Below are 57,671 nucleotides of genomic sequence, written 5' to 3' on the forward strand. Positions count from 1 at the left end.
CATCAATAGTAATTAAAGCAGCGGGCAAAACAACAGATCCACCAAACTGAGAAAAAGCATAAGGATCAATTTTAGATAAATTATCGGGTAAAATAACTTTAGCAGCCGTTCTAGCCCAGTTATAAGTTCCAGATTTACCAAAAGCATACTTACCAATTTTATTAAGATTAGTATTTTTAGAAAAATCAATAACTTTTAAACCTTCACAAGAAGCAAACGCATAATTTCCAATACTTTGTAAATTAGAAGCCCTGGTAAGATCAATTTCTTTAATAGTGGTATCCATAAAAGCCTCATCATCAATAGTAATTAAAGCAGCGGGTAAAACAACAGATCCACCAAACTGAGAAAAAGCATACGGATCAATTTTAGATAAATTATCAGGTAAAATAACCTTAGCAGCTGTTCTAGCCCAATTATAAGTTCCAGATTTACCAAAAGCATACTTACCAATTTTATTAAGATTAGTATTTTTAGAAAAATCAATAACTTTTAAACCTTCACAAGAAGCAAACGCATAATTTCCAATAGTTTGTAAATTAGAAGCCCTGGTAAGATCAATTTCTTTAATAGTGGTATCCATAAAAGCCTTATCATCAATAGTAATTAAAGCAGCGGGTAAAACGACAGATCCGCCAAACTTAGAAAAAGCAAAAGGATCAATTTTAGATAAATTATCAGGTAAAATAACCTTAGCAGCCGTTCTAGACCAAAGAGAAGAAATAGATTCACCGAAAGCATACTTACCAATTTTATTAAGATTAGTATTCTTAGAAAAATCAATAACTTTTAATCCAATACAGGAAGCAAACGCATAATTTCCAATAGTTTGTAAATTAGAAGCCTTGGTAAGATCAATTTCTTTAATAGTGGTATCCATAAAAGCCTTATCATCAATAGTAATTAAAGCAGCGGGTAAAACGACAGATCCGCCAAACTTAGAAAAAGCAAAAGGATCAATTTTAGATAAATTATCAGGTAAAATAACCTTAGCAGCCGTTCTAGACCAAAGAGAAGAAGTAGATTCACCGAAAGCATACTTACCAATTTTATTAAGATTAGTATTCTTAGAAAAATCAATAACTTTTAATCCAACACAAGAAGCAAAGGCATAATTTCCAATAGTTTGTAAATTAGAAGCCCTGGCAAGATCAATTTCTTTAATAGCTGTATCCATAAAAGCCTTATCATCAATAGTAATTAAAGCAGTGGGTAAAACGACAGATCCGCCAAACTTAGAAAAAGCAAAAGGATCAATTTTAGATAAATTATCAGGCAAAATAACCTTAGCAGCCGTTCTAGACCAAAAAGAAGAAGTAGATTCACCGAAAGCATACTTACCAATTTTATTAAGTTTAGTATTCTTGGAAAAATCAATAACTTTTAATCCAACACAAGAAGCAAAGGCATAATTTCCAATAGTTTGTAAATTAGAAGCCTTGGTAAGATCAATTTCTTTAATAGTGGTATCCATAAAAGCCTTATCATCAATAGTAATTAAAGCAGCGGGTAAAACAACAGATCCGCCAAACTTAGAAAAAGCATAAGAATCAATTTTAAATAAATGGTCGGGAAGTACAACTTTCCCCTTAACGCCATTAAAAGCATATTCGCCTATATTTTCAAGTTTTGAGCATTTAGAAGCATCCACGCTGATATTATATGCATATTCAAAAGCTTCTTTAGAAATAATAGTTATATTGGAGGGGAGAATTATATTTTTTAGAACGGAATTACTTTGGAATGCACCCTTAGGAAGTATTCCGTCCGTAACCGAAGAGTTGGAAAGATCTAAAACCGTTAATTTTTTCATATTATTTAACGTTTTTATATCATCTGGATTTATACTTCCAGTGATCTTTAAATTGGTGATCGTATTAGACTCATTACCTAATAGCTTAGATAAGCTGCCGGGGTCTTCCATATCAATGACCTTTACTTGGCCCCATAAAAAAAATATGGATAAAAAATAAAATAAAAAAAGTAAAAAATTCTTCATAAAAAATAAATGTTAAACCGTTCAATAATAAATTAAAAACAGTATAGTTATAAAAGCAAATATATTTAAAAAATAACGTATAATTTGATTAAAAGTGATTGATATCATAAAACTTATGTTAAAAAATAATGAATAAGGAATAAAAAAATAATAATATTTAATAATAAATAAAATGTTTATAAGTGTATTAAATCTTTGTTTAAACAATTAAATTTAAATTCTATGTTATTATATATAACTAAAGATTTTAAATTTTAAAATAGTAATGAATGAAAAAACGATTATAATGGAAAGTTCAAAATAGGAAGTCTTAATTTTGGGATAATATATTATAAGATTTTAATCGATATACTGATAGAATAAAATATGTGTAATAATAAATTAAAAAAATGTTTACTTTAAGTAGTTTTGTAACGAAAATCATGAATTGTTTATGAGGAAAATATTCATTTTTTGTGTATTTGCAATTGTCTTATTTTCTTGCAGAAAATCTTTAGAAAAATCCGTTTCTTCTAAAAACGAATACGCAACTAATTTTTCTATTCAAAATGAAAATAATCAACTAATTATAACATCTGCGGGCAGTCGTTTAGTTTTTCCGCAGCATTATAAAAGTAAACGATGTGTAATTACTACTACTTCCGCCTCGGCCTATATTGATGCATTGGGAGAGATTAACTCCATTGTAGGTGTTTGTTCACCCCATTATTTCTATAATCCAAAAATCAAAGAAAAAATTAAAAACAATACCATCGAAGATATAGGAAATGACGGAACGTTAAATTTTGAAAAAATCTTAGCTTTAAAACCGGATTTAATTATATCCGGACATAACCCCAATTATGAAAAAATTTTGAATCAACTGTCTAAGCAGGGTATTAAAATTCTTTATGTAGAAGAATTTATGGAATTGCATCCATTAGGAAAAACAGAATATCTAAAACTATTCGGAAGAGTTTTTAAACAGCTCCCAAAGGCCGACAGCATCTTTTCTACAGTAAAAGAAAACTATTTAAATTTAAAAGAAAAATCGGCTCATATTAGTACGAACCCCACCGTTTTTACCGGAATTATGTATGGAGATTCCTGGTATATGGCAGGAGGAAAAAGCTTTCTAGCTACACTTTTCAGAGATGCAGGAGCTCATTATCTATGGCAGGATAATACAAATTCAGGATCGGTTCCCATGACTTTTGAAGAAGTCCTAAGTAAAGCTAAAAATGCCGATTTATGGATAGGAACCGGTAATTTTAAATCCAAAAGAGATTTGTTAAATTCCAATACAAACTATGCATGGTTTAAAGCGTATCAATCAGGAAACGTATATGCATTAAATAACAAAGAAAACCAATCACTCGCTAATGACTACTACGAGTACGGTAGCATTTATGCGGATAAAGTATTATCGGATCTCATTAAAATCATACATCCCGAATTAGTTCCTGAATACCAATTGACGTATTTACGGAAATTAGAATAAACTTAAAGTAACACACCGCTTAAAATAAGAGAAGCAATAGTAAAATAAATAATTAATCCGGTTACGTCTACCATCGTTGCCACAAAAGGAGCAGAGGAGGTAGCAGGGTCCAATTTAAATAAACGTAAAATAAAAGGAATCATTGAACCGGAAAGAGTTCCCCATAATACAATTCCGATAAGCGAAGTGGCTACCGTAATTCCGATGAGCAGCCAATGAGGCCCATAATCGTAAAAATTAAGATTTTGCCATATAAGTATTCTGATGAAACCAATTACTCCTAAAGTGATCCCTAATAAGAGACCCGAAAAAATTTCTTTTTTCATAACGTACCACCAGTCTTTCAATTTGATTTCATGCAAAGCCATAGCCCGTATAATCAGGGTAGCCGCTTGAGATCCGGAATTTCCCCCACTGGAGATAATTAGAGGTACAAAAAGGGCTAAAACCACGGCTTTTTCAATTTCCTCTTCAAAATGGACCATGGCACTGGCGGTAAGCATTTCTCCAAGAAAAAGTATGATTAACCATCCGGCCCGTTTTCTAAATAAAGTTAAAAGTGGAGTATCACGATAAGGAATATCCAAAGCTTCCACTCCACCAAATTTTTGTATATCTTCCGTATCTCGTTCCTTAACAATATCCAAGATATCATCCACGGTAACTATACCAACCAATACCCCGGTTTCGGAAATAACGGGAAGGGTACTTCGGTCATAATCTTCAAAAACGTGAATAGCATCCTCCTGGTTCATCATGCTTTTTAAAGCAATGAAATTGTCATCTCCCAATTCTTCCAATTTACTGTCATCATCAGCAAGTAATAACTTTCCTATTTTAATGTCATCCAGTAACTTGTCATTCTCATCGACAATGTAAATGAAATTTAGAGTTTCTGCTTTCCTTCCAAATTTTTTAATATGTTGTAAGGTATGTTTGACCGTCCAGTATTTTTTAGCTTGTATATAATTTGGCGTCATCAAACGACCTACGCTGTCTTCCGGATATCCTAAAAGCTGTAAAGCAATTTTTCTCTCGTTTTCGTCTAATAAGTTTATGGTGTTTTTAATGAGATCATCCGGCAGATCTACAAAAAATTCTGTACGGTCATCCGGAGCCATTTCGTTTAACAAGTCGGCAATGTCTTTTTTACCTAAACCATGCAACAATTCTTGTTGGATTTTAGGGTCTAAATACGTAAAAACATCCGTTTTTTGATTACGAGGAAGCAGAAAAAAGTTTAAAATCCGATCTTTTTCGGAAAGCTCTTCAAGTTGTTCTGCGATGTCATTTGGGTGAAGATCTTCAATAGGAGTGCCTTCAAAGATATTTTTTTCCATAGACTTTTTTTTTAGGTTATGTTATTGAAGAGTACTGCAAATATAATTCTAAATTATATATAAAGAAGCATATTTTTTAGTATTGTGTATATTATTTATTCATCAAAGCCTAAGGTTTCGTCAGAATTTAATTCTAAAGCCTGTATATTTTGAATTGCATTTCCTGCTATTCCTTTAATGGAGCCGTACATGGAAATTGTATTTTCTATTACCTTTTCGATTTGCTTTTCCCGTTTGGACCATATATTCATCATAGCCCTTTTTTCTTTACTAAGCTCATCTTGCATTTGAGTAAATCCTTCTACAATACCTTCAATACGTAAACGGAATTCATTTCCGGTAAGAAAATCGTAGAGCATTTCCATCTTATCGCCTTTATTTTCTTGGGATTTGATAATGGTGCTGAATTGAATGATAGAATGTCTTAAAACGGCACTCAACCCCTTAAATTCATTATAGGTACAAATCCAAATGCCCTCTTTCATTCCCATTCGGTCCATGTCTGAAGGCATTACTTCAGTAATAAGAACCCCGGTATTTGCTTTTTTCTCACGAATATCATTTTTGAATTTTTCAATCCATGAGTTTTGGAAATCTTTAGTTCTTTTACTTTCATAATAAATTGAACCGCAATTTTGGATTTCACGGGTATTTACAATTTGAAGGCAGTCGGCACCACGGACCCCTTTTTTTATTTCGTTGATAGTATCTAAAGGAAAATTTTGAGCTAACCATTCTTCAATAGCTAATTCCTGAACTTCTCCCTGCAATTGCATGGATCCTTGTTCTTGTTTTCGCTTCATTTCTTCGGTGAGCCTTTTCTGATCTTCCAGTTGTTTAAGTAACTCCTTAAACTTTAACTCATTTTTTTCATTTTCTTGTTTGCGAATTTTTTCTCTTTCTCGTAGAAGTTCATCATTTAATTTTTTTTGAGCTTCTGCTTCAAAAACGGCTTTCAACTCTTCTTTTTCTCTACTTAATTTGAAAATCTCCGCTTGCATCTTATTTAATTCTTGAAGCTTTTCAGATTTTTCGGCTAATTCTTTTTCATAAAGAAAAATGCGTTCTTGATTCTCTTCCTCAATTTTCTTTTTCAGATAACTTTCAATTTCAAGAGTCTTTTCTTTGGTTATTTTCGAGAGTCTTTCCTGAAAAATTTCATTCTCTTTCTTTTTCTTGGCCTCAAATTCTTCTTTTTGCCGCTCCAATAAATTGTTTTTTTCTTGAAGCTCTTTTTGAGAAGAAAGAAATTTTTCTTGGTATTCTTTCTTTATGGATTCCTCTAATTGATGTTTAAGAATATCATTTACATCAATTACATTTCCACAATTCGGGCATTTTATCTGAGTTTGAGAATTCATAGTACACATTTACTATTTAACAACGCAAAGGTACAAAATATGTAAATAAATGTAAATGAGTTACTAGGAGGCTGTCTTAGATTTTACAACTGAAACCGGCTTCATGTTACTTCATTGCAAGAAGTATAAAATAAAAATTGTACTAAGTACTAATTTATTATGTAATTATTTTACCAACTCCACTTTTAAATCCGTTTTTTGAGGAGCAGCCAAATACTCGGAAGCATCAAATACCATAGAAAGACTTTTTTTGTCTTGAGAAATTACGGCCGAAGAATTGTTTACTTTCTTTATTTCTTTCGGAAACGTATAAATAGTTTTAAAAGTACCACCGGTAAATAAGGGAAGAATGCTTTGAGCCAAAGAATCATTTTTTAAACTTTCGGATTTCACGGACTTTTTACTAAATACGTTGCCGTTCCAATGAAAAGTAGAGTTGGTGAGAAATTCCATGTTTTTGGAAGGGTTGTTTTTTGAATTATCAATAGAATTTAAAGCGGCGAGAGCGGAATTTAAAGACGCACTATTGGTAAAATCCCCGTAAATCAATACATAAAATTCCCCTTTCTTTTCATCTTGGTGCACTTTGATAAATAGGGGCTTAAGTGCTTCTAACTTTTTTTGATTCTCGAGCGATAATCTTGATATGCTATCCTTTTTTTGAGTAAGTAAGTTGTTGAATGAAATTAGAGTATCTTTATAAATGCCTTTATTCAGACTATCGGGCATAATTTTCATAAATTCACCGGCATCGATCATATAAGAATACGTAAGATTGCCTTCAGGATTGAGTGTAATTTCCTCGCGTATGGAACAACTTATAAGTAAAACAATAGAATAACATAGAATTAAGATTTTTGATATAGACTTCATATATTTTATGATTATAATTATTTTTTACTTTACAAGTTCCTTTCCATTTTTCAACCAGTTGTTAAGCCCGCCGTCTAAATTATAAATGATTTGAAACCCATGATCTTTTAAAACATTAGCCGCATAAAAACTTCGTATTCCGGATTTACAATAAACGGCTACCGGACTGTTTTTATCTAATTCTTGAATTTGGTTTTCAAAACTGGGATCGTCTACACTCATATTAACAGCATCATATATATGGCCACTTTTGTATTCAACTAGTGTTCGTACATCAACAATCTGCGTTTGGCGTATTCCTATTTCCCATGAAAAGGTGGATACCGGAACTGTTTGAATTAAAGGATTTTCTCTATTAATTGTATGGGAGGGAGAAGAAACGGTATCTTCAGAAGTAACTATGCTGTCTTTTTTTAAAGAATAAAGAGACTCATCTAATTTAACAGGATTTACGGATGCCGGAGGTTTGCTGTATCTGGGTAAATCGGAAGTAAGAATTCCTACTTCGGGTGGAGTAGTATAGGTATTCACTGATTCCCTGTGATGAGTTTTACATGAAAGTAAAATCAAGGAGAACAGAACTATAAAAAATAATTTATTCATAGATTTGAAGCGTTTAAAAACTCAAAAATAACTATTTTTACAAGTATATGAAAAGATTTATTCCGGCAATAGTCAGTGGATTGCTTCTTGCTCTGTCTTGGCCTACCTATGGCTTTCCCTTTTTGCTGTTTATTGCTTTTGTTCCCCTTTTATTGGTTGAACATGATATTACTGTAAAAAAAGAAAAATTCTCCGATTGGAAGGTTTTTGGATGGTCCTATTTGACCTTTTTACTTTGGAACTGGGGAGCAACCCAATGGTTACATTTTGCACAGAATCCGGACGGGTCCCATTCTTGGATGGCATTTTTGTTTCCTCTATTCGTAAACAGCTTGTTAATGGCTTTCGTTTTTACTTTTTTTCATTTTGTAAAAAGAAAAACAGGTACTCGCTTTGGAATTATTTTCTTTCCAACCCTTTGGATCTGCTTTGAAAAATTTCATCTAACTTGGGAAATGTCATGGCCCTGGCTGAATTTAGGAAATGCCTTTGCCAATTATCCTGAAACCATTCAATGGTATGAAGTAACCGGCACTTTGGGCGGAACTTTATGGGTATTAACAGCAAACCTGATATTCTTTTATTACCTACGAGCTTATCAAGTTACGCATAATAAAACCTATATATGGAAATCTCTATGCTATAACCTGGCCATTATAGGAATTCCCCTGGCTATTTCCCTCCTTAGATATCAATCGTATCATGAAAAAGCTTTTGAAAAAATAGAAGTGGTTTTAGCCCAACCGGCACTTGACCCATATGCCGATAAGTATCGTTTGGACGGGACTGTAATTCTTCAAGAGTTATTACAAACAGTAGATAAAGAAATAACCCCTGCCACACAATTTGTAGTTGCTCCTGAAACCGCTTTTCCGGGAAATGGATTTGTAATGGTAAACAATCTTGAAAACGATATCTACATAACTCAAATAAAGCAATGGCTGAAAAATTATCCTCATTTAAGTTTAGTATCGGGGGGATCGTTAGCTGAATATTTTACCCTACAACAAACTCCTACAGCCCGTTATCTCAAACGGTATAATCAATGGATTGATCTTTATAATTCTGCCGTACAGGTAAATTTGAATGATCCGGTTGAATATTATAATAAGTCAAAATTAGTGGTAGGAGTAGAGCATTTCCCTTATGCATCCGTATTAAAGCCTATACTGGGAGAGTATATGATGAATTTTGGCGGATCTATGGAAAGTTTAGGAACACAAGATCATCCGACTATATTCACAAATTCGAAGAATCGATTAAAAGCCGCTCCCATAATATGTTATGAAAGCATATATGGAGAATACGTCGGAGAATTCGTGAAAAAAGGAGCTAACGCTTTATTTATAATGACCAATGACTCTTGGTGGAGTGATTCGCAAGGACATAAGCAGTTGTTGGCATATGCGCGATTACGAGCCATTGAAACCAGAAGAGATATAGGGCGCTCAGCCAATAGTGGAATTTCAGCATTTATAAACCAACGGGGAGATATCGTGGAAAAATTAGACTATGGAAAACGGGGGGCTTTAAGGCGTGACATTAATTTAAATACTTCACTTACAACTTATGTGAAATACGGCGATGTAATCGCCAGATTGGCATTGCTGTTGGCCGGAATATTATTGGCTTATGCGATATCCAAAACCGTTTTAAATAAAATAAATAAGAATGCCCTAAAAAGGAAACACAATATCAAAAAATAAAAAGTAAAAAAGTTGGTAGAGTCAAAAATAATTTGTTAATTTGCAACCCGATTCAAGGAAAAAGAATATTATTTAGATTTAAGATAATGGCTAGAATTTGTCAAATAACAGGAAAGCGTGCAATGGTAGGAAATAATGTGTCGCACGCCAATAACAAAACAAAAAGACGTTTTGAAATAAATTTGATGGAGAAAAAATTCTATTTACCATCAGAAGATGCTTGGGTATTTTTAAAAGTATCTGCACATGGTTTAAGAATTATAGATAAAATAGGAATTGAAGAAGCTGTAGCTAGAGCTCGTAAACAAGGTCTTATCAATTACTAAAAATTAAAATTAAAATGGCAAAGAAAGGTAATAGAGTACAAGTAATTTTAGAATGTACTGAGCATAAAGAGAGTGGAATGCCGGGAGTGTCTCGTTATATAACAACTAAGAACAAAAAGAATACTCCGGAACGAATTGAATTGAAAAAATTCAATCCGGTGTTAAAAAAATATACTATACACAAAGAAATTAAATAATAAATTTTAGTCATGGCAAAGAAGGTTGTAGCAACATTACGTACAGAATCTAAAAAAATGACCAAAGTGATCAAAATGGTTAAGTCTCCTAAATCCGGGGCTTACGTTTTTGAAGAAAAAGTTGTGAATGCGGATAACGTAGACACATTTTTAAAACAGAAATAGTTTTCATAACATAGGTTTTTAAGGTTTTAAAAAAATCATTCACTTCATTGTGAATGATTTTTTTTTTATTTTTGTTATATTATATATCCTATATGAGTTGGTTTAAGAAAATTTTCGGAAAAGAGAAAAAAGAAACATTAGACAAGGGATTGGAAAAATCTAGCCGATCTTTTTTTGATAAAATTGGGAGAGCTATTGCAGGAAAAAGTAAAGTCGATGATGAGGTTCTTGATGAATTGGAAGAAGTGCTGATTTCTTCGGATGTAGGGATTGAAACCACACTTAAAATAATAAAAAAAATAGAAGAACGGGTTGCCAGAGATAAATTTATGAACACTTCGGAATTAGATCAAATTCTAAAAGAAGAAATTATGAATTTATTGGCAGAAAATAAAAGTTCTGATTCTGAATTTGAAATTCCGGAGGATAAAAAACCGTACGTTATCATGGTAGTGGGAGTTAATGGAGTTGGAAAAACAACGACTATAGGAAAACTTGCTTATCAATTTAAACAACAAGGAAAGAAAGTTATATTAGGAGCTGCGGATACGTTCCGAGCGGCAGCCGTAGATCAATTAGTCATATGGTCTGAAAGGGTAGGGGTTCCAATAATTAAACAGAGCATGGGATCAGATCCTGCTTCTGTGGCTTTTGATACCGTTCAATCTGCCAAAGCGCAAGGGGCAGATGTGGTATTAATTGATACTGCGGGACGTTTGCATAATAAAGTTAATTTAATGAATGAGCTTAGTAAAATAAAAAGAGTTATGCAAAAAGTAATTCCCGATGCTCCTCATGAAATATTATTGGTATTAGACGGTTCCACCGGACAAAATGCATTTGAACAGGCCAAACAATTTACGGCAGCTACCGAAGTTAGTGCTTTAGCGGTTACCAAATTGGACGGTACAGCCAAAGGAGGAGTAGTGATCGGTATATCCGACCAATTTAAAATTCCGGTAAAATATATTGGTGTGGGCGAAAAAATGGAAGATCTCCAACCCTTTAATAAATATGAGTTTGTAGACAGCTTTTTCAAAAAAAATTAAAAGTTTAAGCATTTCATTCTAAAGTGAAAAGAATTATCTATTTAGTTATCATGCTGGTTACTTGCTTTGCTTGTAAATCTCAGCAACCTAAAACGGTTAGCAAGGATAAACTTTGCAAAGTTGAGTATTCTAATTACGGAGGGATGAATGGTTGGGAAGAATCTTTTATGATTACTCAAGAGAATAGTTCGTATCATTCAATTATCAGAAGAACGAACACAAGCGCAAAAGAGCTGGAAAAAACCCCTGAAGACGTTTGGAAAAAATTAGAATCTACTTTAGATATTCATTTACTTGAAAAAATTAAAAGCGGTGAAAGTAAACTTTTGTATGATGGGAAAGATATTAAATACAAGATAGTCTTATGTTCCGGTAAGGAATATTCTTTTATTAATCCTCAGGATTCAGAAGAGTTCCAAAAAATGAACGAGTTTTTTTCTACACTTCTGGATAGTAAAAATAAAATACTCATAAAAATCAACAACCCAAAAAAACTCAAACCTTAAAAAAATGTATAAAATAGCATATCTGGCATTGTTTGTCATACTAACATCTTGCGGAAGTTGTTTTACCTCTTCAGAGAAAGCAATTATTTATCAGTCTCCCGACTCTCCGGCAAGAGTTTTAAAGATAAATCACAAAGAGGATTCACTGATTGTTAGAAAACCTTCTAAACGAATAAAAAAAATACACAATAATAAAGATTTGGAGCAGCTGATAAAGAAGCTGTACTTAACTATGTTGGAAGAAAACGGAGTAGGAATTGCAGCACCTCAAATTGGAGTAAATCGAAATGTTTTTTTATTTTATCGATTGGATAAGGAAGAAAAAACGGTAGAAGTTGCTATTAATCCGCGAATTATTTCCCATTCTACCGAATTACTATGTTTTCAGAATGACGGATGTTTATCCGTACCTAACCGATATGGAGCTTCGCAACGTTATGCCTGGATTGAGGTGGAATATACGGACCAAAATGAAAAAAAGGTTGTTCATAAATTTTTAGGTGGAAGCCGCGCCGAAGATTATACCGGTACTATTTTTCAACATGAATTCGATCACCTGCAAGGAAATCTTTATATTGATAAACTTTGTAAACCTAACTAGTTTTTTTATTATCTATAGTAATGTTGTTTGAAGATACTATTTGTGCATTAGCTACTCCACCGGGAACAGGGGCATTAGGAATTTTCAGAGTTTCCGGTAAAAATTCAATCTCTTTAGTTAATTCTGTTTTTAAGGGTAAAAATCTAAATGAGGTACCTTCTCATACGGTTCATTATGGTTTTATTAAAGATGAAAGTGAAACGATTGATGAAGTGATGGTTTCCGTCTTTTTAGCTCCTAAAACTTTTACCGCAGAAAATTTGGTAGAAATCACATGTCACGGATCCCAATATATTGAACAGCAAATTCTTTCCTTATTACTTAAAAAAGGGTGTCGATTGGCTCTGGCCGGTGAATTTACACAACGCGCTTTTCTTAATGGACGTATAGATTTAAGTCAGGCCGAGGCAGTTGCCGATTTAATTTCTGCGGAAAATAAAGCCAGTCACGACATGGCTTTATCACAAATGCGGGGGGGATTTTCCTCTCTTCTCAAGGAATTACGAGTTGAATTATTAGATTTAGCCTCACTTTTGGAGCTGGAATTGGATTTTTCAGAGGAAGATGTTGAATTTGCCGATCGTTCTCAATTAGTACTATTGATGGATAAGATTTTAGGGGTTATTAATCCTTTAATCGAATCATTTTCTTACGGAAATGCTCTTAAAAACGGGGTTCCGGTTACTATTCTAGGAAAGCCAAATGCGGGAAAATCAACCTTGTTAAATGCTTTATTACAGGAGGAAAGGGCTATCGTTAGCGATATTGCGGGAACTACTCGCGATACCATTGAAGAATCGTTAGTTATTAATGGTATTCAATTTCGGTTTATAGATACGGCGGGATTACGGGAAACAGAAGATCAAATAGAAGCTATCGGGGTAGCCAAGGCTTTGGAAAAGGCCAAGGAAGCCTCAATTATATTATATTTGGCAGATGTAACAGAGTTAAATTGGGATGAGATAAAATCTGATCTTGTAAAATTTCAGAGAGCAGACGTATCTATCATTGTATGTTTAACTAAGCTGGATAAGAATAGAGAATTCAATGTTTCTGAAATTCCCAATGAAATTTTACAAAGATATACAGTACTGATGGTTTCTGTTAAGCAAAATCCTGATCTTTTAGAACTTAAAGAAAACATGTATTCGTATATAGAATCTCAAAAGTCTACTTCTCAAACAATTGTAACTAATGTACGTCATGTGAATGCTTTGATTCGTGCGCGAGAATCTTTACTTTTATGTAAAGAAGGTTTACAAAACGGATTAAGCAGCGAATTGATTGCCATTGATTTGCGACGTGCGTTGGAAGCCCTGGGGGAAATCGTGGGACAAGTTTCTAATGATGAACTGTTAGGAAATATTTTTGGTAAATTTTGTATCGGTAAATAGGCTGGGGCATCAAAAAATCCAAGAGAAACAATCATAAAATAAATCCTTTTCTAAATGCGGGTTACGGAAATATTTTTCTTTCTGATTGTTTCTTATCCTATACTTTTTCTTCCCAAATTCTTAATGGTTAATTATTATCTTTTATAATTAATAAGTAATCTAAACAATGTCGAATTTATAAACTTATATAAAGAAGAAAGTATTGATGTTATTATCGATTGGAATGAGTTTCCAAAAGATATGGTAAAAGTAATCCATTTTAATAAACAGGGAGATAAAATAATGGGATATATGGTAATTTCTTCTTTACAATTTTTGATTTTAGATTCTACCTAATATTAGTTGATATATAGATAAATAGAGCTATGGGATAAATAGTTTTTTGTACATTTGCATAAAACCTATTTTTATGAAAATTACTTTACCTTCTCTTATTAAAGAATTTAAATTTGATGGTCTTTCGAAAAAAAATTTTATTAATCATTTAATCTCTGAAAAAATAAATAAAGATCTTACTCTTGTTTCAAGGAACAGAAATAAATTAGTTCTAAAAGATGAAAATAACATTGAATATTTTTTTACAACGGACAAAAATTATACTTCAGAAGTCCACGAATATATTCTATTAGTAAAAAGTTTTACTCAACTTGATATTGATAATTCTACAATTCAAGCTATAAAGTGGATAAAACATCCATTAAACAAAGTGTATACTCCACAAGATATTATAAGTACTTGGGAAGGTAAATTTAATTTTAAGCAGGAGGATATTAGTAATGGTGTTTTAGGGCTAAGAAAACCACAAATTGGTGCAATACATTCTATTTTAGGTCATTTAACAAATGCTAAAGATATTGCCAATGTTATTTTGCCTACAGGAACGGGGAAAACTGAAACAATGTTGTCTGTTTTAGTTGCAAATAAATGTAATAAACTTTTAGTTACAGTTCCTTCAGATGCATTAAGGAGTCAATTAGCAAATAAATTTATCGATTTTGGTTGGTTAAAGAAAAGAGATATAAATAATTTTAGTATTTTAGATAGCGAAGCAATGTATCCAATTGTAGGTGTTATAAATTCTGGATTTAAAACTATTGAAGAGCTAACAAATTTTTTGAGTAAATGTAATGTTGTAATTTCAACAATGAATTTATTATCAAGTTTAAGTAGTGAAGAAATTGAATTAATTTCTCATAAGTTTACACATTTGTTTATTGATGAAGCTCATCATTCAAAAGCAAATAATTGGAATAATTTCATTAGTTCATTCGAAAAAAGAAAAGTAGTACAATTTACAGCTACACCTTATAGAAATGATGGAAAAATACTTGATGGGAAAATCGTTTATAATTTTTCATTAAAAGAAGCACAAGAACAAGGGTATTTCAAACAAATTGATTTTATCCCAGTTACAGAATACGAACTAGAAGAAGCTGATAAAAAAATTTCGGAAAAAGCTGTTGCGAGATTAAGAGAAGATTTAAATAAAGGATATGATCATATATTAATGGCAAGATGCAAAAATCATCAGAGAGCAGATTACGTATTTAAAAATTACTATGAACAATATTCAGATCTTGCTCCTATAGTTATTCATTCTGATGTTGATAATCTAAATCAAGTTAAACAAAACATTATTAATAAAAAGCATAAAATTATTATTTGTGTTGATATGTTAGGGGAAGGATTTGATTTGCCTGAATTAAAGATAGCAGCATTCCACGATGTAAAAAAGAGTTTGCCAATTACGTTACAATTTGCAGGTAGGTTTACTCGAACGAATAAAGATAATAATTTAGGAAATGCAAGTTTTATAGCAAATTTGTATCAACCAAATATTGATGATGTTTTAAGTATGTTATATACTAGGGAATCTAATTGGAATACAATTTTACCTAATTTAAGTTTACAAGCCACACAAGAACAAATTGATTTAAAAGAGTTTTTAGAAGGATTTGATAATTTAGAAGAATTTATTATACCTCTACAAGAAATCAGACCAGCTTTTAGTACTGTTGTATATAAAAATAATACTGATACTTGGAATCCGGGTAATTTTAAGAAGGGGATCAGAGGATATGAAAATTATGATTATAAATTTTATGATATAAATCGTAAAAAGAAGATTATAATGGCTCTTTTAGGAAGTAAAAAGCCTGTTGATTGGAGTAAATCTAAAGATGTTTATGCTGTTGATTGGGATATTTATATTGTATATTGGGAATCGAAAAATAATTTATTATTTATTCATTCTTCAGATAAAGTGAGCTTGCATAAAGATTTAGCTGATAGTATCTCTGAGGATGTTTCACTAATAAAAGATAAAGATGTTTTTAAATCATTTTATCAAATTGACCGTTTGAAAGTTTTTAATTTAGGATTAAGAAAAGGTCTAGGAAAGAATATTACTTTTCAATCATATTATGGACGGGGAGTTCAAGAAGGGTTATCATTATCAGAAGAAAAATCAGGGATAAATAACAATTTGTTTGGTAGAGGATTTGAAAATGGAGAGTTTGTGTCTATAGGGGCATCAAGAAAAGGTAGAATATGGTCATATTCAAGAGGTAGAATAAATTCATTTATACGATGGTGTGATGATATTGGTATTAAATTGTCTAATAAAAATATAGACGGAGATGAAATTTTATTTAAAAACACAATAAAGCCAAAAAAAATATGTAAAAAACCAGATGCAGTAGCAATTACAGCAGATTGGGATCCAGATGTTTACAGGATAGAAAATGGTTTATATTTTATTATCGATGGTAGTAATCAATACGATTTATCTAATACAGAGTTGAATATAGTTTTTAATGAAAATTCTAATAAACTAGAATTTACACTAAATACTGATTATAAAACAATTCTTTTTGAAATAAAATTTTCAAAAAGAAAAATAAGGGAAGAGGAAGAATATTTATTTAAAATAGTAAAGATCGATAAATTGATTAGTGCTCAGGTAATGATAAAAAATAGTACAATTGAACTTGAGCAATTTTTTAATGAATATCCACCAATTATATGGCTTAATAATGGAGCATACTTGCACGGGAATGATTATGTGGTTTTCAAAGAAGATATTGTTGATTTCCCGAAAGAAGAGTTAATTGTTTGGGATTGGACAGGTGTATCGATAAAAGATGAATCAGAAGGTTTTGAAAAATTAAATCAAGAATCAATACAATACTTTTGTATTGAAAAATTTATTTTAGAAGATTATGATGTTGTATTTAATGATGACAATAGCGGAGAGATAGCAGATATAGTAACAATAAAAAATGAGAATGATATTATTAGAATTAATTTGTACCATCTTAAATATGCTTTAGAAGGTAGAGTATCAAATGATATAAAAAATTTGTATGAAGTGTGCGGTCAAACTCAAAAATCATTAATATGGAGACATAAAGAAAGAAATGAAGATATTTTTAATAGATTAATAAAAAGAGAAAATAAAAAGAATAAAAAAGGAGCGACTCGTTTAAGAAAAGGTACACTTAACGACTTAGTTAAATTTTGTGAAATTTCAAAAATAAAACCATTGAAATTTGATATTTATATAGTACAACCAAGTATTTCTAAAAGACAAGTTTCTCAACCGATATTACATTTATTGGGTGTTACAGCAAATCATCTAAAAAAAGAAGGAAATATTGATTTAAAGGTTATATCTAATGTGTAAATTTTAATTATTTACTATTAAAACAATAAATATTTTCGCTAAATGTGTTACTACTTATAAAATAATCCATTATTGATGTATAAAGTTGATTTCTGTATTGGGAGTTAAACTGAAGCATAAAAAGATTTAAATAGAAAAATCAGCAAATAAATCCCTTTCAACATAAGGATTAAGGGAATATTTTACCTTCTGATTATTTCCTATACTATATCTACCCAAATTCTTAATAATTAATTTTTAACTTTTTATCTTAAATTATTTAAATCAATAAAATAAAAAAGTAATATATCCAGTCATAACTAAGGGGTTTGAATTATTGACTTATTGAAAATGATTAAAATTAATTTTAATTTGAAATCAAATTCAAAAAAATACACAACTTCATAATAGTTTTTTATATTTATAATTAATAGTTAACTTCAGAAGATATCTTATTACTTTCAATTTGATAACGTTATAAATAAACTTCCATTCAAAAACTAAAAATTTTATTATATTAATCGTACAAAAAAAATATTTATAGTATAAAAACTAAATATCTTTTATATAAAATAGAATTATACGAAGGAAGTACAAGGATAAAATCAATGAAAGTAGTTGAATTAGATTAATTTAATAAATAAGTTGAAATTCCACGATAATGAATGTAGGAGCAGTTGGGCAAAATAAAGGAAATATTGATAAATTATCTGATGTAAATAGAGCTACATTTTCAAAAGAAGATAGATGATAAGATAAAGGAGAGTTATTGATTTGTTCAATTAAATAGAAAATTCCGGCATTCTATTTTTTAAAAGGCCATTTTAAAAAAACTATTTTACCTTAGAATCATAACGTGAATCATTATTGTTGACGTTATAATAAAAAAGCGGTTTTTGTATTGTGATAATAAAATTTTAATCAGATTTACTTAATTTGATCAAATTAGCAATATTTAAAGCCGGTTTAATTGAAAGCTAATGATCCGGCTAAATTTAAATAATTACCCCTTTGCTAATTTTTAAACTATTACTAATAGACTTTAGACACATAAAAAAAGTAAATTTGACTTCATAAAAAAATAAGAAATGGAAATATTAATTTTATGCTATCCCACATGCAGCACATGTAAAAAAGCAATTAAATGGTTGCAAGATAATACCATAGAATTTAAAGAAAGAAATATAGCAAAAGAACGACCAACGAAAGAAGAATTAAAAGAATGGTATCAAAGATCAGGATTGCCCATAAATAAATTTTTTAATAGGTCAGGCAAACTGTATAAAGAATTAAACCTTAAAGAAAAAGTAAAGACGAGCAGCGAGGATGAACTCTTATCACTTCTATCTACCGATGGAATGTTGGTAAAACGTCCCTTAGTGATAAGTGATTCTAGTATTTTAGTAGGATTTAAAGAAGAAGAATGGAAAAAAGCATTACTAGGCTAAACTAATCATCAATACCCCTTATAAGAATATACTTATTGATAATATAGTAATCATAATGAAGTTATGGCTTAATTATTGAATTCTATCTCAAAAAAGTATATGAAGAAATTTTTATTTGTTTTATTTGCGATAATTTTTATACAGATTGTTTCTGCTCAGGCAATCGTTAAAAATTTAAGAAGTTTTACTGTTTTGCGTGTTTATGATAAAATTCCTGTGACGTTACTTTCTTCACCGGAAGAAAAAGTAGAGATCAACGGAGTAAAAAAAGATGACGTAAAAATCGTTAAAAAAGGCGGAGAATTAATTATTAGAATGGATACGTTGAAATTAGAGAACGACGATGAGGTAAACGTAAAGGTATACTATAAAAAGTTAAATAATATACATGCTTACGAAGGATCAACAATAACCGGTCATGACAAATTAGAAGAAAATCTTTTAAATATTGGGGTTACTGAAGGTTCGAAGATTACCGTTCTTGTTGGAGTAAACAAAATACATGCCAAGCTAAAATCCGGAGGAGAAATCAAAATTTCAGGATTGGCAAACCATCAAAATATTAAAATTACATCCGGGGGCACTTACGATGCAAAAGAAGTCGGCTCTAACAAAATTGCAGTAGCAGTTACTTCCGGAGGAACAGCATCTGTTTATTCTAATGGATTAGTTGAAACCAAAATAAAAGATGGGGGAGATATTAATGTCTATGGAGGAGCGGAAGTTGTTAAAAAAGATATCGAGGGCGGATATGTGAATATATACTAAATATGGCTTATATAAAAATATTAAATATAGCTATAGATAAAATCTATTATAAAGAATTGCAGGAAAAAAATAATTAAACTAAAATTGTATCCTTTTACACAAGAATTTAAATATTAGTTTAATTAGTTTAGTTTAAATTGTAGCAAAAGATCTTTTTGCTGCAATTTTTTTTGAAAAGTTTTAAAATTGTAAAGACTTTCTAACTCTTTTCAGTGTTTCAGATGCTATGCTTTTTGTTTTTTCAGCACCTTCTTTAAGAATATTCTCAAGTTCCTCAATATGATTCATATAATAATTATATTTTTCTCTGGCCTCACCAAATTCACGTAGAAGAACTTTAAATAATTCATTTTTAGCATGTCCGTATCCGTAACCACCGGCTAAGTAGTTTTCTCTCATATTTTCCACTTCTTCAGGAGTGGCTACCAACTTAAATATTGAAAACGCATTACATGTATCCGGATTTTTAGGTTCTTCCAGTGGAGTAGAATCGGTTACAATAGACATAATTTGTTTTTTTAACTCTTTTTCAGGGGCAAAAATTTGAATGGTATTTCCTCTGGATTTACTCATTTTATTTCCATCAGTTCCGGGTACATACATTGTATTTTCCTGAATTTTGGCTTCAGGGACTACCAAAACATCGCCGTGTACGTGATTAAATTTTTGAGCGACATCTCTAGTCATCTCCAAATGCTGCAATTGATCTTTACCTACCGGAACGATTTGTGCATCGTATAAAAGAATATCCGCAGCCATAAGCATAGGATAAGTAAATAGTCCGGAATTTACATCTTCCAAACGATCTGCTTTATCTTTAAAACCATGCGCCAGAGCCAAACGGCTATAAGGGAAATAACAAAGCATATACCACATAAGTTCTGTTACTTCGGGGATGTCTGATTGTCTGTAAAAATAAGTTTTGGAAATATCCAAACCACATGCGAGCCAGGTTGCCGCTATTTCATACGTATTTTGTTTAAGGACTTCAGCATCTTTAATTTGCGTCATGGAATGCAAATTGGCAATAAAGAAAAATGATTCATTAGAAGGATTCTTGCTTAGCTTAATAGCCGGTGCAATGGCTCCTAATATATTGCCTAAATGTGGAGTACCCGTACTTTGTATGCCTGTTAAAACTCTCATGTGTATATTTTATATGATAAAATGCAAATTTACATTTAAAATATAAAGTGCAAAAACTTATGCATTTTTATTATACCATATAAAGATTATACCCAGCATAAGAATACAAAATGGAGTACTTTTTTACACAAGACTATTTCATCCATTCTTTAGGAAACATACCGGGTTTGAAGAAATAAACACCTATGAGAAATATCGCTCCGAGAGTGATAGAAGAATCGGCAACGTTGAATATATAATTAAAGAATTGAATCCTTTCACCTCCCCAAATAGGAATCCATTCGGGCAAGTAAGTGTCTATAAGAGGAAAACGAAACATATCCACGACACATCCCCCAAATAGAGGAGCATATCCTTTAAAATTAAGCTTGGAAATTCCCGAATATCCGTACCAACCCTTCACAACCGAGTTATAAGTTGTACCCGTATCGAAAAGGACTCCATAAAAAGTACTGTCAATCAAATTCCCGATTGCACCCGCAAAAATTAATCCTGCCGGAATGATAAAATACCAAGTATTAGCCTTCTTAGACCATTTATTGATATAATAAGCCATTAAACCTATTAATACCAAACGCAATAAGCTCAAGCCTATTTTACCTATGAATCCTCCAAGTTGCACTCCATAAGCCATACCCGGATTTTCAACATACGTAAGATAAAACCAATCGAAAACTTTTATTTCCTCATGCAGATGAAAATGCGTTTTAATGTAAATTTTTGATACTTGATCTAATAAAAGGATAAAAAATGTTATCCATAAGACTTTCTTCATTCTTACTATTGATTGTTTTTAGCCTCAATACTTAAGGTAGCATGAGGAACCGCTTTCAATCTTTCTTTACCTATTAATTTTCCGGAAATTCTGCAAATTCCGTATGTTTTGTTCTCAATTCGTATCAAAGCATTTCGCAAATCACGGATAAATTTTTCTTGACGAGCCGCCAAATGGGAGTTACTTTCTTTACTCATGGTTTCCGAACCTTCTTCAAAAGCTTTAAAAGTAGGAGAGGTATCATCCGTTCCGTTATTTAAATCATTAACAAACGCTTCTTTCAGCATAGTTAAATCATTTTCCGCTTTTTCAATTTTATCAAGAATAAGTATCTTGAATTCTTCAAGTTCTTCGTCAGAATATCTAAGTCTGTCTTCAGTCATAATTACACTTTTTTTAGTACGATTTTAATTTTAATTTCATTAATGTCTAATTCCGTCCCATCGGTAGTGTTACTTACAAAAGTTAATTTCTGTGTTAATGTTTCAGAACATATATATTCCATATTTTCGTTAACGGATTTTTCAATTTCCTCATTCGCCTGAATTTCTAAAGATATTTTATCGGTAACTTCCAATCCATTCTCTTTTCTGAGATTTTGAATTTTATTTACCAATTCTCGAGCAATTCCTTCAGATTTTAATTCAGGTGTGATAGTGATATCGAGCGCAACGGTTAATTTGCCGTCATTGGCAACCAACCATCCCGTAATATCTTGTGTGCGAATTTCAACATCATCCAAGTTTAGTTCATAGCCGGACAAAGTTATAGACCCGTTCTTTTCCAACTCTTCAATTTGAGAAGAAGATAATTGTTGGAGCTGTTGGCTAACGGCTTTAAGGTCTTTGCCTAATTTAGGTCCTAACGTTTTAAAATTAGGTTTTACGGCTTTTACAATAATATCAGAAGCTTCTTCAGGATTCAACAATTGAACTTCTTTTACATTGACCTCTTGTTTTATTATAGGTATTATGGATTCGAGATTTTCCCTGTCATTGTTACTCAAAACAGGAATCATAATTTTTTGCAACGGTTGGCGAACTTTTATATTTTCTTTTTTACGCAAAGAAAATACCATAGTGGTAACTTTTTGTGCTAAATGAGTTCTTTCCAACAATAAATAATCGATTTCATTTTCTTGTTTAACAGGAAAATAAGCTAAATGAACCGATGCATAAGGTTCTTTTCCCGTAACTGCATTTAAATCCTGATACAATCTATCGGAATAGAAAGGTGCTGCCGGAGACATTAATTTAGCAATAGTATCCAAACATTTATAAAGAGTTTGGTAAGCAGAAATCTTATCATTGGAATATTCTCCTTTCCAAAAACGTCTTCTTGATAAGCGCACATACCAATTACTTAAATTATCTATTACAAAAGTATTAATTGCTCGTAAAGCTTTGGTTGGCTCATAATCGGTATAGAAAGAATCCACTTCATCTATCAAAAGATTAAGTTCGGATAGGATCCATTGATCTAATTCGTTTCTTTCTTTAAAAGGTATATCATCCTCTTTATAACTGAATCCATCCACGTTGGCATATAAAGCAAAGAATGAATAGGTATTATATAAAGTTCCGAATATTTTACGGCGTACTTCATCAATGCCCTCCAAATCAAATTTCAAATTATCCCAAGGTTGAGCATTGGAAATCATATACCATCGAGTAGCATCCGGCCCATACATAGCCAAGGTTTCAAAAGGCTCAACAGCATTTCCTTTACTTTTGGACATTTTATTTCCTTTTTTATCCAAAACCAACCCATTGGAAACGACATTTTTATAAGTTACGCTGTCAAAAATCATGGTTCCGATTGCATGTAAAGTATAGAACCAACCGCGAGTTTGGTCTACCCCTTCAGCAATAAAATCTGCAGGATAGTATTTTCGTTCGTCTATTAATTCCTTATTTTCAAAAGGATAGTGCCATTGAGCGTATGGCATGGCTCCAGAATCAAACCATACATCAATCAAATCACTTTCTCGCTTCATGGGCTTTCCACTTTTAGAAACAAGAACTATTTGATCCACAATATTTTTATGAAGATCTATTTTACTGTAATTTTCCTCGGAAAAATCGCCTACAATAAAATCTTCAAAGATATTTTTAGACATAAATCCGGCTTTTACGGATTTTTCCATTTCATCAATCAATTCCTGAATAGAACCAATGATGATTTCTTCTTTTGCATCTTCAGTTCTCCAAATAGGAAGGGGAGTACCCCAATATCTTGATCTGGAAAGATTCCAATCATTAGCATTTTCCAGCCAATTACCAAAACGACCTTCTCCCGTTGATTTAGGTTTCCAATTGATACTTTGATTTAATTCGGTCATTCGATCACGAACTTCCGTAATTTTTATAAACCAAGAATCCAAAGGATAGTAAAGAATAGGTTTATCCGTTCTCCAACAATGAGGATAGTTGTGATTGTATTTTTCTACTTTAAAAGCCTTATTTTCGGTCTTTAAAAGTATGGCTATTTCAACGTCGGTTGAACGTTCCGGGGCTTCGTTATCGTTATAATATTCAATGCGAACATATTTTCCCGCAAAAGGTTCAGGTAAACTTGAAATAAATTTACCTTGTAAATCCACTAAAGGAACAGGATTTTGATTTTCATCAAGAACCAACATACCGGGTACCCCGTGTTCTTTTGCAACTTTCGCATCGTCTGCACCAAAAGTAGGAGCAGTATGAACAATACCTGTACCGTCTTCAGTAGTCACATGGTCTCCATCAATCACTACAAATGCCCGATCCGCATCTACATACGGTAATGTCCAAGAAAGGAGTTGTTCGTATTTTATTCCAACTAAATCTTTCCCCTTGTATTCGGCTAGAATTCGATAAGGTATTTTTTTATTTTCAGATGTATACTCTTGAAAATCGGCATCAGACTCAGCTGGGACAAATTTACCTGAAAACTGACTTCCGACTAATTCTTTAGCGAGTATAACGTTGATGGGTTCAAAAGTATATTGATTAAATGTTTTTACCAATACATAATCAATAGATCCTCCTACAGTCAACGCCGTATTGGAAGGTAAGGTCCACGGTGTGGTAGTCCAAGCCAAGAAATATACGTCGCCCTGAATATCGTTAAATAAAGTGGTGCTTTCCTTGATTGCTTTAAATTGAGCAACAATGGTAGTGTCTGTAATATCTTTATATGCACCGGGTAAACTCAACTCATGACTGGAAAGTCCTGTCCCTGCTTTAGGAGAATAGGGTTGAATGGTATAACCCTTATAAAGTAAATTTTTATCGTAAATTTGTTTCAACAACCACCAAACACTTTCCATATATTTGGGGTCGTAAGTAATATAAGGATGATTTAAATCTACCCAATAACCTATTTTTTGAGTTAGTTCGTTCCAAGCACCGGTATATCGCATAACTGCTTCTTTACAAGCTTTGTTGTATTCTTCCACAGTTATTTTTTTACCTATATCTTCTTTGGTAATTCCTAATTCCTTTTCAACTCCAAGTTCAACGGGCAAACCGTGAGTATCCCAACCGGCTTTTCTATTGACCTGTTTTCCTTTTAATGTTTGGTATCGGCAGAAAATATCTTTAATGGTACGAGCCATTACATGGTGAATGCCCGGCATTCCGTTGGCTGAAGGAGGTCCTTCAAAAAATACGAATTGAGGATTGCCCTCACGAGATTTTATGCTTTCTTGGAAAATATTATTTTTTTTCCAAAATTCTAAAACTTCGTCTGCAAATTTATTTAGATTTAATTCTTTATATTCTTGAAATTTATTGCTCATTTTCTTTTAAAACAAATGCGAAAAAAATTGATTTGCGAATATACGAAAAAAAAGTCTATCTTAAATGGACTTTAATTGTATAGTAAAACTAATTTATTGTATTACAATCAGCGATTTATAACTTTTAAAAAACTCGTATTTTAAAAAGTATAGATCAATAAAATTACCCTATATAGGAATTGTTATATCCTAAAATATTTCGTTAGCTTATAAGATTTAACAATTCATTTTTTTTATAAAAGGGGTGATATAAGTTTAGCTATGGAATTACCCAGATCCACCCAACGGTTTCGTTTTAACCATTCCTTATAGGAGACTTCCGTACTGTTTTCAATGTCTTCCATAAAAGCATCGTAAAGTTCTTGATTAATGGTTTCGCTGTAAACTAAGGCGCTTATTTCAAAATTTAAATCAAAGCTCCGCATATCCAAATTAGCTGATCCTATAACGGAAAGATTGGTGTCGGAAATTATGGTTTTAGCATGTACAAATCCTTTCGTATACCTGTAAATTCGAACCCCCGAGGCTAATAACTCTTTATAATAGGCGCACGAAGCTGCATTTACAATGATACTGTCCGATTTAAACGGAACCAAAATCCGAACGTCCACACCGCTTAGAGCTGCGTATTTTAAGGCATTAACAATAGTTTCATTAGGGATCAAGTACGGCGTCGTTAAATAAAGCCTCTTTCGGCTGGACATTATAATTCCGTTGTATACAAGCATTATAGTTGCTCGATCGCTATCCGGACCACTGGCGGCAATCTGCATAAGTTCGGGGTTTTCGTCTTTAGTGGTGATATCTTTAGACGCGTGAAAGTAGTCTTTGTCAAAAGGATCGACGTCATTTCCGGAACAAAAGTTCCAATCGGTTATGAAATTATATTGAAGTCCGTTCACCGCTTCTCCTTTCACCATAAAATGGGTATCACGCCAAAATAGTTTGCTGTTCGGGGTATTGATATATCGGTCGTCAACATTAATTCCACCAATAAAACCAACTTTAGAATCAATGATTATTATTTTACGGTGATTGCGGTAATTCATTCGGTTGGCAAAAGCATAAAGTTTAATTTTGTAAAAAGCAGCGGCTTGTACCCCGCCTTCACGCAATTCTTTTATCATTCTTTTGTTCAACGAATGGCTTCCAAAATCGTCGTAAATAAATCGTACGGTTACACCTTCTTTGGCTTTTTGTATTAAAATATCTTTAATTTCGTTTCCAATACGGTCATCAGCAAAAATATAATATTCAATATGGATATGTTTCGTTGCTTTTTTTAATTCTTCAATAACCTCTTTAAATTTATTTTCACCATTGATAAGCAATTTGGTATTGTCGGCTACATAAAGGGCAGAAGAAGTATCTTTTAATAACATTCTTATTGAGTGAGTTTTACCCTCCAGTAATTTATTGTATTTGTTGATTCTCTTTTCAGTATGTTCATTTATTTGATTTCTGAGAATCTGATAGAAGTTTCGATCGTGTGTATATTTTCTTTTATACAATTTTTCCAATCGGTAGTTCATCCCAATCGAAAAATATAATATTACCCCTATAATGGGAAGAATAATAACTATAAGTAAATACCCGATTGCTTTGGATGGGTTTTCCGTATTTTTGATTATTTTAAAGATGGTATAAATAATAACAAGTGTATAAAGAACAGCTCCTACTATTGAAAGATATTCAAAGTTTAAAGATTTAAACCATGCAATAAATTTATCCATATTTTTGAAACGAAAATTTTCTTATAAATTTAATTAATATAATTATTTAATATTTTTTAACATTTATAATTCAAATTTTGTAGTTTATAGGTTGTATGTTTGGTTGATACTAATTATTTTATGATAAATTGTATTTATAATACATCTAATTATATTAAAACAACATAGCTGATGGAGATGGTAGGCTATGTAAAAATTTTGGAGATAGGATGGAAATTAAATTCAAATAACATGATTGAAAGCGTATGATTTTATCCATTGCTATCAAATAGGTAAAAAGATTGATTATTTTATTTAGGGATCTAAATAAATTTTACATCCTAAAACTTATGTAAATAAGTTGTTTATATAGAAGCGGTAGTATCTTTTGTTTCGAGATAATCCCAATCGCCCTTTACTCTTAAAACTTGTTCGATCACATCTCTCACACAACCTTTTCCGCCTTTAGTAGGTGAAATATAGTCTGCAATGGAAAGAATTTCGGGACAAGCATCTTTGGGAGCTGCTCCAATTCCCACTTGGTTCATCACCTCATAATCGGGCAGGTCGTCTCCCATATATAAAACTTCATGAGGTTTCAATCCGTATTTGTAAAGGAAATCTTCCAAATCATCCCATTTATCTTTAGAATCAAGATAGATGTCAGTTATACCTAAATAGTTAAGTCGGCTCACTACAGAGGCATCCTTTCCTCCGGTGATTACGGCAATTTTATAACCTTTCTTTACAGCAAACTGTAAGGCAAACCCATCTTTAGTATTCATATTTCTTATCATTTCGTTATTAATGAGAATGATGGATCCGTCAGTCATAACTCCGTCTACATCAAAAACGAATGCACTAATATGATTGAGCTTTTCTTTATAATTTATCATGGTAAGTTTCTAAAATGGAATTAGTTAGTAAAGAATAAATTTGGTATAAATTCGAATCAGATTCTAAGATAGATAAATGTTTTTGAATAACCACTTGGTCATTTCTTTTTGCCGGTCCTGTTTGAGCGTCATACGGAGAAATGTCATCATTTATTTTTTCAAAAGTTTCCTTAATCAAAGGTTTTAAAATCTCAAAAGGTATGTCTTGTTTACGACAAATTTCATTGGCTATGTAAAGTAGATGATTAGTAAAATTGTTGGCCCATACCCCCGACATATGTATTTTCAATCGTTTTTCTGAATCAACAACATAGGCTTCATCAGAAATTCTTTTAGCCAAATTTAAAAGAATAGTTTCATCATCTTTATTTTCTGCTTCAATAAAAAAAGGAATTTTATCATATTCCAACGCTCTTTTTTTTGAAAAGGTTTGCAAAGGATAAAAGACTCCTTTTCTGTATTTACCCTTAAGCGCAGATAAGGGAATTGATCCGGAAGTATGGACAACTAAACAATCTTCAAATGGTACATAATAAGATATTTCGGAAATGGCCTTATCTGAAGTGCAGATAATATAGATGTCTGCCTTAACAATTTCTGAAATTTTATCTGTATAATTAATATTATAATCTTCTGCAAAATTTTGTGCTTTATCCAGAGTTCTGTTGAAAACCTGTACGATATTCACCGTATTTTCAAGTAAGGCTCTGGTTAAATGATAAGCAACATTTCCGGCCCCTAGAATTACAACATTTTTATGCATATTTTCATCATTAATTATTTCTTAATTCGGCATGAAACTGGGTTGAAAAACGATCTAACAACTTTTTCATAACCTTATCAATGTCTTGATCCGTAAGGGTTTTATTTTCATCTTGAAGGAAGAAATTCAATGCGTATGATTTTTTGCCTTCAGGTAGATTTTTGCCTTCATAAACATCAAAAAGATTTACGGATTGAAGCAATTTTTTTTCTGTTTCAAAGGCTGCTTTATATAAGTCAAAATATTTTATATCTTTATCCAGTAAAAGAGCTAAATCTCGGGTTGAGCCCGGAAATTTAGGGATTTCAGCTAATTTATAAGGTTTTTTCTTAGAGGCAAGATCCACCCATTTTTCCCATTCCAATTCTGCATAAAATACATTACCTTTTATTCCGAATTCTTTTAAAAGCTTAGGATTGATACTTCCTAATTTACCTAAAGAAGATCCGTTTACAAAAAGTTCGATGCCGTCTTTATACAGAGAAGAAGACTCTAACGGTTTTTCATCAATGGATATATTAAAACCGGTAAGTAATTGGCTTACAATTCCTTTTAAATGAAAAAAAGTAGAGGTATTTTGAGGAATAATCCAATTATTTTCCTGGAAATTTCCGAATAAAGCTACCGAAAGTTTTTTATTTTCAACATAAGTTCCTGCGGAATTTTTAAAATAAGTCTTTCCGAATTCATAAAACTTAATTTCTTTCTGATTACGATTGCTGTTAAACGATATACTTTGTAATACTCCATATACCAGGGATTGCCTCATTACACACAAATCTGTGCTTAAAGGGTTAACCAGTTCCACGTATTGATTGTTTTCATCTCTACGAGCCGTTAACGAATTATTGATGATTTCGTTAAAACCGTTATATTTTAATTGATTAGCAATCGTGTTTTCAATAAATTCTTCATCAAAGGCATTTTTATTTTCATAAGCAAACGAAAACTTTTCAGGAATATCAATTTGATTGTACCCATAGATTCGTGCAATTTCTTCAATAACATCTATTTCCCTCGTCACATCTACACGATAAGCCGGTACTATAAGATCCAAAACTTCGTTTGTATCGCTTATGATCGTAAACTCTAATGATTTTAAGATTTCTTTGATCTGTTCTCTATGGATTTTTTTTCCTAATATTCGATCGATTTTATGATACCTTAAAATAGTATTTACGTTTTTTATTGGATTGGGATATATATCTATCATTTCTCCAACAACGGTTGCATGGGTTAACTCTTTAAAAAGCTCACAGGCTTTTTTCAAAGCAATCAGGGTATAATTAGGGTCTACACCTCTTTCAAAACGGAAAGATGAATCGGTATTTAACCCTTCTTTTTTAGAGGTTTTTCTTATAGAAACCGGATCAAAGTAAGCAGCTTCTAAAAAAATATTTTTAGTTTCATTGGAAACTCCGGATTCTAATCCGCCATACACACCGGCTAAGCATAAAGGAGTATCCTGAGCGTCTTTTATAAGTAATTCGGAATCGGATAGATTTCTTTTTACTCCGTCTAATGTAGTAAACGTAGTTCCTTCCGGTACTGTTCCCACTTTTATTTTTTGACCGCCAATTTTATCGGCATCAAATGCATGAAGAGGAAGTCCGTAGGAATGTAATATATAATTAGTTATATCTACTGCATTATTTATAGGAGATAATCCTATGATTCTTAACTGGTTTTGTAACCAATCAGGAGAAGGTTTAATTTCAATATTTTTTAAATATATACCCGAATATCTAGGGCAGAGTTGCTGATTTTCTACCTCAACACTAATCGGATTTCCTTTGGCTTCATCCAATTTGAAATTTTCGAAAGTGATTGGTTGCAATTCAGCCTTGATTTTTCTGCTTTTAAGCGCCGCATATAAATCACGAGCTACCCCATAATGAGACATAGCATCCGTACGGTTAGGAGTAAGCCCTATTTCAATGCAATAATCCTTAGAAACATGGATCACCTCATTGAGCGGAGTACCCACTTTTAAATTAGTGTCAAGTACGAGTATGCCCTCATGGCTTTTGCCTAAGCCCAATTCATCTTCGGCACAAATCATTCCGAAAGATTCTTCCCCTCGTATTTTACTTTTCTTAATTTTAAATTCGCTTCCGTCTTCGGAATATAAAGTAGTACCAATAGTGGCTACGGGTACTTTTTGGCCTTTTTCAACATTAGGTGCCCCACAAACAATTTGAACGGTTTGATCCCCTAAGTTCACTTTAGTTAGTTTCAGTTTGTCTGCATTCGGGTGCTTTTCACATTCAATGACTTCACCGACAACTACACCTTTTAGACTGCCTTTGACAGATTCAATTTCTTCAACATCTTCCACTTCCAAACCTGTGTCTGTAAGTATGGAAGCTATTTTTTCAACAGATAAATCAGTCTTAATATATTTACATAACCAATTATAAGAAATTTTCATTGATTTTAACTATTTATATTAAAAAAATCTTATGTAAATAATTTATTTACATAAGAGCGAGAAAAGTGGTTTATATTTTAAAATTTATTTAGTTATTAAGCATAACAGGCATTACCAACATTAATATGTCTTCGTTCTCATCCAATCCGTCTGCAGGTTTAATAATTCCCGCACGATTGGGCGTGGACATTTCAAGGGTAATGTCTTCCGATGAAATGTTGTTAAGCATTTCATTTAAGAATTTGGAATTAAATCCTATTTTCAATTCTTCCCCATTGTAATCACAAGGAAGGCTCATATCCGCTTTATTAGAAAAATCAACATCTTCAGCGCTTAGCTTAAGTAAATTTCCATTTAAAGCTAAACGTACTTGCGAAGTTGATTTATTTGAGAAAAGGGCAGCTCTTTTTAGAGAGCTTAAAAATAATTGCCTGTTTATAGTCAATACGTTCGGATTCTCTTTAGGGATTACGGCATCGTAATTAGGATATTTACCGTCTATCAACCTACAAACCCATTGAGTTTCATTGTGAGTGAACCGAGCATTGGTTTCATTAAATTCAATAATAACCTCATCATCATATGCAATCAAGGCATTTTTCAATAGAGTAAGCGGTTTTTTGGGCATGATGAATTCTATATCTTCATTCGCAGAAACATCTTTACGAGTATATTTTACCAAGCGATGAGCATCGGTAGCTACAAATCGACATTCCGAATTGGTAAATTGGAATAATACCCCGGTCATCACGGGACGCATGGCATCATTACCGGTTGAAAATATAGTATTGGCAACCGCTTCTCCTAAAACGGAGGCTTTCATGGTTATAGACCTGTCAGTGTCTAATTCGGGTAAGGTAGGGTACTGGTCTACATCATCCAATGCTATGAAGTAGTTGTCTTTTTCATCCACAATTTCTAGTTGATTTCCTTCTTGAGAAAAGGAAAGCGGCTGTTCAGAAAAAGTTTTTACTGTATCGGTAAGCAGTTTTGAAGGAACCGCAATTTTTCCTTTATCTGTACTTTGAACTTCAATACTGGTTTTCATGGTTGTTTCACCATCAGATCCATAGATGGTTAATTTATCAGAATCCAGATCGAATAAAAAATTTTCCAATACAGGTAAAGATGAGTTTCCTCCGGTAACTCCACTTATTAATTGTAATGCTTTTAATAATTCTCCGCTTGAAACTATGAATTTCATATATGAATTTTTTCTTAATAGTTACAAAATTAGTTTTTTTCATTCTAAATCAAACTCTTTTTTTTTATTTTTTATTGAAAAAATCATATTATCTATTTTAAAATATATATAAATTATAAATTCTTTATGATATATTGTTTTATTTTTAGGGAATTAAATTTTTATAATTATAATAAAAAGATAATTTCTATTTTTAAAAATATTTAGAAAATTATTTTTTACTGTCAATTTTGTTATGATGAAAATTTAAACCGATCCCCCTGTTTTTAATTGATTTAGTAAAAGCTTGGATGTATGGTTTTATATCTTATTTTGTTTTCAAATCTTTGATTTTATTTAAAAATAATAATTGAATATATATAGTGTTTAAAGGAATAGGGGTCCATTTTGACTTTTAATTAAGTTAAAATGATTATATTTGCCAATTAAATTGAAGATTTATCCATTGGGGATGACCGGTTTTGACAGCAAGATCAATGGGTAAGTAAGCATGTCGAGTCACGTAAGGTAATCTCGTTAAACTTCCGTTACAAACTTATAACTGGCAACGAAGAATACGCTTTAGCTGCTTAATACGACCGAATTATAGTAAGTCCAAGCGATCTCCTTACCAGGTAAGGAAGCTAAATGTCTCTCAAAAGCCCTTCTCTGCGGCGTTTGGTTAAGAGGCACGGGAATGCGGAGATAGAACAGGACACGCATCGGGTTCTGTTCGAAAATTTAGATGATAAGCTGCTTGTGGGGTGTGAATTCTCAGCAATCAGCCGAAAATTAATAATTTACTAAGCATGTAGAAAGCTTGCGTATTGCTTGTTTGGACGAGGGTTCGAATCCCTCCATCTCCACATTTTAAACTCGCTTATATAGCGGGTTTTTTTGTTTTTTATGGTTTTTTTGGTAAGTTTTTCATCTTCGGGAATACTATTATTCTTAATTATTTTTTACATTTTTAAATAGATTCAATGAGACTCACTATTTTTTCATATTCATCAAGTTCTTTTTTATAATACCGAAAGAAGTAAGATTTGAAATTCACTTTTTGTTTAAAGAATAACTAATATTGATCCTATACTATACTTAAATTTTATACTTTTTAGATTGTATGATTAAAAAACATAGACATATAAAAATAATGATATTACTATCTCATAAACCATATAATTGGCTTTTTAAATATTATTTAATTGTATTTTGATAATGTTTGTATTCCTGAAAATATGTAAAATAAGCTTTTAAGAACAATAAGAATTTTTCTAAAAAACCGGTATATCAAAACGATTTTAAAATAATTAGGTTTAAGATTAAAAACTAAAAAAATTAATATAAAAATATATATGAAAAAGAAATAGTTATGCATATAGCTAAATAACTTTTGATTATATCCTTTATAATCCAACCTAGAATAATATTCTTTATTAATTAAGCTAAAACGAATAGCAAACAGAAAGTTCCTGAATTACCAGGAACTTTTTTGACTAAATAGTACAATATATTGAAATTTTCAAGGATTAACTTTAAGGCTTTTTAGGAAGTACTGCTTCTGATAGCACATTCACCACAGGTCGACTAGTTCCTGCTAAAATCTCATTAACAGCTTTCAACAAAGTCAGTTCTTCTTTAAGTTGAGGTGCCGATTGCTCAACTAGTTTAGCCGCAAGACCCGCTGCCGGTACTCCTTCCACCGTTTGCTCCAAACGATCCATTTCTTTCAGGGCATCTTTTGCGTTTTCACCTCTTCCTATACGTACCCCGTACACTTTATTTCTTCCCGATAATCCGGTAACTTCCAAGTCACCCACTCCGGGAAGTCCGAAGGCCGTTTCCATACGAGCACCCAAAGCTTGACCCAATAAAGACATCTCTTTAATAGCACGACTAAAAGTAGCTGCTTTTAAATTATGATGAGGAAACCCGGTGCCTTCTTCGAGTCCGTCAGCAATTCCCAGAGCTATGGCGTACACATTTTTCATGGGCGCACAGATTTCTACTCCGGTTTCATCATCGGTTGCTTCAATACAGTAAACCTCTGTTCTGGCTTCTCTTGCATATTTTCGTGAGACTTCAATATCCTTGCATCCGAAAATGGTAGCCGTGGGTTTACCATCTGCACACTCGTTGGCTTTTACCGGTCCGGCAATTGCAACGATAGGAGGGATTTGTATTCCTTTTTGTTTAGCTAGAGAGCGAATAGCTTCGGGAAGAAGTTGGATTTTTCCTTTCTCATCGGGACAGAATCCTTTAGAGGTTAACCAAAGTGCTTTTGCTTTGGATATTCCTTCTAATGCCATTTCGGTAACTTTAGGAACTCCTACTGAGGCAACCGACATCACCACGACATCTGCTCCGTCCAGAGCGTTTGGTAAATCTTTGGAACGAAAGAGTTTAACTCCTTTAGCAAGAGGTATTTGAGTTCTTGGATGAGGTTTGCCTGCTTCACAGGCATCCAATAAATGATCGTCGAGCCAGGTGCCCCATAACCTGACTTCCCAACCGGCTTTACTTACCGGTGTACATAAACCGGAGCCCATGGCTCCGGCGCCTAATATGGTGATTATTGCCATTTTTATTTATTTTACGATTTGTGATTTTAGTTTTTATAATTCTGATTTTGGTGATTCCGGCTTTGTTGAAGGGTATTTTTCCGACAACTCATAAAGTTGTTCAAAAATATTTTTTAGTTGCGGATATAGTTTATGCTGTATCTCGGCGACTTCTCTATATCTTTCTGATTGTGTTACATCCGGTTCAATAGTTTCTCCAAAATGTGCCATGTGTTTAGCTGCATGAGCGACGTTGTTGGATCCATGTGCGCCTATTCCTGCCATGGCAACAACGGAGGCTCCTAAGGCGGAAATTTCATCTTCAGAACAAATGGTAATGGGTAATCCCAGGGAATCGGCCATTATTTGACGCCATAATTGAGAACGAGTTCCCCCGCCCATGGCTCGAACCGATTTTAATTTAACACCGGTTCCTTTTTCAATGGATTCTAAATTAAATTTCATCTCAAAGCCAATGGATTCTAAAATAGAACGATACATATGCGCTTTGGAATGAGTTCCTCTCCAGCCTACCACCGCACCTCTTGCTACAGAATCCCAATAGGGACTTTGTACGGCATTCCAGTAAGGCAAGGTTACGAGTCCTTCACATCCCGGGGGAATATGAGAAGCTTCGTGATCCAACTTTGGATCTGGTTCTCCCAATAATTTAGGATCTCCCAAAGATTGCCGAAACCATCCCGCCAGATACGACCCCGAAGACTGTAAAATTTCGAAAACAAAATTTCCTTTAATTCCTGAAACATGAGTCCTGAATACGGGATCGCACCTGTATTCAGAACTTTCAACTCCCGCATTTACAGCTGTTCCTAAATTTAGAAAGGCAATATCAGGAGATACGGCTGCTGCACCTATTCCTGCTGCCTGACCATCTCCCAAACCTGCAATTACAGGTATTGGCTTAGACAGTTTCCATTCTGCAGCCAATTCCGGTTTTAATTCTTCCATAATTTCTCCGGGAGGAACTAAATCGGCCATTTGTTCGCGGGTTACTCCGGCTATTTGCAAAAGTTCATCGCTGTAATCAAATTTACGGATGTCCAATAATCCTAAGGAATCTGTTGCGGCTACTGATGAAATCCATTTACCGGTAAGGTTCCAAGTGATATAACCGTGTACTTCAACAACTTTAAACGCTTTTTTCAGTACCTCAGGTTCATTTTCTTTTAACCAAGCAATTTTATAGATACCGGGAGTTACGCCGGGTGGCTTACCTGAGAGATTATGGATATGTTGAGAGCCATAGGCTCTAATTTGTTTCGTTGCGCGACCGTCCAGCCAAAGAATTCCGTTACGTAGAGGCATTCCTTTTTCATCAAAAGGAGCAAAGCTTTCCCGTTGATGGGTTATTCCAATAGCCGATATTCGTTCTCTGTCTTTAGAAGATAATTTTGACAGAACTTCTCCTATACATTCTTTAGTAGTTTCCCACCATCGAATCGGATTATGTTCATAAAAATCCATGGCAGGAGTATGAAGTTGTATATTTCTTTTTGCAGTTTGCCAAACGTGTCCGTTTTCATCAACAATAATTGCTTTGGAGGAAGTGGTTGAGGAGTCAATGGCAATTACTAAAGGACCGTCTTTTGCTTTTTTTGTGTCCATAGTTTATAATTTTTTTGTGGTTTTAGTTTAATTGAAAGTCAATCAAACAAATATATTTACTAAATCGAAAGTAAGCAAGAGTTAAACGAAACTTTTTTTATAACATTCAATTGTTTAAAATGCAAATCGAAAGTAAGTCGTTCTAAGAAAAGAATTTTTTAAAATTATGACTCATAGGCATGATTTTATAGAGTAAAAAATATAAAAAAAATAGGTTTAAAATCTTAATATATTTTTAAAAAATGAACAATCAGCCGCCAATCATTTTCTTTATATGGTTTAATTTCATTAAAGCTTCTAAAGGAGTCAACGCATTGATGTCAGTTTTTACTATTTCTTCACGAATATTTTCTAAAATTGGATCGTCCAATTGAAAAAAACTTAATTGCATATTTTCATCGGTAGATGTTTTTGCTTTATCTTTCCGCTCCTTTTTAGAACTGTTATTTTCCAAAGTCTTTAAAATTTGCTCGGCACGTTGAGTTACTATTTCGGGCATTCCTGCCAGTTTAGCTACATGTATACCGAAACTGTGCTCGCTTCCTCCCGGAATTAATTTTCTAAGAAATACTATCGTTCCATTGACTTCTTTGATGCTAACATTGAAATTTTTAATTCTTGAAAATGACTCCGTCATTTCGTTTAGTTCGTGATAATGTGTAGCAAAAAGCGTTTTAGGATGTGTGGGATGTTCATGAAGATATTCTGCAATTGCCCAGGCTATGGAAACGCCATCGTATGTACTGGTTCCTCGGCCTATTTCGTCAAGCAATATTAAGCTGCGATCCGAAATATTATTTAGAATACTTGCCGTTTCATTCATTTCAACCATAAAGGTTGATTCCCCTTTTGATAAATTATCAGAAGCTCCTACACGAGTAAATATTTTATCCACAATACCCAGCGTTGCCCCCTTAGCAGGAACATAGCTTCCAATTTGAGCCATGAGAACAATCAAAGCCGTTTGTCTGAGCAATGCGGATTTTCCTGCCATATTAGGACCTGTAATCATGAGTATTTGCTGCTTTTCGTCATCCATATAGACCGAATTCGCTATATAGGACTCTCCTAAAGGCAATTGTTTTTCAATGACGGGATGTCTTCCGTCTTTTATGTCGATGACTTTAGAATCTGTTAATTTAGGATGTGTATAAGAGTTTTCTTGCGCTGTTTCTGCAAAAGAAAGTAAGGTATCGATGGTAGCAATTTTGGAAGTATTATGCTGGATATCCGTAAGACTGTTTTTGATTTGTAAACAAAGACTTTTGAAAAGTTCAGATTCCAATATTCCTATTTTTTCTTCAGCGCCTAAAATTTGGCTTTCATATTCCTTTAATTCTTCTGTAATATATCTTTCGGCATTAACCAATGTTTGTTTTCTGATCCAATCGGTAGGAACTTTATCTTTATGGGTGTTTCTAACTTCCAAATAATAGCCGAACACATTATTAAAATCAATTTTTAGGCTGGGAATACCGGTTTTTTCAGATTCTCTAATACATAAATTGTCTAGATATTCTTTGCCATGATTTTTTAGATTACGCAATACATCCAATTCTTCGGAAATTCCTTCTTTTATTACGTTTCCTTTTGACAAAATAACTGGTAACTCATCATTTAATTGCTTTTGCAATAAGGATACAACCTCTTCTAAATTTTTAAATTCTCCAAAATTAGTAAAGGTTGGATGATTTTTTTCTTTTAAGATTTTTTCGATTTTTAAGTAATTAATCAAAGAATCCTTTAAATACCCTAATTCTTTAGGTGATATACGTTCACCGGCTAATTTACCTAGAAGTCTTTCTACATCGGATATCCCTTTAAGCAATTCTCGGATCTCATAAGCTATTTCGGAAAATTCTAAGAAGAACTCTACTACTTCCAACCTCCTTTGAATTACGGATATTTCTTTTAAAGGAGTGAGAATCCATCGGCGTAACATTCTCCCTCCCATATTGGTATGCGTTTTATCTAATATTTTTAAAAGGGAAACCGATTGGGATTCAGTTGTATGGATTAATTCTAAATTTTTGATGGTAAAATCGTCCATCCACACAAAAGTGTCTTGTGATAATCGCTGAATATTGGTTATATGGTCCAATAATTTATGATGAGTATCTTCAACTAAATAAGCAAAAACCGCACCTGCTGCAGTGATCGCCAGTTTCATTGATTCTATACCAAAACCTTTTAAAGAATTGGTTTTAAAATGTGAAGTTAACTTATCGTACGAATAATCATATTGAAATGCCCAATCTTCTAATTGAAATGAATAGGCTTGATGATCAAAGGGTAAAGGATGTCTTCGTTGATGGATTATTTCGGTCGGCTTAAAATTATCGATAAGATGTCGAAGTTTGTGTTCATCTCCTTCAGAAATCAGGAATTCTCCGGTGGAAATGTCCAATAATGCCATACCATATAAATTTTTTTCCTGATGAACGGATAATAAAAAGTTATTACTTTTTGCTTCTAAAACCTTATCATTAAAAGTTACGCCCGGGGTAACCAATTCCGTAACTCCACGTTTTACAATGCCTTTTGCCATGGAGGGATCTTCTAATTGATCACAAATAGCAACTCTAAGACCCGAACGTACTAATTTGGGTAGATAAACATCTATTGAATGATGAGGAAAACCGGCCAACTCAATATGACTTGCTTGTCCGTTTGCTCTTTTTGTAAGTACAATTCCTAAAATTTTGGAAGCTTTAACCGCATCTTCACCAAATGTTTCATAAAAATCTCCAACTCGAAACAGCAACATAGCATCCGGATATCGGGCTTTTATACTGTTGTATTGCTTCATCAAAGGAGTTTCTTTTGTCTTACCCATTGCTTTCGAAGGTTATAGTAGGTATTAATTTACATGAATTTGCTAAATTAGTATTTATTAATGGTTTTTAAAAATGCTCAATGGGTTAACGTATTTCATTTCTGATAGGATTTACACTTTTTAATTGTGAAATTGTAATTCCTATCCTAAAATTTAATAAAAATGTTTTAAAAAATAAAATTAAGAAAGTTATTTAAATAGTTAAGTTTTTAATTATAGAGATTATATAAAATCAATATATTTTTTAGCCTTTTCTTCGATTGGTTCATGGGCAGCTTTATTATTTTTTAAATAAACTATTGACGAAAAAAAAACAAATTAACTTTCAATTTTTTTGACTAAATTAACGTAAAGGCCAATGCTTCTTAAATTTATTGATACGTTCCGTAGATTTTATTAAAATGGAATCGATATTAAATACATCTGGATGTGATCAGACTTACCGGAAGACTAACGAATATCAACAAGGCATAATTATCTCCCATGAAGAAAGCATAAATTAAAATCCAGAACAAAAGATAAAAAACTAAAATAGTATGCTGCGAAGAAATCTTTAAATCTTCGGAAATATTTTTATTTGAATATTGACTAATCCATCCTAAAATTAATACAACAAGAAGTATTAATAAAATAGGAATTTGATATTCAAAATGAAATGTTGGAATGGTTAATTGATTGATCCAATTAGTAATATATGAAAAAGAATCGGTAATAAATGTTATTTCAAGAGTAAGTATAACGGTTACCAATACACCTGCTATATACTGGGATATGTTTATTTTTTCCTTATAATATACAATAGTCATGAATAAAAATAAAAAAACTATAGAAATAGTGGGAAAATATAATAAGCTGGCTATAGAAGCGAACATTCCAATATTAAAATATTTCAATTGAGAAGATTTGCTGAAAATATCTAACAATAATAAAAGCGCCATAGAAAGCAGTAAGTAAGAAAGACCTATAGGTAAATTTATAAATTCTTCACAAGAAGGAATAAATAAAAGATTATAAATGGCCAACGCCCAAATTTTCCTTTTTTTCTTAAATTTTGAATATAAAATCGTAACCGTATTTAAAACATATGACAATGAACTAACAACAATTATCTCCCACAATTTTATAATAGATGTAACGTGTAAATTAAGATAATAAATAAATACTCCTAAAAAAATGATCCACAGGCCAAAAACGGGAAAAAAATATTTGATAGAAGTAGAGTTCGAGTACATTTTTTTATATATTTGTTACAAAAATATAAATAAAAACCTATTAAATCATGACAGAATTAATACTAGGTATCGGCAAATTATTTACATGGTCTTACAAAATTTTACCTGTCATTGGACATTTTGTTGATTGGTTGTATGTGGCTATTCTTTCTTTATTTCTTTTGTATTGGTGTAAAAGAATTATTGGTTTTACACAGAAAGACCATAAATATGATGGAGATCATTTGTAATTTTTGTCTTTAAAAACCAGTATCTTATCCATTTAGTCGCTCTTATGAGATTTTTTTCAATTATCTTGACCTTTTTGGTAATTACGGTTGCCTGTAAGAAAAATAAGGTCAAAGAATCAGAAAAAAAATCTTATCCTGGCATTGAATCCAAAGATTTTCTATCCGCTAATTCCGATACTGTTACCATTACTGCAGTGGGAGATATTATGTTAGGAAGCAACTATCCTTCAGCCTCTTTCTTGCCGGGTGTCAATATATTAGAAGGAATAGTTCCTGTACTTAAAGAAAAAACAGATTTGATTGTCGGTAACTTAGAAGGTACTTTATTCGATTCCGGAGGAAAACCAAAAAAATGTTCCGATCCGAATTTTTGCTTTGTGTTCAGATCTCCGTTTGCGTATGGAAACTATTTAAAGGAAGCCGGATTTGACTTTTTAAGTATAGCAAATAATCACAGTAATGATTTTGGTTCTTTTGGAAGAAATGCAACCGAAAAAAATTTAAAAAATCTAGGTATTCAATATGCCGGTGTATTGAAACATTGTGAATATGCTATTAAAGAGAAAAATGGAATAAGATATGCTTTTATAGGAGCCGGACACAGTCCGGGTTTAATAAGTTCGGTTCATTACGCAGATATTAAAAGAGTCATTAAAGAAGTGCGTTCTAAAGCTGATATAGTTATTGTTATGTTTCATGGAGGAGGAGAGGGGGCATCTTATCAGCATATACCTTTTAAAAATGAATTTTATGCCGGGGAAAATCGAGGGAATGTCGTAGAATTTGCCCATGTTTGCATTGATGCGGGAGCAGATCTTATTTTAGGAAGCGGACCCCATGTTGCCAGGGCCGTTGAACTCTATAATAATAAATTTATTGCTTACAGTTTAGGCAATTTTGCCACGTATGGAAAGATTACGTTAACCGGACCCAATGGCAATGCTCCTATTTTGAAAATTAAAACGGATACTAAAGGTAATTTTATTTCTTGTCGTGTTATATCCGTCATTCAAAGTAAAGGATCCAAAAAAGGACCTGAAATCGATACTAATCACAAAGCGTATAATTATATTAAATATTTAACCTATACAGACTTTCCTAATAATCATTTTGTTTTCTCTCCATCAGGTGAAATTAAGATTAATAAGCGATAATTTAATTTCATTTTTTGCGATATATTATAAGGTACAATCAGCTATTTTGATTATTCTTTAAAAAATATTTTTAATTATTAAATTTTAATAATCAAGGTATTTTAAATGCCTGCAAAATTCTTTAAATACATTTATATATTTGAAAGATAGTGGTTTACCGGGTTTTATTGACAATGATCTTCATAGAAAAATGTAGTTAGATTGAACATAACAAGTAAAGTTGAATAAGAACGACATATTTATTTTTTTATCTCAACCAATATTTTTATTTTTATACCAGTCTCACTAAGTATACTTTTATGAAGAAAAATTTTATCCTTTTATTATGGGCAATAGCCCATGTAATGCTAGTTGCTCAAATTCCTAATTATTACAATTCTATTGATTTTTCAAAAGACGGAGAGGAATTAAAATCAGATATCTCAACTTTAGTTACTACTACTCATACCACCTGGTTGTATTACAGCAGCACTAAAAATCCGGATGTTTGGAAGACCTTAAAATTGTCGGATATAGATCCTGAAAATTCGGATCAAAATACTGTTTTATTAATTTATGGCTATAATGACGATCCGCAAGATGTAATGCATAATCGAATAAGGAGTGTTGATTCCTCTTGTCACAAATCTTCTTGTAAAGGGCTTTGGACTCGAGAGCATGTTTTTGCCAAATCATTGGCTAATCCTAAATTGGTTACCTCATCCAGAGGTCCCGGTACCGATGCACATAACTTACGAGCGGTAGATCAACAATATAATATCCGTCGAAGTAATCGCAATTTTGCAGAAGGCACCGGTAATTCCGGTAATGTTTCATCAACAGGATTTTATCCGGGGGATGAATGGAAGGGATCTGTAGCAAGAATTATAATGTACATGCATGTTAGATATCCCGGTCAGTGCGAAGCAAAAAATACAGCAGAAAGCACGTATACTTACAGCGTTGAAATGCCCGATTTATATTTGAAATGGAATGCTGAAAAAGATCCAACCCTTTTTGAAAAACTTAGAAATGAAGTTATTTACAACATTCAAGGAAATAGAAATCCATTTATTGATAACCCTTACATTGCCACACTCATATGGGGTGGACCCAGAGCCCTAAATACTTGGGGTTATTTGTTAATGGATGAAGTAATTAAACCTGTAGAATACAAGGTTTACCCAACCGTTACCTCTGATAACTATGTATATGTTAAAGGTCAAGATATTAAAGCAGTATATATATATAACATATCAGGAAATTTGGTAAATTATATTGTAAATTTTGATGATACTGAAATTCCTATTCCTAATCAAGTAGGAATCTACTATATTAAGTTAGTAACTAAAACAGGCGAACAAACTTTTAAAATTATAAAAAAACCATAAACCTAAATTTTGAATAACTTACCATTGAAAAATTAACAGTATCTTTAGTTATAAAAGTCCTGACTATTGTTTAGGGCTTTTTTACTTTTATAATAAATTAGTTGTTATGTTATATAATTATATATAAGTCTAAAAAATTCATTTTACTCTTTTAAAAATTTATTTTTTTATGTGTATATTTTATAATTTAATCTATTAAATTTGTTTAATAAAATAAATTTAATAGATTAAAATCATGAAAAAATTTACCTTTAGACTTATTATTTATTCTCTATTGGGTTTACTATTAACCTTACAATCATGTACAAATGAGGATAGCCTTGATGAAGTATCTTCGAGCGGTGTTGGCTCGGACGAAATGTTATCTAATTCTTTATCGAGGGGATTAAGCGATTATGAAGAATTAGGTACTTTAGATTACAACACTTTATTAGAAATAAGGGAAAATTTAATTAAATCAGGGATTCATGTTTCTGATTTAAAGATAAATGAACCTTCTAAAACGCAAAAATCACCACTTGAAGTTCAAGTGTTAAAAGTAAAAACTAAAACCGCGCATCCCAATCGATTAGGTGGAACTATTGATGTGTCAGGAATATTGTTATTACCGGGAAAAACTATTTTTAATTCCTTCTTTAAACATCGTATAATTGTTGCTCCGCCACCCACTTATACTTATAATAAAATGGCTCCATCTAATGTTTTTCAAGGATTTAAGTGGATGGATAATGATTTGCATTTTAATTATTTGGCATTTTGGACCTTGCAAGCTTTGAATGGATTTATTGTTTTCTTTCCGGATTATCCCGGATTTGGAGATTCATATAAACAATGCCAACATCCTTATTTAGATTCTAAAGCTATGGTTAATTCAACACTAGATCTTCTAAAATCAGCGCAAAGAACTTTAACTAAAAAAGGATATAAATATAAAAAAGATTTAATAATCAGCGGATATTCTTTAGGTGGTTTTGTAGCATCATCTTTAGCTCGAGAGATAGAAACAAACCCTTCACATGGACAATCCGTTAGCTTATTATTAACAGGAGGAACCCCTTGTAATTTAAAGCAAATTACAGATTTAGTTAGAAGTGCTGAAAAAACCCAGCATCATTTTTTTCTAACGTTTGGTGTATGGGGATACAAAAAAAATGCCTATCCGTATATTAAGATCAATGATTTTTTAAAAGAGCCGTATGCTTCCAAATCTCTTTCTTGGTTTGATGGAACTCACTATGAATTAATATTAAATCTATATTTTTCAAACAGGCCAAAGGATATATATACCGAAAAATTTATTAAAAATCTCGATACGGATCCGAGCGTTTCATATATAAATGATATTCTTTATGAAAACAGTGTTAAGCCGTGGAAAAATAAATGTAGATTTATTATGACTCACGGAACTTCAGACATTTCTGTCTATTATCAAAATGCATATGATTTTTCAAAACAACAGAATCAATCGGGAGGAAATGTTACCTTTATACCCACTGTAGGTGATCATATTGTTGGTATTATACCTTATTATACCAAAGCTACGTTTTATACCTTGCTATACAAATAGCACTTATATATTAATACGAAAGAACAGGCCTCATCTGAGGTCTGTTTTTTTATATAGCTCCCATATTAGTATTTTAGTGATTTCTTAAATGCAACTTAATAAAAAATCTTTTTGTAAATCAAAAATAAAATAAAGTTTTTTTTGAATAAACTGTTAGGTAAGTCTTTGTATTATGGATAGGTTAACAATTATCGATAACGATTTTGAATTTTTCAGATTGTATGAGGAATGATATTAATGTTTTAAAAATTCTCAAATTGCAAATAAATATTATATTTTAATAGTAATTAGATATATAAAAAAAATTATGTATATATTTTAGGGAAAAAATCATTCCTAATTCAATAATTTATAAGATAAAATTTATTATTTTTGTTTATAAAAAAATAAAATATACATAAATTATGAAAAAATTTTTTTCAAGGATTTTAATTGCTTACCTATTGGGATTGACTTTTACATTCCAATCATGTAATAATGAAGATAGTTTCATTGATACTCCTTCAAGTTCAGCAGAGAACTTGTCTAAAGCTTCTTCAGCTGATGTTCCTGTAAAATCAGAAGTAATAGCTACTTTTGATTCGAGTGCTTTATTAAATTTAAAAAATAAATTACAAAAATACGGAGTAGATGTTTCAGGTTTTCAATTAGATAAATTAAAAGCATTAAATCAACCAACATCTAAAATTGTTCCAAGTGTAAAAGTTATAAAAGTTACAACTAAAACAGCGCATCCGAATCGTTTAGGAGGCTTAATAGATGTTTCAGGGGTTTTATTGCTTCCTCCAAGAACTGTTATTTCGGATTTAACCAAATACCGTATTATAGTGGCTACTCCACCTACTTATACCAATAATAAAACGGCTCCATCCAATTTGTTTAAAGATGTGAATTTACCTGATAATGATTTCTTAGCTTATTGGACTCTTCATGCAAGTAACGGATTTATAGTATTTGTGCCTGATTATCCGGGATTCGGTGAATCTTACAGACAGTGTCAGCATCCCTATTTAGATTCAAAATCAATGGTTAATTCAACACTAGATTTATTAAATGCGGCAAAACTTACACTTTCGGGAGAAGGATATAGATATAAAACCGATTTAATCGTTACCGGTTATTCTTTAGGTGGTTTCGTAGCAGCATCCATAGGGCGCAAAATAGAAACTACCCCTTCACTTGGGCTTTCTGTAAATTTATTGTTAACCGGAGGTACTCCATGTAATTTAAAACAAATTGCGGATATAGTTAGAAATTCAGAAAAAACTCAACACACGTATTTCTTAACATATGGTTTGTGGGGATATAAACAAAATGCGTATCCTAATATAAATATTAAAGATTTTCTTAAAGAACCGTATGCTTCAACCTCTTTGTCTTATTTCGACGGAACTCATTGGGATATTGAAGTAAATGCTTATTTTTCACAATATCCTAAAGAAATGTATACAGAAAAATTTATCAAAGATCTTGATACAGACCCTTCTTTAGCTTATATGAATGATATTCTTCATGAAAACAGCGTAACCCCTTGGGTAAATAAATGTAGATTTATTATGACGCATGGAGTTTCTGATGTATCTGTTTATTATCAAAATGCTTATGATTTCTCTGTACAACAGAAAAAATTTGGAGGTAATGTTACCTTCATTTCTACTGAAGGTGATCACATTATCGCTTTAGTTCCCTATTTAAATAAAGCGACCTTTTATACTGCTCTTTATAAATAGTTTTTTTAAATTAATTGTAAAAAAAGGCAGATTCAATTTAATTGGATCTGCTTTTTACGTATTTATATTTGTTAATTTATATAATTCATAAAAGCCCAAAACTTTCTTTTTTTTAAGTATTCTAAGTTAAATTCATTGGCATATGCCTCCTTTTCAAAACTGATTTCACTGTAAGCGATAGACGCATTTTTATATTTTGCCAGATTGACTATAAATTCAGCGATATAAAAAATAAAGAAAAAGACCCAAAGCATTTCAAGTTGCTGTCTTAGGTGTATTCTTTCGTGATTGATTAATATTTTATTCTTTTTTAAATGTTTATAGCGTATAAAAATAAACGGGAATATAGTAATTCCTTGAAAATCACCATAAAATATATAGGGAAAATATATAACCATTTATTATCTACTATTTTCTAATTTTTCAACTAAAGAATCGGATATTTCGTTATCAATTTTTCTGCAAAATAAATTATCGGAATCAATAATCTTAGTAAAATCATCTTCACCTAATACTCTCGGACTATTAATGCAATTAGTCCAATCTATATACCTGAAATTCTTATTTATAATTTTATCTTTTAAATTTGAATTCATCAATAAAACTTGAAAGAAAACCTCATCTGAGCACCAGGTGGTAGAAAAAAAAGTAGTTATTTTATTATTTTTTGAAAATTCTAGCGAATAATATACGGCTTCTTTGGATAGATTCCACCATTGACTACCCCAGTAGGGAGTGAGATTATCTATCATTTTAATTTTATATTCTTTTCCCGTAATAAATTTATAAGCTAATTTATATGCCGTATGGATTTTTCTTTCTAAAATTCGATTCGCGGGATAATGCCTTCGATCGTATCTCCATATATAAGGTTTATATTTATTGTTTTCAGTAATTAACAAGCACTCAATTAAACTAATCTCCTTATATTTTTTAAAAAAATCATCAATATATTGATTACTTTTTATTGGATAATCTTGACCGGAAATTAGTAGAACATGAGAAAAATCTTCTTGTTCATCTACAATTTGTTGAAGTGAATGTAACGTTTGATTGACTATGGAATATTCTCCCCAAGTTACATTTACTCTTTTTTTTACTAAAATAGCGCTAGAATCAATTTGTTGTGGATTAATGTCGGATTTTTTATCTAAGTTGACATAGATAACAAAATTATCATAAACTAAAGATTTTATCAATTTATTTAAACATTCAATATTTTTATGTGCGTGGATTAATATTACTATCTTTTTATCTTCCATTCATATTAAATTTTTAATTAATTAAATATAAAAAATAAAATATAAAAATTATATGTTGATTGGTTAAATAAGTGATTAAATAAATTATTAACAAAATTCGTACCTTTACTTTGTTTTGAAAACAAATTCCATTATACACTCAATTTTTCCGCTTTTAAAAAAGAGTATTTTAGATTCGGAAGTATCCATATTTTTAGAAGAAAAAAGTATTATAAAACTATCTGTATTAGGTGCGGCAGGTTCCTACCTTAACATTTACAGTAGTTATTTATATAACTCTTTGAAAAAAACGGTATTATTGCTCTTTTCCGATAAAGAAGAAGCAGCATATGCTTTGAATGAAATCGAAGATATGTTCGGGAAAGACACAGTTTTGTTTTATCCTACCTCACATTTAACTCCTTATCAGATTGAGGAAGTCCAAAACGCAAATGTGGTTTTACGAACGGAAGTGATTAACAGCATCACGCAAATGCAAAATCCCAAAATTATTATTACTTATTCTGATGCTTTATCTGAAAAAATAATTACTAAATCTGAATTACATTCGATTAGTTTTAAAATAAAAACAGGTGAAAAAATTGATGCAGATTTTCTTAATGAAACGCTTTTCAGTTTTCATTTTAAACGAACCGATTTTGTAACTCAGCCCGGTGAATTTTCTGTAAGAGGAGGGATTGTAGATGTTTTCTCTTATTCTGATGAAAAACCCTACCGTATAGGTTTTTTTGGTAACGAAGTGGAAACTATACGTAAATTTAATATTGACACTCAACTTTCCGAAGAAAAGGTTGATGAATTTATGATTGTTCCCAATATAGATCATTCGCACAGAGAAACCATGAAAGTTTCATTTTTAGATTACCTGCCTTCTGACACTATATTTATAAGTAAAGATTTTTCTTTGACTTTGGCTAATATTGAGAAAAAATTTTCAAAAGCAGAAGAGGTTTATGCTACCTTATCGCAAAATATAAAACGCAGTGAGCCTAAAGAGCTTTATATACAATCCCATGAGCTGATTTCTAAAATAGTTCAGAATTCATTTATTGAATTCTCCTCAATCCCTTATTTTAATGAATTTAAAACAGTACGGCTGGATCAAACAGAGCAACCGAGTTTTCATAAACAATTTGACTTGTTAGGGCAAGATTTACTTGAAAAAGAAAAATCACATTATAAGAATTACATTGCGTTTCAATCCGAAAAACAGGAAAGCAGATTACAAGATATTTTTTCAGAAATTGAAAAAGAAGTGCCTTTTATAGGTTTTCATGCTAATGTAAGTAAAGGATTTATAGATCATAATTCTAAATTTCTTATCTATACGGATCATCAAATTTTCGAAAGATATCACCGATATAATTTACGAAATTCATTTTCTAAGTCAGAATCCTTAACACTTAAAGAGTTAACAGACTTGAAAGTGGGAGATTATGTTACCCATATTGATCACGGGATCGGTAAATTTATGGGATTGGTGAAAATTAAAAATGATGATAAGTTACAAGAAACCATCAAACTCGTATATAAAAATAATGACATCTTATATGTAAATATCCATTCCTTGCATAAAATATCAAAATTTTCAGGAAAAGAAGGCGCAGAAGTAACTCTTAACCAATTGGGATCGGCAGCGTGGAAAAACCTTAAGAATAAGGCAAAAAGAAAAGTTAAGGAAGTTGCTTTTGACCTTATAAAACTTTATGCCGACAGGAAAACTAAGAAAGGATTTTCTTTTTCACCCGACGGATATTTACAAAATGAACTGGAAGCCTCTTTTATGTATGAAGATACTCCGGATCAAGAAAAAGCTACCCAAGAGGTTAAAAGCGACATGGAAAAACCTATTGCTATGGATAGGCTTATTTGTGGGGATGTAGGATTTGGTAAAACGGAAATTGCCATAAGGGCAGCTTTTAAAGCGGCTACAGATGGAAAACAGAGCGCTATAATGGTTCCGACGACCATATTGGCTTTGCAACACTATAAAACTTTTATGTCCAGACTAAAAGATTTTCCTGTACGTATTGAATATTTAAATCGATTTAAAACTGCCGGACAAAAAAAAGAAATAATCAAATCTCTTGCCGATGGAAAAATTGATATTATTATAGGGACTCATCAACTTATCGGTAAGGATGTCGTTTTTAAAGATTTAGGCTTATTAATAATTGACGAAGAGCATAAATTCGGAGTTTCCGTAAAAGATAAATTAAAGACATTAAAAACAACGGTAGATACGTTAACGTTAACCGCCACTCCAATCCCCAGAACTTTACAATTTTCTTTAATGGCGGCTCGCGATATGTCTGTTATTAAAACTCCGCCACCCAATAGGCAGCCAGTTCAGACTCAACTTATTGGTTTTAATGAAGAACAAATCCGTGATGCCATCATTTATGAATTAAACAGAGACGGACAAATATTATTTATCAATAATAGAATTGAAAATTTGGATGTACTCGCAGGGATGATTAAGCGCTTGGTTCCTATGGCCCGAGTGGCTATTGGACATGGCCAAATGGAGGGGAAGAAACTTGAGAAAATTATGATTGACTTTATGGAGGGGAATTACGATGTCTTAATTTCAACAACAATTATTGAATCCGGTTTAGATGTTCCAAATGCAAATACTATTTTTATTAATGATGCTCAAAGATTCGGTTTAGCAGATTTACATCAAATGAGGGGGCGGGTAGGAAGATCCAATCGAAAAGCTTTTTGTTATCTCATCACTCCGCCTTTAGACGTTATCACATCCGAAGCCAGAAAGCGTTTACAAGCAATAGAACAATTTTCAGATCTGGGTTCCGGGTTTAATATAGCCATGAAAGATTTAGAGATACGAGGAGCCGGTGATTTGTTAGGTGCTGAGCAAAGCGGTTTTTTTGCAGAAATCGGATTTGAAGCTTACCAACAAATTTTAAATGAAGCTATAGAAGAATTAAAAGAAGATGAATTTTCAGATTTGTTTGTTGAAGAAAACGAGAAGAAGGAATTTATTACAGACGTACAAATTGATACCGATTTTGAATTATTAATACCCGATCAATATGTAAATAAGGTAGAAGAACGATTTTCACTTTATCAAAAATTATCTGAAATTACTAATGAAGAAGAACTTACCAATTTTAAAAACGAGCTTATAGATCGTTTTGGGAAATTACCTGATCAAACTCAAGATTTATTAAAGAGTGTTAAGTTAAAATGGATTTCCAAATATATTGGATTTGAAAAATTATTGATTAAAAATAATGTTTTGTTGGCCTATTTTCCAATCAATGCTCAATCTAAATATTATCAATCAGATACTTTTAAGAAAGTTCTGGAATATTTACAAAATAATCCTTCTGATGCTTCTTTAAAACAAAAAAACGTACATGATAATTTACAGCTTTATTTAAGAAAAGACAAGATATTGAAAATAGACGATGTACTTTATTTTTTGGAAAGAATTCATGCATTTATCGATGAATAACAGGTAATCGTATCAAAAAAAATGTATCTTCGCATTTATTATCCATTATTTTATTTTATACGTATTACATGAGTCAATCGCGCACATTTAGTATTTTTGATAAACTCATTATCCTATTATTATTTGTGGCTACCCTTCCATTGCTATATCTTTCTTTTTTTAATGAACCTTCGGCGGATGATTTTAATTACGCTATAAAATTAGATAAAGATTCCTTTTTGGGTATAGAATATTATGAATATATGCATTGGGGAAGTAGATATACAGCTACAGCAGTTTTAATTACAGATCCCATTCATTGGAGAAGTTTTTTGGGATATAGAATGATTTCTGTGTTGATGATCGTGCTTTTTATCTTTGCTTCCTATTTTATGTTTTATCAGCTGGTAAAAGATAAGATCTTATCTGTTAAACTAGCCTCGTTATTTTCTTTTATTTATATTTTTCAATTACCCGGGATTAATTCAGCCTTCTATTGGCTTTCCGGTTCAGCTACCTATCATTTGGGCAATATATTATTTCTATTTTATATAGGATTTTGTGCTAAGAGTACCGAAAAATTAAAATTACGGAATGTATTTCTCTATTCATTGATATTTCTTATTATAGGCTGTAATGAAATATCGATGATTTATTTGCTGATCTTTAATTTCTTATTGTTTACTTATAACTTTTTTAAAACTAAAAAATTATTTAATATATATTTTTATCTTTTACTTTGGACTGCCCTGTTAACGATTTTTATATTAATCGCACCGGGAAATCACGAACGTTCTCATTCCGTGTTTAATCCTTATTCCTTTTCGGAAATTATTTTAAGATCTCTTAGAAAAACGACAGTGATAATTATTAGATATGCAGCCCTTTCATTTTTTATTATATTTTTGGCTTTCTACAGCTTTAGAAAACCATTACAAAAATTGAAATTTCCCTTACTTTCACTTCCTTATTATTTTTATATACTTTTATTTTTACTTATGATATTTATCGGATGCTTTCCAAGTATATATACTCTAGGAAGTTATCCGCCACTACGCACGGTCAATGTCATCTTTTTAAGTATTTTGATTCTTGTAATGATTATATGTTGCAAATTAATCAGAGAATCTTTCATCAGTAAAATACATGTGCCACGTTTTTTACTAAATATTTCTTTGCTAATTTTAGTTTTAGGTTATATTTTTGCCATTAGAGATAATGAAGTATATGATTTAAGTAATAATATATATAATTCATACGATGATATCCTTAGTGGTAAAGCCCAAAAATATAAAGAAGAAGTTCGTGAAAGATACGAGATTATTCAGAAGTCTAAAGAAGATACTATATATTTATCACCAATTCAAACAAAACCACGAATTATATATCATTCTGATTTAAGCCATGATCCAAAACATTTTTATAATGCGTCCATGGCAGAATATTTTAATAAAAAAGCGATCATAATTAAATAATTAATATATAATATATAAATCATGAAAACTAATTGTGTAGTTGTTCCTTGTTATAATGAAGAATTCAGGTTGCCTGTCAAAGAATTTGAAAAAAGTTTAGCAGAAGAAAATAATCTTTCATTTTGTTTTGTAAATGATGGCAGCTCGGATCAAACATTAAAAATATTAAATGAATTGTATCAAAAATTTCCGGATAAAGTTTTAGTTGTTGATAAAAAGCAAAATGCAGGGAAAGCAGCAGCAATTTTTACCGGGATCAATGAAGCTTTTACGTGGAAAAATTTTGATATTTTAGGATATTTAGATGCTGATTTAGCTACTTCTGTTGAAGAATATAGTCGTATATGTTCATACATGAACGAAAATATTATTTTTGTATTCGGATCAAGAGTCAGAAGAATCGGTTCGCAAATAAAAAGAAAATTGCACCGTCATTTAATTGGAAGAATTTTTGCTACCTTATCCAGTACTATGTTGGATTTACCCGTTTATGATACTCAATGCGGAGCCAAAGCATTCTCTCAAGATATAGCTAAAAAGATATTTGCTGATCCGTTTATATCAAATTGGAGTTTTGATATTGAAATTTTCTTTAAATTCATGAATATAGTTGGTAAAGAAAATGTTGAAAAGAGAGCAAAAGAAATCCCTCTAGAAGCCTGGAGAGATGTGGGAGATTCCAAAGTTAAATTTTCTTATTCTTTAAAACTTCCTTTTGAACTTTTAAGAATAAAAAAATACTATAAGAAAAAATACTGATTTTTTCTTATAGTAGTACGACAAAAATCGAAATTTTATGAATAAATACCTGATTGTAGGCTTAGGAAATATAGGAGAAAAATATAGCAATACTCGGCATAATATAGGTTTTTTACTGGTTGATAGACTAGTTGAAAAACTTGGAGGTAGTTTTAAAGCACAAAATTTCGGTCAAGTTTGTGAAACTTCATATAAAGGCAGAAAAACTTTTATACTAAAGCCTGATACTTATATGAATTTAAGCGGTAATTCAGTTAACTATTGGGTTACAAAAGAAAAAATAAAGCTCGAGAATTGTTTAATTATTTGTGATGATTTAAGCCTACCATTTGGTACTATTCGTATAAAATCCAAAGGAAGCAGTGCGGGACATAATGGATTGAGAAGTATCGAAGAAAAGTTACAAACGCAACAATACCCGCGATTTCGTTTTGGAATCGGTAATAACTATGTAAAAGGTAAACAAATTGAATATGTTTTAGGAGAGTGGAACGAAGAAGAAAAAAAAGTTCTTAATGAAAGAATCGATATTAGCACAGATGCAATACTATCGTTTATTTTTTCAGGTTTAAATAATACTATGAATCAATATAACGGAAAATAAAAAAACCTTATAAAAAAGTATTTAGTAGTTAAAATAAACAATTTTTAAAATTTAAAAACAATTAATACTAAAATCCACTACTAATTTTTCAGCAAATATTTATTTAAAAAATATTAATAAACTTATCGAAAAAGTATATATAATTAATTTTTTTCTAAAGATAAAACAGGGTATTTATCAAGGGTTTCAAATATGTAATGTTTATCGCTTTTCAATACAGAAATAAATTTCTGTAAAGAATCTGCATATTGCGGTTTATCAAACATTCTGTCATGAACTAGAATTACTATGGAATTAGGACTATGTGTTCTACCGTTTTTCAAAGTATTTTTAACTTTTTTTATCATTTCAGTAGCACTTTCAACCGGAATGTTACTATGAACAAATCTCCATTCCAAATCCCAACCATATACAGAATAACCTATAGAATCGAGTTTTTTGGCAACATTGAACGCAGAAGATTCGCCTTTAATCTGATGATTAACCGCCCAGGTATTTCTGCCGGGAAGTCGGGCTATTTTATGTTTAAGATTTAATTTACCTTCAGCTCGTAAAAAATCCTGTAGAGCACTTTTAGCATTCTTATAAAATAAACTATATTTATTATTGGTATGGGTATCACTATGATTGCAAACGATAAATAATGGATTATTGTTTATGGAGTCCACTAGCTGTTCTCTTACTATTCCTGTATTGTGAACACCTATCATGAAAAAAGTAGCTCTAACATTGTACTTTTCCAAGATACTTTTACAATTATGCGTGCCCGGTAATTGAGGACCATCATCTAAGGATAAATAAATATAGTATTTATCCGAGGAATCTTTTACGATTCCTTTATAATTATGTTTTGTTTCGGCAAATTTATCTTGATCTTTATTTTTCTTAGAGACACTGTCTGATTTATAAGAATTTTTGTTATTAGGTTGAGCAGGTTTAGTTAAAGAATCTTTTTTACCGTGATGAATAGTAGTATCTATTGAATTATTATGATGTGTGCCGGTTGTGTCTGAAATAGAAGTAACATTAGTAACATTTTTTTCAGGTAAAGCATTTATTTTTTTGTTATCTTCTTTCTTACAACTTAGTAAACTAATTAGTAATATGATGGTAAAACAATATAATTTCATATGGATAGTTAAAATTTTTTAAAAAATTTTAAAAAATAATTTCGTCATAAATCATGCCATTTTCTTTTATAAAACATATTATAACTTTTTTATTATAAAATGGTTACATTTTTTGGTAACTCAACTTTTATTTGAAAAAAACAGAAATATTATATCATTATTTTTTATGTAAAGTATAATTTTTTTCAAAAGGTTTTAATAAAAAATCCTAAGTGATAAAGATACAATTATTTAATAGATTTTAATAAATTAACTTTTTTAAATTATAGTATAATTTAAACGAAGCTAATATTACTATACTTTCCAATAAGAAATGTTTGAAAATATATAACTATTAATTATTAGAGTGAATGACTAACAAAATCGAAACTATAATAATCAATCTAATTGTAACAAATAAATTAATAGGAAAATTTAATAATATTTTGATTTACGATTTGTATTTTATTTAAAAACGGATCATATAACTTGATTGTTACAAATAAAATTTACACAAAAATAATATTTTTGTTGATTTTAAGTAAACACCTTTTGTAACTTTGTCATTGTGCGTAAGATAATTCATATAGATATGGATGCATTCTATGCTTCAATCGAGCAAAGAGATCATGAGGAATTTAGAGGGAAACCTTTGGCCGTTGGATTTGCAGGAGAAAGAGGAGTAGTTGCTGCAGCCAGTTATGAAGCAAGAAAATTTGGCGTTCGTTCAGCAATGTCCTCCAAACAAGCAATTCAACGATGTCCCGGTCTGATTTTTACTTCCGCCCGTTTTGAGATTTATCGTTCTGTTTCAAAACAAATTAGAGACATTTTTTTTCAATATACCGATTTAGTAGAACCCTTATCGTTAGATGAAGCATTTTTAGATGTAACCCATAATTTTAAAAATATGGAATTTGCCAGGGATATTGCAAAGGAAATCAAAAATAAAATTTTTAAAGAAACAGGATTGACAGCTTCAGCAGGTGTTTCCTTCAATAAATTCCTTGCAAAAATAGCTTCAGATTATAATAAGCCCAATGGCTTATTTATTATTACTCCTCAAAGAGCAGAAAAATTTGTAGAAAACCTTAAAATTGAAGATTTTTTCGGAATAGGAAAAAAAACTGCCGAAAAAATGCATCAAATAGGAATCAATACCGGTTTAGATTTGAAAAAAAAATCTGAAGAAGATCTTATAAAGCTATTTGGTAAGCACGGGAGTTTATACTATTTAAATGCGAGAGCTATTGATAATCGGGAAGTAAATCCCAATAGAATACGAAAATCAGTAGGTTCAGAAAATACATTTATGGAAGATACAAATTCTTTACCCCGATTGTATGCGGAGTTAGAAACTATCTGTAGAGATGTAATTCACAGAATGAATAAAAATTCTTTTAAAGGACGTACCGTTACTTTAAAGATAAAATTATCTAATTTTAAAGTAATCTCGCGAAGTAAAACCATAACGAGTTATATAATGGATTTTTCTCAACTCTATAAAATTGCTCTGGAATTACTCTATACACTCGACTTGGATAAGAAAATTAGATTGATAGGGGTAAGCATTAAAAATTCGGAATCGGATTTAGGAAATAATATTCCTAAAAATTTTCAATTAAAAATTCCCTTTAAGGAATTTAAAGATTCATATCAGTAAATTTCTAAATATATAATTAAAAAATTAATTACTTCTGTATTATAAAAAATGTTTTCCGTAAGAATTCATTATTTTAAAAACAGATTATAAAAAGATTGGAATGATATTCCAAAAGATAAAAAGTACATTACCAAAGTATCTGAACTAAAAAACATCTAAAACTCAAAAACTTTTAAATTATCCCTAATTCAATAATTAAACTTAATAATTGTTTAGTGTCTTTTGCATTAAAAGATGCCCTTAATAAGGCAAGCCTCTTTTCTATTGAACTTTCACTATTAGGCACAATTTGATTTTCTTTTAAATGTTGTTCCACCTCTTTTTGAGTATTTCCTTTAGAAAGTAATTTTAATAAATTGATGTCATATTCTGATAATTCGTATAAATTATTTTGACTTGTTTTGTAATTATCGTTGGAAATATAGGTTTTATTTTGATTTACCGATATAATAGCTTTATGTAATTCTTTGGTGTCATTTCTGCCTTTGGTTACAAATCCATTAATTTTATATCTGTCGAACATAGATTTAATTTTATGAAACCTATTTTCAATCGAAAAAACGATAACCTTAAGATCAGGTTGTTCATTTTTAGCTGCTAATATTAAATCCTCGCCTCCATCCAATTTTTGTTCTCTATAATCAGAAGCAAAAGATAAATCGGTTATTAATAGATCATAGGGATCATGATCCATAATTGCTCTTTTGATTTTAAGTAAAGCATCATCGCAATAGAAAGACTGGTCAATAATAGGAATTTTTAATTCCTCAACAGTTTTTTTAATCCCTATATTGTAACTGTCAAAATCTTCTGAAATAAGTATTTTTTTGAACATTATTATTAATTAGATATTGAATATAAAATTT

45 protein-coding genes and 1 other RNA gene (1 of these 46 running past the window's edge) are annotated in these 57,671 nt (G+C 31.4%); 23 read left to right on the forward strand and 23 right to left on the reverse strand.

Annotation, left to right across the window (positions count from 1 at the left end):
• Positions 1–1,999 (reverse strand): leucine-rich repeat domain-containing protein (locus C4S75_RS05285; RefSeq protein ID WP_146105567.1); only part of this gene is annotated, 1,999 nt, incomplete at its 3' end.
• A gap of 433 nt (positions 2,000–2,432) precedes the next feature.
• On the opposite strand from C4S75_RS05285, the gene C4S75_RS05290 reads away from it, so the two are divergent.
• Positions 2,433–3,479: an ABC transporter substrate-binding protein gene (locus tag C4S75_RS05290; protein WP_105297287.1), complete on the forward strand. Its 1,047-nt coding sequence runs from the start codon at positions 2,433–2,435 to the stop codon at positions 3,477–3,479.
• 2 nt (positions 3,480–3,481) lie between these two features.
• Here C4S75_RS05290 and mgtE read toward each other — a convergent pair whose 3' ends face one another.
• The 4 genes from mgtE to C4S75_RS05310 all read right to left on the reverse strand — a co-directional run bounded on the left by mgtE (position 3,482) and on the right by C4S75_RS05310 (position 7,656).
• A complete protein-coding gene (mgtE, locus tag C4S75_RS05295; protein WP_105297288.1) occupies positions 3,482–4,819 on the reverse strand; it encodes a magnesium transporter in 1,338 nt (445 codons plus the stop codon).
• 95 nt (positions 4,820–4,914) lie between these two features.
• Positions 4,915–6,180 (reverse strand): DUF2130 domain-containing protein, encoded by a 1,266-nt coding sequence (locus C4S75_RS05300; protein ID WP_105297289.1) that lies wholly within the window; start codon positions 6,178–6,180, stop codon positions 4,915–4,917.
• A gap of 165 nt (positions 6,181–6,345) precedes the next feature.
• Complete coding sequence (locus tag C4S75_RS05305) at positions 6,346–7,053, reverse strand: hypothetical protein (RefSeq protein WP_146105568.1); 708 nt, start codon at positions 7,051–7,053, stop codon at positions 6,346–6,348.
• Between the two features lie 24 nt (positions 7,054–7,077).
• Positions 7,078–7,656: a rhodanese-like domain-containing protein gene (locus tag C4S75_RS05310; protein WP_105297291.1), complete on the reverse strand. Its 579-nt coding sequence runs from the start codon at positions 7,654–7,656 to the stop codon at positions 7,078–7,080.
• Positions 7,657–7,703: 47 nt separating this feature from the next.
• Between C4S75_RS05310 and lnt the strand changes: the two genes are divergently transcribed.
• From lnt to C4S75_RS05365, 11 genes are all read left to right on the forward strand, one after another.
• Entirely contained in the window at positions 7,704–9,362 is a 1,659-nt protein-coding gene (lnt, locus tag C4S75_RS05315; RefSeq protein ID WP_105297292.1) for an apolipoprotein N-acyltransferase, read from the forward strand.
• Between the two features lie 86 nt (positions 9,363–9,448).
• Positions 9,449–9,688: a 50S ribosomal protein L28 gene (gene rpmB / locus C4S75_RS05320; protein WP_055425116.1), complete on the forward strand. Its 240-nt coding sequence runs from the start codon at positions 9,449–9,451 to the stop codon at positions 9,686–9,688.
• A 14-nt stretch (positions 9,689–9,702) separates the two neighbouring features.
• Positions 9,703–9,885: a 50S ribosomal protein L33 gene (gene rpmG, locus C4S75_RS05325; protein WP_055425117.1), complete on the forward strand. Its 183-nt coding sequence runs from the start codon at positions 9,703–9,705 to the stop codon at positions 9,883–9,885.
• 12 nt (positions 9,886–9,897) lie between these two features.
• Entirely contained in the window at positions 9,898–10,050 is a 153-nt protein-coding gene (locus C4S75_RS05330) for a DUF4295 domain-containing protein (RefSeq protein ID WP_105297293.1), read from the forward strand.
• A 92-nt stretch (positions 10,051–10,142) separates the two neighbouring features.
• Entirely contained in the window at positions 10,143–11,099 is a 957-nt protein-coding gene (gene ftsY, locus C4S75_RS05335; RefSeq protein WP_105297294.1) for a signal recognition particle-docking protein FtsY, read from the forward strand.
• A 23-nt stretch (positions 11,100–11,122) separates the two neighbouring features.
• On the forward strand, positions 11,123–11,605 hold the full coding sequence (locus C4S75_RS05340) for a hypothetical protein (RefSeq protein WP_146105569.1): 483 nt from the start codon (positions 11,123–11,125) through the stop codon (positions 11,603–11,605).
• Positions 11,606–11,609: 4 nt separating this feature from the next.
• On the forward strand, positions 11,610–12,206 hold the full coding sequence (gene def / locus C4S75_RS05345; protein ID WP_105297296.1) for a peptide deformylase: 597 nt from the start codon (positions 11,610–11,612) through the stop codon (positions 12,204–12,206).
• A 20-nt stretch (positions 12,207–12,226) separates the two neighbouring features.
• Complete coding sequence (gene mnmE / locus C4S75_RS05350) at positions 12,227–13,600, forward strand: tRNA uridine-5-carboxymethylaminomethyl(34) synthesis GTPase MnmE (RefSeq protein ID WP_105297297.1); 1,374 nt, start codon at positions 12,227–12,229, stop codon at positions 13,598–13,600.
• Positions 13,601–14,009: 409 nt separating this feature from the next.
• Positions 14,010–17,285 (forward strand): DEAD/DEAH box helicase, encoded by a 3,276-nt coding sequence (locus tag C4S75_RS05355; protein WP_105297298.1) that lies wholly within the window; start codon positions 14,010–14,012, stop codon positions 17,283–17,285.
• A 1,067-nt stretch (positions 17,286–18,352) separates the two neighbouring features.
• Positions 18,353–18,712, forward strand: coding sequence for an arsenate reductase family protein (locus C4S75_RS05360; RefSeq protein WP_105297299.1), 360 nt, complete (start codon positions 18,353–18,355; stop codon positions 18,710–18,712).
• A 99-nt stretch (positions 18,713–18,811) separates the two neighbouring features.
• The gene (locus C4S75_RS05365; protein ID WP_105297300.1) at positions 18,812–19,480 is read left to right on the forward strand and encodes a GIN domain-containing protein; all 669 of its coding nucleotides are present in this window, start codon (positions 18,812–18,814) and stop codon (positions 19,478–19,480) included.
• 180 nt (positions 19,481–19,660) lie between these two features.
• Here C4S75_RS05365 and trpS read toward each other — a convergent pair whose 3' ends face one another.
• The 9 genes from trpS to dnaN form a co-directional block, all read right to left on the reverse strand.
• Entirely contained in the window at positions 19,661–20,626 is a 966-nt protein-coding gene (gene trpS, locus C4S75_RS05370; protein ID WP_105297301.1) for a tryptophan--tRNA ligase, read from the reverse strand.
• A 133-nt stretch (positions 20,627–20,759) separates the two neighbouring features.
• Positions 20,760–21,401 (reverse strand): lipoprotein signal peptidase, encoded by a 642-nt coding sequence (locus tag C4S75_RS05375; protein ID WP_105297302.1) that lies wholly within the window; start codon positions 21,399–21,401, stop codon positions 20,760–20,762.
• A 5-nt stretch (positions 21,402–21,406) separates the two neighbouring features.
• On the reverse strand, positions 21,407–21,784 hold the full coding sequence (locus tag C4S75_RS05380) for a TraR/DksA C4-type zinc finger protein (protein WP_105297303.1): 378 nt from the start codon (positions 21,782–21,784) through the stop codon (positions 21,407–21,409).
• A gap of 2 nt (positions 21,785–21,786) precedes the next feature.
• Complete coding sequence (gene ileS, locus C4S75_RS05385) at positions 21,787–25,182, reverse strand: isoleucine--tRNA ligase (protein ID WP_105297304.1); 3,396 nt, start codon at positions 25,180–25,182, stop codon at positions 21,787–21,789.
• A gap of 233 nt (positions 25,183–25,415) precedes the next feature.
• Positions 25,416–26,915, reverse strand: coding sequence for a cardiolipin synthase (gene cls / locus C4S75_RS05390; protein ID WP_105297305.1), 1,500 nt, complete (start codon positions 26,913–26,915; stop codon positions 25,416–25,418).
• Between the two features lie 344 nt (positions 26,916–27,259).
• On the reverse strand, positions 27,260–27,787 hold the full coding sequence (locus C4S75_RS05395; protein ID WP_105297328.1) for an HAD family hydrolase: 528 nt from the start codon (positions 27,785–27,787) through the stop codon (positions 27,260–27,262).
• Positions 27,777–28,553: a Rossmann-like and DUF2520 domain-containing protein gene (locus C4S75_RS05400; RefSeq protein WP_105297306.1), complete on the reverse strand. Its 777-nt coding sequence runs from the start codon at positions 28,551–28,553 to the stop codon at positions 27,777–27,779. Before C4S75_RS05400 ends, C4S75_RS05395 begins: the two co-directional genes overlap by 11 nt.
• 10 nt (positions 28,554–28,563) lie before the next feature.
• A complete protein-coding gene (pheT, locus tag C4S75_RS05405) occupies positions 28,564–30,984 on the reverse strand; it encodes a phenylalanine--tRNA ligase subunit beta (protein WP_105297307.1) in 2,421 nt (806 codons plus the stop codon).
• An 88-nt stretch (positions 30,985–31,072) separates the two neighbouring features.
• Entirely contained in the window at positions 31,073–32,188 is a 1,116-nt protein-coding gene (gene dnaN, locus C4S75_RS05410) for a DNA polymerase III subunit beta (RefSeq protein WP_105297308.1), read from the reverse strand.
• Positions 32,189–32,635: 447 nt separating this feature from the next.
• Between dnaN and ssrA the strand changes: the two genes are divergently transcribed.
• Positions 32,636–33,036: a transfer-messenger RNA gene (ssrA, locus tag C4S75_RS05415) on the forward strand.
• Between the two features lie 666 nt (positions 33,037–33,702).
• On the opposite strand, the gene C4S75_RS05420 is transcribed toward ssrA, so the two are convergent.
• The 4 genes from C4S75_RS05420 to C4S75_RS05435 all read right to left on the reverse strand — a co-directional run bounded on the left by C4S75_RS05420 (position 33,703) and on the right by C4S75_RS05435 (position 40,422).
• On the reverse strand, positions 33,703–34,749 hold the full coding sequence (locus C4S75_RS05420; RefSeq protein WP_105297309.1) for a glycerol-3-phosphate dehydrogenase: 1,047 nt from the start codon (positions 34,747–34,749) through the stop codon (positions 33,703–33,705).
• A 33-nt stretch (positions 34,750–34,782) separates the two neighbouring features.
• Positions 34,783–36,354: an FGGY-family carbohydrate kinase gene (locus tag C4S75_RS05425; protein ID WP_105297310.1), complete on the reverse strand. Its 1,572-nt coding sequence runs from the start codon at positions 36,352–36,354 to the stop codon at positions 34,783–34,785.
• A 250-nt stretch (positions 36,355–36,604) separates the two neighbouring features.
• Positions 36,605–39,190, reverse strand: a complete 2,586-nt coding sequence (gene mutS, locus C4S75_RS05430; RefSeq protein ID WP_105297311.1) for a DNA mismatch repair protein MutS — start codon at positions 39,188–39,190, stop codon at positions 36,605–36,607.
• A 413-nt stretch (positions 39,191–39,603) separates the two neighbouring features.
• Entirely contained in the window at positions 39,604–40,422 is an 819-nt protein-coding gene (locus tag C4S75_RS05435; protein ID WP_105297312.1) for a DUF6427 family protein, read from the reverse strand.
• Between the two features lie 47 nt (positions 40,423–40,469).
• Between C4S75_RS05435 and C4S75_RS05440 the strand changes: the two genes are divergently transcribed.
• The 5 genes from C4S75_RS05440 to C4S75_RS05460 all read left to right on the forward strand — a co-directional run bounded on the left by C4S75_RS05440 (position 40,470) and on the right by C4S75_RS05460 (position 46,473).
• Complete coding sequence (locus C4S75_RS05440) at positions 40,470–40,652, forward strand: hypothetical protein (RefSeq protein ID WP_105297313.1); 183 nt, start codon at positions 40,470–40,472, stop codon at positions 40,650–40,652.
• 44 nt (positions 40,653–40,696) lie between these two features.
• A complete protein-coding gene (locus tag C4S75_RS05445; protein WP_105297314.1) occupies positions 40,697–41,806 on the forward strand; it encodes a CapA family protein in 1,110 nt (369 codons plus the stop codon).
• Positions 41,807–42,105: 299 nt separating this feature from the next.
• Positions 42,106–43,176 (forward strand): endonuclease, encoded by a 1,071-nt coding sequence (locus tag C4S75_RS05450; RefSeq protein ID WP_105297315.1) that lies wholly within the window; start codon positions 42,106–42,108, stop codon positions 43,174–43,176.
• Between the two features lie 235 nt (positions 43,177–43,411).
• On the forward strand, positions 43,412–44,743 hold the full coding sequence (locus C4S75_RS05455; protein ID WP_105297316.1) for a lipase family protein: 1,332 nt from the start codon (positions 43,412–43,414) through the stop codon (positions 44,741–44,743).
• Between the two features lie 404 nt (positions 44,744–45,147).
• A complete protein-coding gene (locus C4S75_RS05460; protein ID WP_105297317.1) occupies positions 45,148–46,473 on the forward strand; it encodes a S9 family peptidase in 1,326 nt (441 codons plus the stop codon).
• A gap of 71 nt (positions 46,474–46,544) precedes the next feature.
• Here the strand turns inward: C4S75_RS05460 and C4S75_RS05465 are convergent, their stop codons facing one another.
• Both C4S75_RS05465 and C4S75_RS05470 read right to left on the reverse strand, forming a co-directional pair.
• Positions 46,545–46,871 carry a hypothetical protein gene (locus tag C4S75_RS05465; RefSeq protein WP_105297318.1) on the reverse strand — a complete coding sequence of 109 codons (327 nt, stop codon included), beginning with the start codon at positions 46,869–46,871 and terminating at the stop codon, positions 46,545–46,547.
• Positions 46,872–46,874: 3 nt separating this feature from the next.
• Positions 46,875–47,735 carry a beta-1,6-N-acetylglucosaminyltransferase gene (locus C4S75_RS05470; protein WP_105297319.1) on the reverse strand — a complete coding sequence of 287 codons (861 nt, stop codon included), beginning with the start codon at positions 47,733–47,735 and terminating at the stop codon, positions 46,875–46,877.
• A 115-nt stretch (positions 47,736–47,850) separates the two neighbouring features.
• Between C4S75_RS05470 and mfd the strand changes: the two genes are divergently transcribed.
• The 4 genes from mfd (at position 47,851) to pth (ending at position 54,033) form a co-directional block, all read left to right on the forward strand.
• Positions 47,851–51,216 carry a transcription-repair coupling factor gene (gene mfd / locus C4S75_RS05475; protein WP_105297320.1) on the forward strand — a complete coding sequence of 1,122 codons (3,366 nt, stop codon included), beginning with the start codon at positions 47,851–47,853 and terminating at the stop codon, positions 51,214–51,216.
• Between the two features lie 68 nt (positions 51,217–51,284).
• The gene (locus C4S75_RS05480) at positions 51,285–52,670 is read left to right on the forward strand and encodes a DUF6056 family protein (protein WP_146105570.1); all 1,386 of its coding nucleotides are present in this window, start codon (positions 51,285–51,287) and stop codon (positions 52,668–52,670) included.
• Between the two features lie 21 nt (positions 52,671–52,691).
• Positions 52,692–53,429 carry a glycosyltransferase gene (locus C4S75_RS05485; protein WP_105297322.1) on the forward strand — a complete coding sequence of 246 codons (738 nt, stop codon included), beginning with the start codon at positions 52,692–52,694 and terminating at the stop codon, positions 53,427–53,429.
• Between the two features lie 37 nt (positions 53,430–53,466).
• Complete coding sequence (gene pth / locus C4S75_RS05490; protein WP_105297323.1) at positions 53,467–54,033, forward strand: aminoacyl-tRNA hydrolase; 567 nt, start codon at positions 53,467–53,469, stop codon at positions 54,031–54,033.
• A 143-nt stretch (positions 54,034–54,176) separates the two neighbouring features.
• Here the strand turns inward: pth and C4S75_RS05495 are convergent, their stop codons facing one another.
• Positions 54,177–55,163 carry a polysaccharide deacetylase family protein gene (locus tag C4S75_RS05495; RefSeq protein ID WP_105297324.1) on the reverse strand — a complete coding sequence of 329 codons (987 nt, stop codon included), beginning with the start codon at positions 55,161–55,163 and terminating at the stop codon, positions 54,177–54,179.
• A gap of 547 nt (positions 55,164–55,710) precedes the next feature.
• Here C4S75_RS05495 and dinB point away from each other — a divergent pair.
• Positions 55,711–56,805: a DNA polymerase IV gene (dinB, locus tag C4S75_RS05500; protein WP_105297325.1), complete on the forward strand. Its 1,095-nt coding sequence runs from the start codon at positions 55,711–55,713 to the stop codon at positions 56,803–56,805.
• A gap of 172 nt (positions 56,806–56,977) precedes the next feature.
• Here dinB and C4S75_RS05505 read toward each other — a convergent pair whose 3' ends face one another.
• Both C4S75_RS05505 and C4S75_RS05510 read right to left on the reverse strand, forming a co-directional pair.
• A complete protein-coding gene (locus C4S75_RS05505; RefSeq protein WP_105297326.1) occupies positions 56,978–57,640 on the reverse strand; it encodes a response regulator transcription factor in 663 nt (220 codons plus the stop codon).
• A 5-nt stretch (positions 57,641–57,645) separates the two neighbouring features.
• Positions 57,646–57,671 carry the 3' portion of a tetratricopeptide repeat-containing sensor histidine kinase gene (locus tag C4S75_RS05510; protein ID WP_105297327.1) on the reverse strand. It continues 1,804 nt past the right edge of the window, so the window shows 26 of its 1,830 coding nt (coding positions 1,805–1,830); its start codon lies off the right edge, out of view; the stop codon is at positions 57,646–57,648.

The sequence above is a fragment of the Apibacter sp. wkB309 genome, assembly GCF_002964915.1.
Taxonomy (GTDB): Bacteria; Bacteroidota; Bacteroidia; order Flavobacteriales; family Weeksellaceae; genus Apibacter.

Coding starts and splice junctions, on each gene's coding strand:
- C4S75_RS05290 (WP_105297287.1), top strand. CDS start 2,433: ATGAGGAAAATATTCATTTTTTGTGTATTTGCAATTGTCTTATTTTCT.
- mgtE (WP_105297288.1), bottom strand. CDS start 4,819: ATGGAAAAAAATATCTTTGAAGGCACTCCTATTGAAGATCTTCACCCA.
- C4S75_RS05300 (WP_105297289.1), bottom strand. CDS start 6,180: ATGAATTCTCAAACTCAGATAAAATGCCCGAATTGTGGAAATGTAATT.
- C4S75_RS05305 (WP_146105568.1), bottom strand. CDS start 7,053: ATGAAGTCTATATCAAAAATCTTAATTCTATGTTATTCTATTGTTTTA.
- C4S75_RS05310 (WP_105297291.1), bottom strand. CDS start 7,656: ATGAATAAATTATTTTTTATAGTTCTGTTCTCCTTGATTTTACTTTCA.
- lnt (WP_105297292.1), top strand. CDS start 7,704: ATGAAAAGATTTATTCCGGCAATAGTCAGTGGATTGCTTCTTGCTCTG.
- rpmB (WP_055425116.1), top strand. CDS start 9,449: ATGGCTAGAATTTGTCAAATAACAGGAAAGCGTGCAATGGTAGGAAAT.
- rpmG (WP_055425117.1), top strand. CDS start 9,703: ATGGCAAAGAAAGGTAATAGAGTACAAGTAATTTTAGAATGTACTGAG.
- C4S75_RS05330 (WP_105297293.1), top strand. CDS start 9,898: ATGGCAAAGAAGGTTGTAGCAACATTACGTACAGAATCTAAAAAAATG.
- ftsY (WP_105297294.1), top strand. CDS start 10,143: ATGAGTTGGTTTAAGAAAATTTTCGGAAAAGAGAAAAAAGAAACATTA.
- def (WP_105297296.1), top strand. CDS start 11,610: ATGTATAAAATAGCATATCTGGCATTGTTTGTCATACTAACATCTTGC.
- mnmE (WP_105297297.1), top strand. CDS start 12,227: ATGTTGTTTGAAGATACTATTTGTGCATTAGCTACTCCACCGGGAACA.
- C4S75_RS05355 (WP_105297298.1), top strand. CDS start 14,010: ATGAAAATTACTTTACCTTCTCTTATTAAAGAATTTAAATTTGATGGT.
- C4S75_RS05360 (WP_105297299.1), top strand. CDS start 18,353: ATGGAAATATTAATTTTATGCTATCCCACATGCAGCACATGTAAAAAA.
- C4S75_RS05365 (WP_105297300.1), top strand. CDS start 18,812: ATGAAGAAATTTTTATTTGTTTTATTTGCGATAATTTTTATACAGATT.
- trpS (WP_105297301.1), bottom strand. CDS start 20,626: ATGAGAGTTTTAACAGGCATACAAAGTACGGGTACTCCACATTTAGGC.
- C4S75_RS05375 (WP_105297302.1), bottom strand. CDS start 21,401: ATGAAGAAAGTCTTATGGATAACATTTTTTATCCTTTTATTAGATCAA.
- C4S75_RS05380 (WP_105297303.1), bottom strand. CDS start 21,784: ATGACTGAAGACAGACTTAGATATTCTGACGAAGAACTTGAAGAATTC.
- ileS (WP_105297304.1), bottom strand. CDS start 25,182: ATGAGCAATAAATTTCAAGAATATAAAGAATTAAATCTAAATAAATTT.
- cls (WP_105297305.1), bottom strand. CDS start 26,915: ATGGATAAATTTATTGCATGGTTTAAATCTTTAAACTTTGAATATCTT.
- C4S75_RS05400 (WP_105297306.1), bottom strand. CDS start 28,553: ATGCATAAAAATGTTGTAATTCTAGGGGCCGGAAATGTTGCTTATCAT.
- pheT (WP_105297307.1), bottom strand. CDS start 30,984: ATGAAAATTTCTTATAATTGGTTATGTAAATATATTAAGACTGATTTA.
- dnaN (WP_105297308.1), bottom strand. CDS start 32,188: ATGAAATTCATAGTTTCAAGCGGAGAATTATTAAAAGCATTACAATTA.
- C4S75_RS05420 (WP_105297309.1), bottom strand. CDS start 34,749: ATGGCAATAATCACCATATTAGGCGCCGGAGCCATGGGCTCCGGTTTA.
- C4S75_RS05425 (WP_105297310.1), bottom strand. CDS start 36,354: ATGGACACAAAAAAAGCAAAAGACGGTCCTTTAGTAATTGCCATTGAC.
- mutS (WP_105297311.1), bottom strand. CDS start 39,190: ATGGGTAAGACAAAAGAAACTCCTTTGATGAAGCAATACAACAGTATA.
- C4S75_RS05435 (WP_105297312.1), bottom strand. CDS start 40,422: ATGTACTCGAACTCTACTTCTATCAAATATTTTTTTCCCGTTTTTGGC.
- C4S75_RS05440 (WP_105297313.1), top strand. CDS start 40,470: ATGACAGAATTAATACTAGGTATCGGCAAATTATTTACATGGTCTTAC.
- C4S75_RS05445 (WP_105297314.1), top strand. CDS start 40,697: ATGAGATTTTTTTCAATTATCTTGACCTTTTTGGTAATTACGGTTGCC.
- C4S75_RS05450 (WP_105297315.1), top strand. CDS start 42,106: ATGAAGAAAAATTTTATCCTTTTATTATGGGCAATAGCCCATGTAATG.
- C4S75_RS05455 (WP_105297316.1), top strand. CDS start 43,412: ATGAAAAAATTTACCTTTAGACTTATTATTTATTCTCTATTGGGTTTA.
- C4S75_RS05460 (WP_105297317.1), top strand. CDS start 45,148: ATGAAAAAATTTTTTTCAAGGATTTTAATTGCTTACCTATTGGGATTG.
- C4S75_RS05465 (WP_105297318.1), bottom strand. CDS start 46,871: ATGGTTATATATTTTCCCTATATATTTTATGGTGATTTTCAAGGAATT.
- C4S75_RS05470 (WP_105297319.1), bottom strand. CDS start 47,735: ATGGAAGATAAAAAGATAGTAATATTAATCCACGCACATAAAAATATT.
- C4S75_RS05480 (WP_146105570.1), top strand. CDS start 51,285: ATGAGTCAATCGCGCACATTTAGTATTTTTGATAAACTCATTATCCTA.
- C4S75_RS05485 (WP_105297322.1), top strand. CDS start 52,692: ATGAAAACTAATTGTGTAGTTGTTCCTTGTTATAATGAAGAATTCAGG.
- pth (WP_105297323.1), top strand. CDS start 53,467: ATGAATAAATACCTGATTGTAGGCTTAGGAAATATAGGAGAAAAATAT.
- C4S75_RS05495 (WP_105297324.1), bottom strand. CDS start 55,163: ATGAAATTATATTGTTTTACCATCATATTACTAATTAGTTTACTAAGT.
- C4S75_RS05505 (WP_105297326.1), bottom strand. CDS start 57,640: ATGTTCAAAAAAATACTTATTTCAGAAGATTTTGACAGTTACAATATA.